Here is a 46,766-nt window from a genome sequence, read left to right on the forward strand (position 1 = left end):
AATGACAGAGAAATCATCAAACTTAGCTTCAAGCCTGAGGTTGTCGAGAAAATTAACTTTAATTTCCATTAAAAAATTCCACCTTTGTGCGCGTTGCTATCTAAGCTTTGTGTGCCAGATAAGCGTTTTCATCATAATAGGTGTAATTATCTGCTTTTTCGAAGTAATAGTCTTGGGTAAATCGAAAAAAAACTAATTTTAATGCAATAAGTTTCTGGTTGGGAAGGGAGTAGGCGATAACAAAGCTGTTATCGCTAAAAATTAAACACTCGAACCACGAATAATTAACCGTGGTGGTAAAAGGGTATTCTCTACATCTTCACCCCGAATGAGTTTGAGCAGGTTATCTACCAACATTTGTCCGGCGAGGGTAGTGTCTTGTTGAACAGTGGTAAGTGGTGGGTTTACAAAGCTGGCAACCGCAATGTTATCAAAACCAACAACATGTACATCATCAGGGACCTTGATTTTTGCTTCTTTTAACGCGCGAATAGCACCAATAGCAATCAAGTCGCTGGCCGCAAATAATGAGTTAAAACGAATGTTATTTGCTATGAGGGAACGAGTCGCGTGATAGCCAGATTCTTCTGTTGAAATAGCATTAGCCATCTTACGCTCGTTTAAAGCCACGCCTTTGGCTAAGAATGCATCTTTAAAACCTTGGTAGCGAGCAAAAAACTCAGGGCTATGATCAGAGGCATCACCAATAAATGCACAATCAGTTCTTCCGGTTGCGAGTAAATGCTCAGCAGCTAATTTACCACCGCCGTAGTTATCACAGCTGACGGTTAAATCTGGGCGGTTATCTACGCTTGCCCCCCAACATACAAACTTAGTGTTTTGGTCAATTAAGGTTTTAAACTTAGGTTGATAATCGAGGTAATCACCATAACCAAGCAAAATTAGGCCATCTGCACGGTGGCTGTCTTCGTAATCAGCTTGCCAATCAGAGCTGCTAGACTGAAACGATACGAGTAAATCGTAGCCTTCTTTTGCACAGGCTCTTGTAATACTGCCTAGCATTGCTAAGAAGAAAGGATTTATTTGTGATTCATCCGAGGTTGGATCTTCAAATAATAAAAGTGCCAGGGTGCTACTTTGTTGTGTTCTTAAGTTACTGGCATTTTTATCAACTTTATAGTTGAGCTGCTTTGCTACCTCGTGAACACGTCGACGCGTTTCTTCGTTGACCAAAGGGCTATTTCGCAGCGCGCGAGACACGGTTGACTGTGACACACCCGCATAATGTGCAATGTCAAATGATGTCGCCTTACCTTTCATATGGTTACCAAATAACAGAAGAAGTATTTCCATTTTCGGCTATTTAATATTTTTTTCAAGCTATTTGTGACAAGCGGCGTGTGTGTGACTGTTCTGTACACAGCTAGGCATTTTTTATGCGTATATATATGCTTTTTCGATACTTAATACGCAGGTTTTCTTAATAAATACGTATGCATGCACAAATAATGAAAATTTTTATTGATCCCAATCTGACACCGGTGTCATAATGTCACTGTTTTATCATTTTGTTGTCAAAACGTATTTGGCTGCCCATTCAATTGGGCAGCATTTTTTTAATACAAAAGATAGCTTCCTTGAGGCAATGACCCAAAGTTTAGCAGACACAATGGCTTTGCCATTGAAAACTAGAAAAATAAGCGGCAACTAGCTTAGACAAATAGAGAAAACAACATGAACACACAGACAACGACAGAATTCGCTCCTATTCTTGTTGCCGATATTGGCGGCACTAACGCTCGTTTCGCTTTAATCACTGACTTTAATGCACAAACTAACCAGTTTGTTATCGAGCATAATTTAACATTCCCAAGTGCTGACTTTGGCTCTTTAGAAAGTGCAATTACTCAGTATTTCAGCCAAATTTCATTTCCAAAGCCAAACCGTGCATGTTTAGCGGTAGCGGGCCCGATTAAAGCAGGTCAAGTACATTTAACAAACCTTGGCTGGCACTTTAATGTTGCGGACTTAAAAGTTGAATTCGCATTTGAGCAACTTGAAGTAATCAACGATTTTGCTGCATTTGCTTATGCGGCTCCTTATTTAGATGATTCACAAAATATGGCCGTTAAAGCAGGCCAAGCTGATGAAAATGCTAATATTGCCGTAATGGGACCTGGTACAGGTTTTGGTGCTGCGTGTTTAGTTCGAACATCTCAAGGCAGCGCTGTTCTTAGCTGCGAGGCAGGCCATATTACTCTTGCAGCAGTAACTGAATTAGACCGGTTGCTAATTACTGAACTTAAAAAGCAATTAAATCATGTGTCTGTAGAGACTGTGTTCTCAGGCCCTGGTATAGCGCATTTATATCGTGCTATGGCAGCAGTAAAAGGCGTTGAAGCTAAGAATTTAGATGCAGCACAAATCAGTGAGTTGGCAACTACAGGTCAATGTGAAGTGTGTGATGCAACGCTAAATCAATTTTGTGATTGGATTGGTAGCGTAGCAGGGGATTTAGCCCTGACATTTGGCGCATTAGGTGGCGTATTTATTGGTGGTGGTATTTTACCTCGCATGCAACAACGTCTATTATCTAGTCGATTTGTTGAACGTTTTGCAGACAAAGGCATAATGTCGCAATATACTTCACAGATCCCTGTTACGCTTGTAACACAAGACAACATTCCATTCATTGGTGCTGCTGCGTGTATACATGTTAAAAGTAACGCGTAATTAGCAGTTGGATGTAGAGCGGATGAAGAAAGTAACCATCAACAGTGTCGCCAGCTATGCCGGTGTATCGAAAAAAACAGTATCTCGCGTTCTCAACAACGAGCCAAACGTGAGTGATGCAACGCGCGAAAAAGTACTTAAAGTATTTAAAGAGCTTGATTACACGCCAAACCCAATTGCACGAGGTTTGGCACAAAACCGTAGTTTTATTATTGGTTGCTTATACGATAATCCTAGTAAAAGCTATATTACCCGTGTCCAAACTGGTGCCTTAGCTGCCTGTCATGAGCTTAATTACAACTTATTGATCCATCCTTGTGAGTTACGTGGCGACGAATTAATTAGTAATATTGAGCAGTTGATTCAAACCTCGCGTTTAGACGGTATTGTACTGACCCCTCCATTTTCAGATTTTCCTGAACTTGTAAGCTTTTTAAAATCGAAAAAGATCCCGTATGCTCGCGTCGCATCAGCGGTACTTGAAGACGACTCTATTTCTGTAAGAAGTAATGATGAGCAGGGAGCTTTTGAAATAACTGAGCATCTTATTAAGCTTGGTCATAAAGAAATCGCTTTCATTAAAGGTCACCCTGATCACAGTGCTACAGAGCAACGTTTTAAAGGTTACCGAAGAGCACTTGCTTCAAACGGCATTGAGTTTGATGAGCGCTTAGTTGAAGAAGGTAACTTCAGTTATCACTCAGGTGTTGACAGTGCCCGTACTATTCTAGATTTAAATCCTCGGCCAACGGCGGTATTTGCTTCAAATGATTACATGGCAGCAGCGGTGTTAAAACTTGCTACGCAAATGCAGTTAAGAGTGCCAGATGATATTTCTATCGCTGGATTTGATAACGCTCCAATTGCTCGTCATATCTGGCCAGGGTTAACTACCATTGCTCAACCAGTTGAAGAAATGACTCAGCAAGCAGTCAAGCAATTGATTACTCATATTAGTGACCCACAAGAGTCGCCTTATCAAGTAACCCTTGAAGCAAAACTCATTACTCGTGAGTCGACAGCTGCAATTAAATAAATTTCATCTTGTTTTTTCACAGTAGCCCGAGAATGAGTGACGCGTTCTCGGGCTTTTTTATTTCAGATGGGTAAAATGGATAACAACACTTTAACTCATTGTTTTAAAATAGAACTAACTACAAACTTAGGCTAGAGGGTTCGCCTTTGATAGTAGTACTTCATATGAATTCTGCTCATATTCTACTAAAATAAAGTTGTTCATTATTTGGTCATTTAAAAAAATTAAACTAAATTTAACAGATAAGGTTGACACCGGTGTCACAGTCATGAGTTAATACAGTGACACCGGTGTCAGGTTGGTTGTGAGAGACAGCCTGTCAGCGTACCTTTGAACGGGTAAATCAAAGATGCTCAGTACAATTATTTTCGTGGAGTCTGTAATTGTTACTGAGCCTTTATCCTCTAACTATAGAGATGAGTCGAATTTATATGTTGCATCCTCGTATTCAAGAAGTCACCGAACGCGTTATCGAACGCAGTAAAGAGACCCGCCAAGCTTATTTAGAGCGAATCTCGCACGCAAAAAAACAAACAAGAGTTCGTGCAGGTTTAGGCTGTGGTAATATTGCACATGTTATGGCTGCTTGTAGCAGCGATGACAAAGATCGTTTAAAAGCAGACGAGCAACCAAATCTAGCTATCATCAACGCTTATAACGACATGCTTTCTGCGCATGTCCCTTACAAAGATTACCCAGAAATCATCAAAAACCTTGCGACTAAGTACGATGCAACAGCACAAGTTGCTGGCGGCGTACCAGCAATGTGTGATGGCGTAACACAAGGCCGTGACGGTATGGAGTTATCATTGTTCTCACGTGACGTGATTGCAATGTCTACTGCGGTTTCTTTATCGCATGATGTATTCGACGGTGTTTTCTGTTTAGGTGTTTGTGACAAAATCGTCCCAGGACTTTTAATTGGTGCTTTATCGTTTGGTCATTTACCAACGTATTTTTTACCAGCAGGTCCAATGCAATCGGGTATCCCGAATAAAGAAAAAGCTCGTGTTCGTCAAAAATTTGCACAAGGCTTAGTAAGTCGTGAAGAGCTTCTTGAAGCTGAAAGCGCATCTTATCACAGTGCCGGTACATGTACTTTCTACGGTACGGCAAACTCGAATCAAATGTTAATGGAAATCATGGGTCTACATTTACCAGGTAGCTCTTTCATTAACCCTTACACAGAACTACGTGATGGTTTAACAGGTCATGCTGTAGAAACTATGTTAAAGCAGTTAATCGAAACAAAAGATGCTAACTGCCTTGCAGATGTAGTAAGTGAAAAAACAATTATTAATGGTTTAGTTGGCTTGTTATCAACAGGCGGCTCAACAAACCACGCAATCCACTTAGTGGCTATTGCGAAAGCTGCAGGTGTGATCCTAACGTGGAAAGACATGGCTGACTTATCTGAAGTTGTGCCACTTCTTACGCGTATCTACCCGAACGGCTCAGCTGATGTGAACCACTTCCAAGCAGCTGGCGGTATGGGCTTCTTAATGAAGCAACTACTTAGCAAAGGTTACTTACATAACGATGTGAAAACGATTGTCGGTGATGGCCTAGAAGCTTACACCACGGAGCCAATGTTAGATAAAGATTCATCAGTGATTATGACTAACAGCACAGGCCCAAGCAAAGTTAAATGGGTGTCGTGTCCTGAAAAGTCACACGATGAAGAAGTATTGCGCCCAATTGATAACCCGTTTAGTAAGCAGGGTGGTTTACAGCTTCTTACTGGTAACCTTGGTAAAGCAGTTATTAAAGTATCAGCAGTGGCAGAGTCACACCAAGTTGTTTCTGCACCAGCTAAAGTATTTAGCTCACAAGGTGAGTTACAAGAAGCGTATAGCCGCGGTGAATTAAACACAGACTTTATTGCTGTAATTAAAGAGCAAGGTCCGAAAGCGAAAGGCATGCCTGAACTTCATAAGTTGACGCCAGTAATGGCAACACTGCAAGACCAAGGCTACAAAGTGGCGATTGTCACAGACGGTCGTATGTCGGGTGCATCTGGTAAAGTTCCTGCTGCAATCCACTTAGCACCAGAAGCTGTTGAAGGTGGTGTAATCGCTAAAATTCACGAAGGTGATTTAGTGACGCTTGACGCACCAGCAGGTGTATTGAAAGTACATGTAAGCGATGAAGAATTAGCAAAACGTGAATTACAACTTAGCCAACCAAGCCAAACATACGGCACAGGTCGAGAGTTATTTGCAGGTTTCAGAAATATAGTAAGTAGTGCAGACCTAGGCGCTAGCGCCTTTGGTTTAGAATAATAATACGCCGTTACTGGGCTATGAGGAACAAACAATGAGCATTGAGAAAATTTTATCATCGGCACCTGTGGTACCGGTTGTTGTTATCGAAAAACTTGAAGATGCAGCACCCCTTGCACGTGCGCTTTATAACGGTGGCTTAAAAGCATTAGAAATTACTTTGCGTACGCCAATTGCGGCAGAAGCAGTGAAGCTAATGAAAGAAGCCGTACCAGAAGCATACGTTGGCACAGGTACTGTGGTTGATAAAGCGACATTTAATGCATCAGTTGAAGCCGGTGCTGACTTTATGGTTAGCCCTGGCGTAAACGACGAATTATTAGCACTGGCTAAAGAGTCTGATATTCCATTTTTACCAGGTGCTGCGACACCAAGTGAAGTAATGAAATTAGCAAGCCAAGGCTTTAAGTTTCTAAAGTTCTTCCCTGCAGAAGCAGCGGGTGGCACTGCAATGCTGAAATCAATTGGTGGCCCTTTACCACAAGTAACATTTTGTCCAACAGGCGGCATTAGCCTTGAAACAGCACCTAACTACCTCGCACTTAAAAACGTAATCTGTGTGGGTGGTACGTGGATGTTAGACAAACAACTTATTGAAAACAAAGACTGGCAAGCCATTGAAGCGCTTGCTCGCCAAGCAAGTGAAGTAAAATAATTAACGGGAGATATTAGAATGATTAATGTTGCAATTAATGGCTATGGACGTATCGGTCGTAACGTATTACGTGCCCTTTATGAGTCAGCTCAAAACAACGAAATCAAAATCGTTGCAATTAACGATTTAGCACCAGCAAATGTTAACGCGCATTTAACTCAATTTGACTCAGTTCACGGTCAATTTTCTCAAAAAGTAACACTTGCTGAAAACACCATGCTAATTGGTAATGACGAAATTACCCTTACGCAAGAGCGTGATCCTGCAAACCTTCCTTGGAAAGCTCTAAACGTAGATATCGTTCTAGAATGTACTGGTTTATTCACTTCACGTGAGGCAGCGGCTAAACACATTGAAGCAGGTGCTAAAAAAGTAATCGTTTCTGCTCCTGGTACTGATATGGATGCAACTGTTGTTCATGGTGTTAATAGTGAAGTATTAAACGCTGACAGCAACATTATCTCAAATGCATCGTGTACAACAAACTGTTTAGCGCCGATTGCAAAAGCAATCAACGACACAGTAGGTATCGAGCAAGGTAGCATGACGACAATTCATGCATACACAAACGATCAAAACTTATCTGACGTTTATCACCCAGATTTATATCGTGCACGTAGCGCAACTCAGTCAATGATCCCAACTAAAACAGGTGCTGCTAAAGCAGTTGGCTTAGTACTTCCTGAACTTGCGGGTAAACTAGACGGCATGGCAGTACGTGTACCAACAATCAACGTTTCTTTAGTAGACTTAACGTTCGTTGCTAAGCGTGAAACAACTGCAGCAGAAATCAACGAAGTAGTTAAAGCAGCATCAGAAGGTGCAATGCAAGGTATTCTTGAATACAACGAACTACCGCTTGTTTCTATCGACTTTAACCATAACCCAGCGTCTTCAATCTTCGATTCTACCCAAACTAAAGTAGATGGTAAGCTTGTTAAAGTGATGGCTTGGTACGATAACGAGTGGGGTTTCTCAAACCGCATGTTAGACCAAGTTAAAGCGCTAGGTCAGTTCTTATAATAGAACAGTAAAAGTTTAAGCTTTATCCAACAAAGCCACGTTTATCGTGGCTTTTTTGGTTTTTACTGGAAATTAATTTGGATTCACATTACTTTATTGTGCGTAATTGTTTTCAAGGAAAGATAATGAAAAAAATCTTATTAACTACGTCACTCTTTTTATCGTCGATACTGCCTAGTTATGTATCCGCATCGCAAGAAGCACAGCAACTTGCAGTGTGTTTAACTGATTCACTAAATGGCAAAGAACGAAAGAACCTCGCTAAGTGGATTTATCTAGGTATGTCGACGCACAGTATAATTAAGCCTTTCTCGAACGTGACAGAACAAGATATGGATGAAACTAATCGCTATGTTGGTGCGTTAGTTACGCGTTTATTAACCGAAGACTGTCCAAAGCAAGCAAGGGCGGCGATTGAAGTCGGCGGTCAGGGAGCAATGGAAAACGCATTCGGTATTGTGGGTGAAGTTGCAATGCAAGAGTTAATGGCTGAGCCAAGTGTTGGTAATGCTTTAGGTGCATTTGATAAATACCTTGATCAAGATAAGTTTGATAAAGCATTCCAATAATATTTAAAAGGCTTATTCTTTTATAAGCCTAAATCGTTTCATAAGGATATGGATGTTTAATAAAATTAGACAGTTATTCGCTAATAAGCTGTATAAAACAATCGCGCTGGTTTTAGTAATTCTCATTGCAGGACCTGAGTTAATGATGGGGTATGAGCTTATGGCACTACTTGAGTTTTTAGGTCCATCGACATTTGTGCTTATTCATTTAGCTGGATTAGTGCTCTACCTTGAAAGGCTAAAAAACGCTTTCATGAACTTTGAAAAACATAGTTTATGCTATAGGCCAATGACTTCACACATTATTGAAATGCCTGCGTTGATTATTCATTTCCTACCTGAACGCAGCCTAGTTTTAGGTTTTATTAGCTTAGTATCAATTTGTTGTGTACACATGATAGTGATGGCTTAGCGTATATTTGTTCCTAAATTCTTCTGTGTTATGCTGCAAAAAATTGATAAATGGATTTTTATATCATGACTCGTCTTTATCATCGGTTATTTCGGGCTGAGCAGTTTCAAGTGGGTGAAGGCAATATCAGTGGCTATATTGCCTGCTTCTTAGCGATTTTATCCTGTTTAGGAGTATTAGCTTTTCACTTTCCTGAGTACTTAACGACGCCAGAGCTTCGACAAAACTACAGCGTTGAGTTTTTGCGTCAGCTAATGTTCGTGGCACTAATTATTTCAGGCAGTTTAGGCTTGTTGAACTTTGTTCGTAACACTAACAAACGACTCGGTGCAACAGCTTGGATGCTGATACTTCTTGCTATTGTATTTGGTGGCCCGAATGTTCAAGTGGGCGATTTTAGAGATAATACGCCATACCTAGGGCTTGATTGGTTCATTCTTGATTTACTTGGCTCCACACTGATTTTTATTTTAATTGAGAAGCTGCTACCGCACCGCAAAGAGCAAAAAATTCTCCGCTCTGAGTGGCAAGGTGATTTAAATCATTTCTTTGTAAATCATTTAATTATCGGTTTTGTGCTTCTTGCAACCAATCAGTTTGTGCATCACGCATTTGGCTGGGCTGTATCTGATACTGTGCAAGGCTTTATTATACAAATACCATTTTTACTCCAGCTCTTTTTAATTGTTTTAGTGGCCGATTTAATGCAATACTTTGTGCACAGGGCTTATCACGAAGTACCTCTGCTTTGGCGTTTTCATGCCGTGCATCATAGTGCAAAAGAAATGGATTGGCTCGCAGGCTCACGTCAGCATATTTTAGAAATATTAGTGACGCGTAGCTTAGTACTTACGCCTATTTTTGTACTGGGCTTTCCATCTGAAGTCATTAGCCTTTATGTGATTATTGTTGGCTTTCAGGCTGTGTTTAACCATGCCAATGTTCGCGTAAATTTTGGTTGGTTAAAGTATTTTCTGGTTACTCCTCAGTTTCATCATTGGCACCATTCATCTGATAAAGCGGCCATTGACCGTAACTATGCAGCGCATTTTTCTTTTTTAGATTATCTATTTGGCACCGCTGTAAAAGGTCAAGCAGAGTGGCCCGATAAATATGGTGTGGTTGGCGATTACATGCCCGAAGGAATGTTAAAGCAGCAGCTGTTTCCGTTTAACAGGCAAAAATAAAGCCTCAGTGAGGCTTTGTTTATAGGCAAATTAGTATTAAATCATAATCGCGCAAGCAGCTCAGAAAAGCGAGGTCGTTTTTCTGAGTTGAGTACCAAGCACTCTTGGGCTATGTCGGCAAGCATCTTTGTAATGTCATTTTGTTCAGTCACAACAGTCAGTAAATCATCGATAAAATAACCGAGGGCACGTACTTCAATGCCTTCTAATAGCTGTTGTTGAGTTGGCATTAGCATCGATAAATCGGTTGCGGCACCAAAGTCACCAAACAATAAATCGCCTTGTGAATTGATCATGCTGTTATGGGCATAAATGTCACCATGGCTAACTTGCTTTTTATGCAAATGGGCGAGGGTACTTGTCATTTGTTGAATGATTTTTAGCACCATTTCTGGCGTGTACTGGCAGTTGTCTTCGAATGTGTCACGGGTACAACTTGCAAGTGATGGTGGTAAACCAAGGTTCGTAAACTCTTTATTGATCAGCTCCATTACTAAACCCAGTTGTGACTCTTCATCAACATAGCCCAACGCTTTAATTAGGTTTGGGTGCTCACTTGCTTGTAAACAGCAATTAAGCTCATCGAGTGGGTAGCCATCACTGGTGATCTCGCCTTTAAATAACTTAAGGGCAACAGGTCGTTGATGCCAGTTTGCGAAGTGAATAACCCCAGATGCGCCTTGGCCAATCTGCTTTTTAACATCGATTTCATCCAGTGCTATTTGGCTAAACAGCTCACAATGTAAGCTGGTTGAACGATTTAAATCGTTACCAGAGAAGGCAAGCCAAGCAAGTTTAGGTAAGGCTAAAAGCCAATCTTCAACTTTTGTAAGCTTATTGGCGCTTAAACGTATTAGCTCAAGCTCTTTACAATTAGCCATTGAGGCTGGCAAATGTGTTAGCTGATTGCCGGCCAGTGCCAGCTTTTTAAGCTGACTGTACTCACCAAATGTATCCGGCAAAGCGGGGATTTGATTATCAGTTAAGATCAGCCATTCAATTTTCGTTGGCAAACAGTGTGCTTTAAATTCAGTAATTTGATTACTTTTAAATGCCACCATGATTAAGTTTGGGCATTGTCTTAGCACGTCAGGTATGTGTTTAAACTGATTAAATGATAAAAACAGTCGTTTTAGATTTTTTAATTTGTAAAAATCGTCAGGTAAATCACTTAGCTGGTTATTAGATAAATCAAGGGTTTCTAACGTATCGGCTAGGGTATAAATTTCTTTTGGGAATTCAGTTAGTTCTGCAACAAGCTGAAGCCGTGTACAACCTTGTAGAGAACCGGCTTTTAACTCTTCGAGGGTATTCAATGTTGATTCCTTTGTGCTAAAAGGTAAAAGGCCAACTTGGTTGGCCTTTTTAATTAAAACTGTGCGTTATGGTAAACGTTTTGTACGTCATCACAGTCTTCTAGCATGGCTAAAAAGCGTTCCATGACTTCAACGTCTTCACCTTCAATTGGTGCTTCTACTTGCGGCACAAAGGCAATTAGATCTTCGTGGAAATCAGTAATTCCCATTTCTTCAAGTGCTGTACGGGTGTTGTTATATTCTGTGTGTGGAGCAAATACGGTGATTTTACCGTCTTCAACTTCTACATCTGTTACATCGACATCAGCCATCATCAATGCTTCTAAAACAGCTTCGTCATCATCACCGTCAAAAACAAAAATAGCGAGGTGATCAAATAAGTGTGATACTGAATTTTGCGCACCAATTTTTGCATTTGCTTTAGTAAAACAAACACGTACGTCAGCGAAGGTACGTTTGTTGTTGTCGGTTAAGCAGTCAACAATGATCATACAGTTGCCCGGGCCGTAACCTTCATAGCGAGTTGCTACGTAATCTTCGCCGCCACCACCTTTGGCTTTATCGATTGCACGCTCGATTACATGCGTAGGTACTTGGTCTTTCTTAGCACGCTCAATTAATCGACGAAGTGCTAAGTTGCCATCGGGATCAACACCACCATTCTTAGCGCAGATATAAATTTCTTTTCCGTACTTTGAATAAACTTTGGTTTTTGCACCCGCAGTTTTTGCCATTGAGTCTTTTTTGTTTTGATAAGCTCTGCCCATCTGCGTGTTGCCTTTTTGTTATAGATAAAAATAAAGCCGTTATTCTAATCATTTAACCTAGTAGTTAACAGTGTTTATTCGTCGCTTTGCTGTAACTGCCACATTCGAGCATATTCGCCATTCGCCGCAAGTAGCTGTTGGTGCTGACCTTGTTCAACAACTTGTCCTTGTTTCATAACAATAATTTTGTCTGCGTCGGTTATTGTTGATAAACGATGGGCAATGACTATGCTGGTGTGCTTTTGCGCGACTTCACGCATAGCACTTAAAATAGCTTGCTCTGAATGCGAATCAAGCGCTGATGTTGCCTCATCAAATAATAAAATAGGTGAACCCTTTAAAATGGCTCTGGCAATTGCTATACGTTGCTTTTCGCCGCCCGACACTTTTAAACCGCGCTCACCAACAAGGGTTTTATCGCCTTTATCTAGGCTTGCAATAAACCCATCTAAGTGGGCAAGGCTTATAGCTTTATCAATATCATCTTCGCTTGCCGTTGGATTTCCGTAGGCGATGTTTTCGCGAATGCTGGTGTTAAATAGCACGGTATCTTGCGGTACGATGGCAATAGCTTGGCGCAAACTTTCAAGTGTAACTGTGTTGATTGCTTGCTCATCAATATAAATTTTGCCCGCATCCACATCATAAAAGCGGTAAAGCAGGCGGCTTAAGGTACTTTTACCTGCGCCACTGGCACCGACAATCGCTACTTTACTGCCTGAAGTAACCTCAAAACTTAAATTATTTAAAATAGGCCGTTGTTTGTCGTAACTAAAAGAGACATTCTCAAATCGAATAGCTGCTTTTGTTGTAGTTAATGGTTTTGCATCTTTGTCATCGCTAATAGCGGCTTTTCGATTTAATAAGCCGAGCATGTTTTCAAGATCAGTTAGTGCACGGCGTATTTCACGATACACAAAGCCTAAAAAATTAAGAGGTAGAAATAGCTGGATCATGTAAGCATTGATCATTACAAGCTCACCTATGGTCAGCTCTTTATTGACCACTGAACTGGCACCTAGCCACATTAGTGCTGTAATAGCTGCGGCGATAATAAGTGCTTGCCCTGAATTTAGCGCCAGTAACGATAAACGATTTCTTAGCCTCGCTTGTTCCCACTTAGCTAAAAAGCTGTCGTAGGTGTTTGCTTCATAATGTTCATTGTTGAAGTACTTAACGGTTTCGTAATTTAGTAAGCTGTCGATAGCACGAGTATTTGAGTTGTTATCGGCAGTATTTGCTTCACGTATAAATCGGTTACGCCACTGAGTTACTATTACAGTAAAAGCAATGTAAATAGCGACAGCGATAACAGTGACTAATGCAAACCAAGGTGAAAACAAGGTCGCAAAAATAATGGCGACTGTGATTATTTCAAATAGGGTTGGCACGATGTTAAACATCAAAAAGCGCATTAAAAAGCTGAGGCCATTTGTACCACGCTCTATATCGCGACTAATACCGCCTGTTTGCCTATCAAGGTGAAAGGCTAATTCTAAACTATGTAAGTGTTTAAATACTTTTAAACCAATATGGCGCATAGCGTGCTCAGTAACACGGCCAAACAATGCATCGCGAACTTCACCAAAAAACACACTGGCAAAGCGCAGCAAACCATAGCCGATGAGCAGGGCAATAGGAACGCTTAATATCGGGTTGATACTAGAATCTACTGCGTCGATTATTTCTTTTAGTGCCCAAGGCATCAGCAATGTGGCCCCCTTGGCTGCAATAAGAGCTAGTACAGCCAAAATAACTCGGCCTTTAAAGGTCATTAAATAGGGCCAGAGTGTTTTGATGCTTTGTGATAGGTTCATTGCATCAGGCGATCTCGTCACCTGTTCTTTGCGGCTCATTCCACGCATGGGGGTCTCTTAAATCAATTTGATAAAAATAGGCAAAAGCTTTCGTGTTTTAGGCAAGTGTAATTTGCAAATTTACCTCTATACTGAGTGCAGTATACACCAGCGCATTAGCAAATTTGTTAATTGCATGAGTTAAACACGAAGAAAATTAAGGAGTAAGCATGAAAACCATCGGTTATGCAGCACATGATTCAGAAAAACCATTAGAGCCGTATCATTTTGAACGCCGTGCACTTCGTGAAGAAGATGTATCAATTGAAATTCTTTATTGTGGCGTGTGTCATTCAGACTTACACACAGCAAAAAACGATTGGGGCTGGACTCAGTACCCAGTAGTACCGGGTCATGAAATTGTTGGCCGCGTTCTTGAAGTGGGTAGTGGTGTTACTAAATACAAAGTGGGCGATAATGTCGCTGTTGGTTGTATGGTAGATAGCTGTTTGAGCTGTGACCAGTGTCATCATGGTGAAGAGCAGTTTTGTCGCGAAGGAATGGTGGGTACATACTCAGGGCAAGATCGTATCAGTGGCGAACTTACTCAAGGTGGGTATTCAAAACACATTGTGGTTCGTGAAGAGTTCGTACTCAATGTACCTAAAGGCTTAGACCTAGCGAAATGTGCGCCAATTCTATGTGCAGGTATCACAACTTATTCACCACTACGCACGTGGAATGTTGGCCCAGGCAGCCGTGTTGCGGTAATTGGTCTAGGTGGTTTGGGTCACATGGCAATTAAAATCGCAGCTGCAATGGGTGCACATGTTACGGCAATTAGCCGCAGTGATAAGAAAAAACAACAGGTTTTAGATTATGGTGCGAAAGACTTATTAGTCTCAAGTGATGAACAAGTGATGCAAGCACATGCTAATCAATTCGATCTAATTATTAATACTATACCCGTTAAACATGACTTTACACCTTATATGCCACTACTTGATATAGATGGTACCCAAGTGCTAGTTGGCCAAGTTGGTGAACTTGCAGAATCAAACTCTGTTCCACTTCTGCTTGGACGTCGCCGTGTTGCTGGCTCATTGATAGGTGGTATAGCACAAACCCAAGAGATCCTCGATTTCTGTGCGTTACATAATATTCTGCCAGAAGTTGAAATGATCAAAATGGAACAAATTAATGACGCTTTCGATAAATTAAAGCAAGGTGATATGGCCTCACGCTTTGTTATCGACATGTCATCATTAGAAGTTTAACTTGTTTAACAAAGTTAAATTAATAAGCGGGTCGAGTTAGGCTCGCTTTATTTTAGTTACTTTTATTTAAGTAATAACTTGTGTTTTATTTTTTTACCCTCATTATAGCTGTGTTATCCACTTAATTTATTGGTCAGTTCTTGTTACGGTTTTTCTCAGTCATTATCTTGCTATTTACTGTGTTCTTTAGTGCACAGAGCATGGCTATGCCTGACACTCACTCACACTATGCTGCCACTAAATTGTTCCAAGTCGAGCTGACTAAAACCCCAGTTATTTCTCAAACTCATACAGCTAAGCATCCTAAACCGGTAGAACCATCGGGGTTTGATACCCTTGTGCCGCGTTTAACTGCCAGTAATTCATCATTGTTTCTTTACCATAGTCAGGTTGACCCTGATTACGAGCTATTAATTGAATTCTTTGCTGAAGATTGGGGAAAAGAGCACTTTTTAGCGCCACCAAGTGCTGTACGCATGATCCCATGGTTTGCGTTAGCCACGCAACGTAAATCCCGCATTAGTGGCTGGAAAGACGCTAATCTCTTGTACAAAGCGAATACGACCTACCATAGCTAAACGACTTCCTTCGTTACTTTTTTATTTTTGGAATTAATTTTTTACCGGCTGAAAATGCTGGAAGGAAGTCATGTATGTCACATAAATCAAAGCCGGCGCTATGGCGTCGTCTAAAAATGAGTTATGTCGCTATGATAGCGGCGTGTATTTTATTAGCGGTTAGCGCACTACCTAATCTTTACCCTAACAAATCTTGGTTGCACATTAGCTTGCCAGATCAAACTGTGACGCTGCAAAGTGTGACAACTTCACTAAATCAACATGGTTTTGAAGTGTCTGAAGCTAATGATAGCCAAGCACAACTGGCTATTTTATTAGCTGAGCCTACTCAAAGTGCCAATGCACTGAGTTTTATAAAAACTCAATACCCACAGCTGGAAGCTAAAATTGTTGAGCATGCGACAAGCCCACAATGGCTTCAGCAGCTTGGTCTTTCACCGATTAAGTTAGGACTTGACTTAAATGGTGGGGTGCTATTTGTGCTTGATGTTGACCTAGATAAAGCAATGCAAGAGCACTTAAACAGTGTGTATCAACAAACTAAATTGACGCTTCGAAAAGACAAAATTCGTGGTATTAGAGCCAGTGAAGTTAAAGAAGGGGTTGAGCTGCAAATTTTACCAAGCGGTGAAGGGCAACTCCCAGGACTCATCTCAACCTTACAAGGTCAATTCAAAGGCCTGATGCAAACTAAATCAACGAGTAATAACCTAACCACAGTATTACTGCATTTTAATGAGCAAAGCCAAAGCGAATTCAATAAACAAGTCATGGCACAAAGCTTAACAACCCTGCGAGGACGTATTGAAGAGCTTGGCATCACAGAAGCGGTGACGCAAAGGCAAGGTAAACAACGAATTCGAATCGAGTTACCAGGGGTACAAGATCCATCAGAAGCTAAACGCATTATTGGTGCAACAGCGACCCTAGATTTTTATCAGGTCGTCGAAGTGGGTGGTAAAGCGTTTAATGTGCAAGGTGGTGGTGTTGTTAATTTAAATCCTGTGGCGATTTTTTCAGGTGATCACATCAATAATGCCAGTGTTGGTAAAGATGAATGGGGCAAGCCTTTAGTCCAGCTTAGCTTAGACTCTCAAGGTGGCGATGCGATGTCTGCTTTTTCAAAGCACAATATAGGTAAGCCAATGGCCACGGTTTATTCTGAATACTCCCGGAATGCAAATGGCGACGTTGTGAAAAAAAGCGAAGTGATCAATGTGGCAAACATTGCACAGCATTTAAGTTCTCGTTTTAGTATTACGAATATGAAAAGCCCACAAGCAGCTTACGATTTAGCGCTTTTACTTCGTGCTGGGTCGCTAACTGCACCAGTGACAATCGTTCAAGAACAAACCATAGGTCCAAGCTTAGGTAGTGAAAACATTGAACACGGATTAGCTGCTTTAATGCTTGGTATCGGTATTACCCTTGCATTTATGGCGCTTTGGTATCGTCGTTTAGGCCTGATTGCCAACATTGCGTTGTTACTTAATTTAACCGCTTTAGTCGGCTTAATGTCGTTATTACCTGGCGTGGTGTTGACATTACCGGGCATCGCAGGGCTTGTATTAACAATAGGCATGGCAGTTGATACTAATGTAATTATCTTTGAGCGAATAAAAGAGGAAAAACGTAAAGGTCGACCTACCTATCAAGCAATAGAGCAAGGCTATAACCAAGCATTTACGACCATTTTTGATGCCAATGTGACCACCATGATCACAGCTATCATTCTATACGCCATTGGTTATGGACCGGTGAAAGGTTTTGCAATTACATTAGCGCTCGGACTATTAACCAGCGTATTCACCGGTGTTTACATTTCAAAAGCGCTTAGCCAAACACTCTACATTAAACTGACAAATTTATCGGGGGCTAAAGCATGAGTTGGTCAACATTAACTGCAGCGAGTAAATCGCGCGTTTTAGGGTTATTGCTAAGCTGTGTTTTAGTCATCGCGAGCTTAGGTGTTTTATCTGTCAAAGGGCTAAACTTTGGCCTTGATTTTACAGGTGGCTACATCACTGAGATAAACACAACGTCAGTAACAACTATTGCTGATTTAAAGGCAAAGTTAAGTCCTGAAATTGCAAACAAATTAACCATAACTAAAGCGGGTGAATACCACTTTGTTTTAAGAGAAGCGCCAGAGCTTAGTGAAGCCAGCAATTGGCAATCAGAGCTGAATGAGCAAGGTGTAGAATTTACCGTGCTTTCAAGTTCTTTTTTAGGTTCACAAGTCGGTGATGAGCTTTTTGAGCAAGGCTGTTTAGCATTATTTGCAGCACTGATTGCCATTATGGTTTATTTAGCTGTACGTTTTGAATGGCGACTCGCGGTAGGCTCAGTGGTTGCACTGTTACATGATTTAATCTTAGTGCTTGGCTTGTTTTCCTTGTTAGGGCTTGAGTTTAATTTAACCGTGCTGGCGAGTTTACTGGCTATTATTGGCTATTCATTAAATGACTCAATTATTGTTGGCGACAGAGTTAGAGAGCTTTTACGTATTCAGCCAGACAATCAACGCATTAATACCCATGTTGTGATTAATGATGCAATTGGCTCTACGTTAACGCGTACATTGATCACCTCAGGCACAACACTTGCGACCATTGCTTGTATTTGGCTGCTTGCTGGCGCTGCATTAACGGGTTTTGCTATCGCGTTATTTGCAGGCATTGTGGTGGGCACCTTCTCATCGATTTGTATCGCCGCCACCTTACCGCAATTATTAGGGTTAAGTTCAGAAAATTACACCCAAACACTGGATGATAAAACCAAAGCCTATATGGATATGCCATAAGTCAGTTTTATAACTTACTTTCATCAGCCGCTATTTTTCCATAGAATAGCGGCTTTTCTGTTTTAACTGCTTTGATATGAATAAAACACACGTAATTGAACATTTACGCTTTGCGCTAGAGGCACAACTGCAAAACGCCAAAGCAGCGGCAAAAGCGGCTCATGATGCAGCAACCCACGAAGAAAGTGTTGCTGAAACTCAATACGATACCTTGGGTTTAGAAGCCGCTTATTTAGCGCAAGGGCAAGCTGAACGAGTTAATGAGTGCTACCGTGAAATACAAGCATTCAATACAGTGTTTAAAGAAAGCGAATTTAATAAGGTTCGTGAAGGTGCATTAGTGTGTCTTGTCGATGAACAAGATAACTCAAAGTGGTTTTTTATGGGCCCAAGTGCAGGTGGCTTAGTAGTCACCGTAAAAGAACAGCCTATATATGTTGTAACCCGTGAAGCGCCGTTAGGTAAACAGCTGATTGGCAAGCAAATTGATGACGAAGTAACACTGACAATTGCAGGTAACGCACAGTTTTATAGCATTACAGAAATAGTCTGATCAAGAAAATTTATTAATCAGTAAATTTCATCTTCAAGTAAAAAATAACTCGTTGGTCACAAAGTAAAAAAACCTCTATAAATCACATCAAGCTTAATGCTTATAAGCACCCATCTAGTTAAGTGAAGTTTAGCCTCATGCGTTCACTTAATCGGCTGGGTGTTTTCATTTTTTTCATAAGACTTAATTTAGGAAAAGTCGTGTTTAAAACCTTGATTGTGGTTGATAACAATGAGCAACGTATTGCTCAAAATTTCGAAAATGTCATTACCTTTGACACCTACTTACGTGATTACCCAAAACATAATGAGCCAAAAACGCGTATTTTAAACTTGTGTGATACAGGGCAGTATTTAAGTAAAGGCTATTATTGCTCTTTGCTTGCTGAAGCAAGAAAGCATCAGGTATTACCGAGTGTAAAAACAATTAATGCACTACGTAGCGATGAGCATAGCACGCGTCATAAAGAGCTTGCTGGTTGTACTGTATTTTTTGGTCACACAGATCAAGAGCAGCAAAGCAAAGCAACTAAAGCATTATTCTCGCAATATCCTGCGCCTATTTTGGTGTGTGATGAACAAGGTGTTGTGAAGCAAGGTGCGATTGCATCATTAGATGACACGGGCTTTACAGAGTTTGTAAAGCAACTCAATAGCTTTACGATGTCAGTATGGCGCATTCACGATAAAAAACGTCGTTACCGTTGGGATATGGCCATATTGGTTGATCACCAAGAAAAAGTGCCGCCAAGTGATAAAGATGCCATTGCTAAATTTATTAAAGCAGCCGCTAAACATGGTATTTATGCTCAAGCACTTACATTTGATGAAATTACCAATATTGCACAATTTGATGCGTTGTTTATTCGTCAAACAACGGCCATCGACCATCCAACCTATCGTTTAGCGAGTAAAGCACAAAGCTTAGGATTAGTGGTGATTGATGATGCAGAGTCGATACTGCGCTGCTGTAATAAAGTGTATTTGCACGATGCTTTTAATTATCAAAAAGTGCCGAGTTTAAAAACTCACGTTGTGGCTGATACAAGTGAAGAGACAATTGAAAGTTTAGAAGCAAACTTCAGCTACCCACTAGTATTAAAAATGCCAGAAGGCTCTTTCTCAAAAGGCGTATTTAAAGTTGCTAATCGTGATGAGTTAGTTGCTAAATTAACAGAGCTGTTTGAGTTCAGTGCACTTGTGCTTGCACAAGAGTACATGTACACCGAATACGACTGGCGTGTCGGGGTGTTAAATGGCCGTGCAATTTATGCGTGTCGTTATTTAATGGCGCGTAATCACTGGCAAATTTATAACCATGATGCAAAACGTTTCTTTTCTGGTGGCTTTGAAACCTTGCCAACATTTGAATTACCTAAAGTGGTACTCGATGCGGCGTTAAAAGCCTGCAAAACGGTAGGTAAAGGTTTGTATGGTGTTGACGTTAAAGAACATCAAGGTAAAGCATACGTGTTAGAAGTGAATGACAACCCAAGTATCGACCATAAAGTCGAAGATGCCTATTTAGGTGACGAGCTTTATATGATCATTATGGATGAGTTTAAACAACGCTTAGAAGCACGAGGCCGTGGTTAATGAACGCCTCTGTTTGTCAAATCCGTTTTGCTCAGGCAACGGATTTGGCGGCCCTTGTTGCCATTGAAGAACAAAGCTTTAGTCAAGATAGATTAAGTAGTCGTAGTTTAAAACGTTGGATCAGCGCAACGCATGGCTTACTGATGGTGGCCGAGATCGAGAACCAACTAGTTGGTTATGGTTTGGTTTGGTGTCACAAGGGGACGCGTCTTGCTCGGCTATATTCACTGGCGGTTTTGCAATCTCAGCAAGGCAAAGGCATTGCTTCAAAGTTACTGCTTGCGCTTGAAAACGAAACAGCTAAACGCGGCCGTTTATATATGCGTCTAGAAGTTGCGGTAAACAACCTATCGGCAATTTGCTTATATGAAAAACTGGGTTACCAGGTGTTTGGTCATTACAGTGATTATTATGATGACCATAGTGATGCCCATCGAATGCAAAAAAACATTCGACGTAATATCGAGTTTAATGCCGATAAATACACGCCTTGGTACCAGCAAACAACCGAGTTTACCTGTGGTCCTGCGGCGTTATTAATGGCAATGTCATCATTGAATGATACCGCAATGAGCCAACTGAAAGAGTTGGATATATGGCGTGAAGCCACGACTATTTTTATGACATCAGGGCATGGCGGTTGTCACCCTCTAGGGTTAGCACTTGCGGCAATGAAACGAGGTTTTAAAGCTGATGTAGTTTTAAATACTCGTGAAACTTTGTTTATTGATGGTGTAAGAAGCGAAAAGAAAAAAGCCATCTTGCATACGGTTCATAATCAATTTGTGGCAGAAGCGATAGCTGCAAAGTTGCCAGTACGCTATCAAGAGTTAACCTTGGTTGCTATTGAGGATTGGCTTGCGGAGGGTAAAGCGGTGGTGTTATTGATCAGTACCTATCGATTTGATGGTAAAAAGGCACCGCATTGGGTGTGTGTAACGCATATTGATGAGCATTGCTTGTACGTGCATGACCCGTTTTGTGAAAACGAAAAACAATTGGCGATTGATTGTCAGCATGTCCCAATAACCAAAGCCGATTTTAACAAAATGGCTAGTTTTGGTTCATCAAGACTCAGCACTGCGATGGCCTTTTATTTATAATTTTAATTGTTAGTTTGATTTGGAAGTACAGTGACTCTGAGTAGTTTATTTGATATTGCCCCTTATTCTTGGTCAGCAATTGGTAGCGCCGCATTTTGCGGCGCAATTATTGGTATGGAGCGTCAATTACGCGGTAAGCCTGTTGGTATTCGTACCTCCGCATTGATTGTGTTAGGTACTTATTTATTTCTTGCTACTGCATTTATGTTACATGGCGATGTGATAGACCATTCACGTGTTGTAGGCCAAATTATTACCGGTATCGGCTTTTTAGGTGCGGGTGTGATGCTTGCAAAAGATGGTGCGGTTGTTGGAGTAACTTCCGCAGCAACTATCTGGGTATTAGCCTCTATAGGTGTTGTGATTGCCACTGATAACTTGTTAGCTGCAATTAAACTTTCAGTATTAGTGGTCGTTATTTTATATGGCGTAGATGTACTTGAAGCTAAATTTAAGAGCTTAGGTCGCGGTGTGCATGTTCGTGTAAAACGCTATTCAAAGTTGTATTATCGAAAAGAAAAGTGAAGTTAGATAATAGAAGTTAGATTAGAGTGATTCATGGAGCCTTGTTACACAATAAAGCCGTCCTGTTTAGAAGATTTGTTACTTGTTGATAGTCAAATTCCTGAGTTTGATGGCCGAAATAGCCTCAGTAAATTACAAGCACGGTGTGCAGATGTTGAGCATCTAGCTTTAGTTGCTTATATCGAAAATGAGCCTGTGGCCTACAAACTGGGTTATGAGCTAGATTCAAACACCTTTTATAGCTGGCTTGGTGCAGTTGCGCCAAAATGTAGAGGGCAGGGCATAGCTCAATCATTATTAAACGTGCAAGAAGCTTGGGTTAAGACCAATAATTACCGAGTTATAATGGTTAAGTCTATGAACCGTTTTCCTGCAATGCTGAATATGCTTATCAAAAATGGTTATGCAATAGTGGGTTATGAGGACAGAGGTAGCCCACAAACTAGCAAGATTATGTTTACAAAAGACATTTAAACCAACTTACTTCGGTAAACTAATTAAAAAGTGAGCGCCGTTGTTACTTTCTTGAACACAGATTTCACCTTGTAGTTGTTGAGTAACTATTTTCTTCGCAATGCTGAGGCCAAGCCCAATACCTGATTGGTTGTTTTTCCCTTTATAAAATGGGGTGAAAATGGAGTTTTGTTCACTTATGCTGATACCGGTGCCATTATCGGAGTAGTGAATTTTTAATACCTCATCAAAATCATAAATATCAATTTCTATAGCAGGGTTTTCGATGTTGTTGAACGCATGCTCAATTGAGTTTTGCTGCAAAATAAAAAGTACTTGTTTTAGCAAGTCTATTTCAACTTCGAATTGGCTATGAGGGTTTTGATAATTAATATCTAATTTGATACCACGATGTTTTATTTGCTCTTCTAAATGCTTATACAATGACTCCGAAAGCTGAGTTAACGTCATGATTGTTTTAGTTGATTGTGATTTTGTATAGAGCAAATCCTGTAAAATTCTTATCTTATAGGCGCAAGTAGTTAAATTGCGACTTACTAGTTCATGAGTTTCGAACAAAGTGTTTAGTGTATTTTGCAGTGTTTGCTGACTCAAGCATTTCTGTGTAAGCCTATTTTGAGTTTCTGTCACTGTTTGTTGAGTGAAATCAACGGCTGTTATGCAGTTACCTAAAGGAGTATTGACCTCATGGGCAATGCCACGAATTAAAGTGGCAAGTTCAGTAAATTGGTTTTGTTCAAGCGATTGTTTCTGTTGGTAAAGTAATTTTAGTTGGGTCTCAAAGCTTTGTTTTATTGTTTCGAGTAGTTTTATCACTGGCTCGTTGTATTCATGGGGCTTGCTATCAAGGATACATATTGTACCAAATGGCGTTGTATCGCCAGCAGAAATGGGCAAACCTAAGTAGGAAACCATATTGAGCTTGATATCAGGGTTTTCTTTCCAATCATCATCAATAAGTGCATTAGGTATATTCAGCAGTTTCTGGTTTTTTACAACATGCTCGCAATAAAGGCCTGAATTTTTAAACTTTTCACTGTCGCCTATTTCGTATGGGTTTAATTGGTTTGCATTTTTAGAAAATACACTAATAATATTATTTTCGACCTTCATTACTAAAGCGACGGGCACATCGGCAAACAGTGCTAATACTTCAAGGGTTTTATTCCAACTCTCAACTAATTCATCATAATCAGGCTGATACATTATTTATACTCAATTAAATACAAATACTACTAAGTGATAGCTTAGTAACAAATTCTAATTGAGCAACATAAATGCTCCATATCAGATTTTATTGTTCTTCAATCAGTAATTTCTTATTAATTAACCAAACAGTTTACGCCTAACTACTGTGCGATATTCACTTGGTGTTTGTGAAAGCACTTTCTTAAATACCCTTGTTAAATGACCTTGGTCGTTATATCCGACTTCTAGTGCTACCTCTTGAATAGATAAATTTGATGAGGCTAATAACTCTTTTGCCGTTTGAACACGCAGCTGTTGCCAATATTCAACGGGTGTTTGGCTGGTGGCTTGACGAAAGCGGCGTGTAAAGGTGCGGTAGCTTAAACTAAATTGCGCCGCAATTTCTTGCAGGGTCAGTTCGGAGGTTAAATTGTTTTTCAGCCAAAATTGAATTTGCGCAATAAGTTCATCAGGGTGCTTATCAACCGCACCTTCTAGATAACGTTGATCTTCATAGGGCTTACGAATCTCATGAGAGAAATTACGTTCAACATGTTGCGCTGCTGCTCGACCATAATATTGGCTAATAATATGGACTATAACGTCTGCAAGGGCATTTAAACTGGCAACTGTATACATACGCTCAGATTGAGTAATAAAAAAGTCAGGTTTAAGCTGCACTTTAGGGTAGTCACGTTTAAATTGCTCTGCGTAATGCCAGTGGGTGGTAGCAGGGTGACCATCAAGTAATCCAGCCTCAGCAACTAAACAGTTGCCAGTACCTACACCAATGATATGACTGCCTTGCCGCCAAGAATCGCCAAGCCAGTCAACCAAGCTTTGCTGTTTGCTTACTACAGGTCGCGGGTTGCGCCAAATACCAGGGACAATAATTAACTCACTAGCTGGCGCTGAAGCAGTTTCGCAATCGGGCATTATTGCTAGCCCCGTGCGGTTGGGGATCGCTTTTATGCTAGTTGCTACTAAGTTGATGTTGAGAGGTTTAAATTCGTTATGCTGATGATGGCTTTTGGCAAAGGCCTCGCCGGCTCTAAGCATTTCTATAGGTAAGGTTAAACTAGTTATTAGTAAGTGTGGATAAACCAAAATACTAATTTCTATGGCTTTTTGATGTTGAAGTTTCGTCACTGAAATTGCTCCGACCAGTTGTTTTTGGCCTTTTATGCAGGTTATTTGGCTATTTAAGCACAAAGTGTATTAGTTAATCCATTTAAACTTGGTTTAATTCTCATAACACGTTTTCTCAAGGTTATTTATGACAGCATTACCCGTTATTGTTGGTATGGGTGGTATTAATGCCGCTGGCCGCACTTCTTTTCATCAAGGTTATCGTCGTATCGTGTTAGACAGCTTGGACGCTAAAGCCCGTCAGGAGACATTTTTAGGCTTAGCGACTTTAATGAACTTAGTCACCCTTACTGAAGGTGTACTTAAAGATGCTCAAGGCAATACAGTTGCTGAAAAAGATATCGAAGCTAAGTTCGGTGAACAAATTTTAGCTGGCACACTTATTCGTAAAATTGAAAAAAATCACTTCGATGTTGATGCGACTCCGTGGCAGCAAAAAATGACGTTAACAGCGTCAGATGAACAACAAATAGTTTTTGAAACGCGTCGCCGTGATTTACCAACCCCTGTACCTAGTAGCTGGCACATTGAGGAGTTGAGCGATAAAAAAGTAAAAGTAACTATTAGTGCTGATCTTGCCATTAAACATGACAGTACCCGCGATAATCCAATTAAAGCGGCGGGTCAACTACCGACAGGTTTCGAACCTTCAGCTATGTATAACAGCCGCTACCAGCCTAGAGGTCTGCAAGCAACTATCTTTGCTGCAACTGATGCAATTCGTTCGACTGGTCTGCCGTGGCAGCAGGTAATGAACAGTGTTGAGCCTGATCAAATTGGTACTTACTCAGCCTCTGTTGCTGGGCAAGTTGATGATGAAGGTTTTGGTGGTTTGATTCGTGCGCGTCAACAAGGTGATCGCGTTAGTACAAAACAGCTTGCACTTGGCTTAAACACCATGTCGACCGACTTTATCAATGCTTATGTAACAGGTAACGTGGGTACGACCTTTACCACATCAGGCGCGTGTGCCACGTTTTTATATAACCTACGTGCTGCTGTAAACGATATTCAAGCAGGTCGCACGCGAGTAGCGATTGTGGCATCAGTAGAGTGTGCTATTACGCCAGAAATTGTTGAAGGCTTTGGTAATATGAGCGCACTTGCAAATGAAGAGGGCCTAAAGCGCCTTGATAATTCAGAAGTCGTTGATCATCGCCGTACAAGCCGTCCATTTGGTGAAAACTGTGGCTTTACAATTGGTGAAGGTGCACAGGTTGCTATCTTAATGGATGATGCATTGGCATTAGAGTTAGGTGCTGATGTGTTAGGTAGCGTTGCGGATGTGTTCGTAAATGCTGATGGAATTAAAAAATCAATCACAGCACCGGGCCCTGGTAACTATATTACAATGGCAAAATCTGTTGCACTAGCTAGTGGTATTGTTGGTCAAGAAGCGGTACAAAAACGTAGCTTTATATTGGCTCACGGCTCAAGCACGCCTCAAAACCGCGTAACAGAATCATTAATTTACCATAAGGTAGCACAGACATTTGCTATTGATAATTGGAAGATTGCAGCTCCTAAAGCGTATGTTGGGCATACTATTGCTCCAGCCAGTGGTGATCAATTAGCCATGGCATTAGGCGTGTTTAGTCATAACATTATGCCAGGGATTACTACAATCGATAAAGTGGCTGATGACGTTTATAGCGAGCATTTAGATATTCGCACAGAACATTATCAATGTGATGCAATGGACATTGCATTTATAAATTCAAAAGGGTTTGGTGGTAACAACGCAACGGCGACTGTTTTATCTCCAGCAATTACATTGCAAATGCTAGCAAAGCGTCATGGTGATGTGGTTATGGCGGAATATCAGGATCGTCATACTCAAGTAGCTCAAGCTCAAGCTGATTACCAACAACAGGCTGATTTAGGTCATTATGAGCTTATTTATCGCTTTGGTGACGGCTTAATTGATGAAAATGACATCAAAATTTGCCAAGACTCAATGACAATCCCAGGTTTTGATAAAAAGGTTTTATTATCAAAATCAAACCCTTATTCGGACATGTTTTAAGATCAAGACTTGTTTAAGCACATTCTTGACAGCAAGGCGCTTTTAAAGCGCCTTTTTTAGTGCTATAAATGTTCCTATCAAAGGGAATTGGAGCAATTACTCATGATTAAATTTACTAAACTCGCTGTACTTTGTTCACTTATCGCATTACCAACACAGGCTTTAGCAAGAGACGTCAATGATTTAGGTGTTGATGTTCAAGCAGCAACTTCCGCCTATATCGTAAAAAATACAAATCCGCGTTATCCAGGTAGTTATAATGGCTCTCGTTTAGAGGGCTGGGCTTTAATGTCTTATGTAGTGGACAAACAAGGTAAAGCTAAAGATATCGAAGTGATTATGGCATCTGATACTCGTGGTAGTGAAGAAAACGCAGAGAAATATTTAACGAACTTAGAATTTGCACCCGCGACTAAAAAAGGTGAAACAGTTGAAGGTGGTTATCTGTTTTCTTTTGAAGTAGGTAAGTATTTTAATGGCTACTCAAATGATAATGCTAGCCGTGGTTTTATCAATGAGTACGATGAAATCAATAAAATGCTGCAAGCAAAGGAATTTAAAAAAGCTGAGCAAGCACTAGCCAAGCTATATAAAGATCACACTAAAAACACCTCTGAGCAGGCGTTATTTGCATGGCTAAAAAGCCAGTTTTTTTACCATCAACAACAATGGTTTGGCTTTGATGAGCAGCTGTCTATTGCCTATTTACTACGAAATAAGTTGCCAACAGATATACAGTATTTAGTCGCTAAAAGCGCTTTACAATGGTACAGCTTCAAGGGTGACTTCAATCTTGCTTACAACGCCATTGATGCGCTAGATAATATTGAAGGAAAAGAGTTTTCAGAAGAAAACAAACTTGCCACAATTAAGCAAATTGATGACTTATTAGCTCGTACTCCGCAGATCAATTCACAAATTAATGTCTCAAAGGATAAGCTTTCATATTTGTCGTTATCTCGTGGTTCTATCAAGATAGAGGGCGCACGTGATGTATCTAAATTACAGATCCGTTGTGCTGATCAAGTAATAGACCTTGAAGCAAATGATTCAGTGAGTTATGTGCTTGATGAACAAAGCCGACGCTGCGGTTTATTAGTTAAATCTACAAATTCTGCTGAGATTAAAGTAAAACAAACTGGTTATGCTATTGTTAATTCAAAATATGATGCCAGTTAATTGTTTACTTTAAACGCTTTACATATCTTAGCGTTACGAAGTTAATTAATGCCATTAGAAAGGCGATTTCGTAACGACTAAATGCCACAGCAATGCCAATGAGTCCCATGTTCCAAATACTGGCTGCTGTGGCTGTTCCATAAGTAGAGTTTTTGTTCTTCAAAATGGCGCCACCGCCAATAAAACCAATACCCGTGATAATCCCTTCGAGTACTTTTGACTCAGCCTCTGAGCTAGTTAAAACAGACATTCCAACTAATGCATAGCCACAAGATGCAACAGCAACTAATGGAAAAGTTCGAAGACCTGCGCCATTACTCGTTTTTTCTCGATCAAATGCCATGGGTAGGGCAAGTAAGTAGGCAATCCCCAGGTGCATTAGGTTATCGAGGATCTCGTGCCAATCAAGATTAAAGTCCATAATCAATTCCTTTTTGTTAATAGCCGAGTGTTGCAATTTCAATACCCGATCAGCAAATTAATTAAAATGAGGAAACTAGGGACATGTAGCCGGGTTTTTAAAAGTAGAGCTTGATATAATTTGCGATTTTTACGCACTACTGTGTCATTTTTTCAGTCTTTTGGCTGTTTGAAATTTCAGCATACAGACAGTATGCTAAACACGCTAAATAAATAGGCTTCAGTTTGAAACATACAACCTCATCTCTTGAAAAAACTGCTCTCGCATTGTGTATGTTAGGTGCGCTCATTGCTGTAATCTTGCCTAGTTTTATCACTGAACAAGTACAGCCTTTTGTACAAACGGTTTTAGATTGGATTGGGAGTAGTTTTTTCTTAATGGTGAATTTTTTATTGTTCGCCATCATAATTTTAGCTATTAGTCCATTAGGCAGCCGTAAAGTAGGTGGGCAAGATGCTGTTGTTGAGTATTCTAACTTTGGCTGGTTTGCTATGTTATTTGCTGCGGGAATGGGCTCTGGCCTAGTTTTTTGGGGAGTTGCGGAGCCTGCTTTACATTCGCTTGACCCGCCCCTTAAACAAAGCTTATATCCAGATAGATTAGCCAGTAGCTTGGCGCTAACATTAGTTAATTGGGGGGCTCATGCTTGGGCACTTTATGCGGTATTTGCTTTAGTGCTTGGTGGGTTAACTCAATATAGTGGTAAGTCTGGTGATATTTGTTCGCCTGTTCTTACTGCAGTAGGTAACAGGTTTGATAAATCAACAAAATTTACAGTCTCTTTTATTGTAAAATTAATTGCTGTTCTCGCGATATTTTTTGGTGTAGTTGGCACTATAGCAAATTCAACTCTGTTGATAAGTAAAGGGGTTGAGATAGAGTTGGGAGTTACTTCTACTTTATTAGTTGGCTCATTAATCGTTTGTTTATTAACAGTTATATATTCGCTATCAGTAAAGTTTGGTTTACGTCGCGGCGTACAATCACTAAGCATTTTCAATGTGATTTTGGCATTCAGTTTGTTGGTCTGGTTATTAACAGTGGTGCCGATTGAGCCAATTATAAAAATTGCTCTAGATGGAACTGGCTATTATTTACAGCTACTAGTAACTGGAACTTGGCAATTTGATAGCCAATTAAAAGCGCCGGATTGGGCCACTCATTGGACATATAACTATTACTTTTGGTGGTTAGCCTGGGGTCCATTTGTTGGTGTTTTTTTAGCCAAAATAAGTCAGGGGCGTAAGGTTTGGCAATTTATTTTTGCGGTTGTGTGTATTCCTACTTTAGTGACTATTATTTGGTTTGCGACCTTTTCTGGGGCAGCAATTGAATGGGATAGACTCAATCAAGCGGGTATTTTAGTAGCGATAAAACAAGATTACAGCCAAGGATTATTTGTCTTTTTTAATCAATTAGGTTGGCAAGGAACCGTGTTTATTTGGGCTAGTTTGTTATTACTATTGATATTTGTTGCAACATCAGCTGACTCTGCAATTTTAGTCATAAGGGAACTTGTAGGAGCTGATCCTAGCAATCGAGTGACCCTTTACACTTGGTGTTTGGCATTATTCTTATGCAGCTTGGCTCTTTTACTTTTACAAGATGAGCCATTAAATCGAAGCGTTGCAATTTTAGGCGCTTTACCTTTCTTATTAATATTCCTATTGCAGTTAGTTGGGTTTCTAAAAGAGTTTATTCGCGATATTTGTGATTAATTTACAGTTTTTTACAGTTAAATTATGCATTTGTCATTATGCTTATAAAATAAGCTTAAGTGTATTGGAGGACCGATGCTTAAATTTTTGTATGTGATGCTACCTTTTAGTTTACTTAGTGGCTGTACAGCCGTTGGCCTAGTGGCAGATGGTATTGGCGGGGCCTCTAGCCAAGCACAGCCTGCAAGCGCCTATGCAGATAAAAAAGATAATGACCGAGTTAACTATGGCATGACCATGACAATGCTAGGTTACGAAATCGACAAGGCGATTATTGAAGGTCTAGAGAATGGTAGCAAAGGTAAAGATGTTGAGCTTAAATGTCGTCAAATAAGTCGCGCAGTAAATGAATGTGTTGAGGTTCAAGCTGAGCCGAAAAAAAGACCTACATTAATGGATAGTTTTAATAATGAAGATTAACTTCTCAAAACTTGTTATTTGCTTTGTTAGCTACCAATTAGTGGGGTGTACAGTGGCGGGGTCAATAGTAGATGGCTATGCAAAAAACTCACAACCAACAAACCTTGCAACCACAAATGCAAATCAAACTAACAGCACAGTAACGGACTCTGAGGGCTTTTCATTTGCAAAGTTAGGCTTTGAAATTGATAGCGCTGTAATAGGTTTACTCGAACCAAAAGAGGAACAACCAAAGTTAGTTTGCAGGCAAATCACACGAAGTATTAAAGAGTGTGAGGAAGCTAAGCCCTCACACTAAAAATTAGATATTAATCACAGATACTTTTGATGAAACATTAGGTGTTCGTCAATAAAGCTACTGATAAAGAAGTAACTATGATCATAACCTGCGTGCATGTTAATTTCGGCTGGATAATCTTTCTCATTCACGACAGCAAATATGTTCTCTGTTTTGAGTTGCTCAGTTAAGAAGTTATCGGCCTCACCTTGATCAATGCGAATCGGTAAATAATCATCAGCGACGGCTTTTTTCATTAACTCACAACTGTCGTATTCCAGCCAACTTGCTTTATCATTACCTAGGTAATTGCTAAACGCTTTTTCACCCCAAGGGCAATTAATCGGGTTAACAATCGGGCTAAAAGCACTGGCGCTGACGTATTGTTTCGGGTTTTTGAGTGCAATCATCAATGCGCCGTGACCACCCATAGAATGACCGGCAATGGCTTTTTTAGTCGTCACAGGGAAGTGTGCTTCAATAAGTGCCGGTAATTCAGACACAACATAGTCGTACATGTTGTAATGGACATTGTAAGGTGCTTGAGTAGCATTGACATAAAAGCCTGCACCTTGACCAAAATCGTAGTTTTCATCGTCAGGAACATTATCACCACGCGGGCTAGTATCTGGAGCGACAATCGCAATACCCAGTTCAGCCGCTTTTTTAAATGCCCCGGCTTTTTGCATAAAGTTTTCATCGGTACAGGTTAAACCTGACAACCAGTACATCACTGGCACTTTATTCGTTTCGCTGGCACCGGGTGGTAAAAATATCGCAAAGCGCATAGCACAATGTGTACTGGTAGCTTGGTGGGTATATTGTTTATGCCAGCCACCGCTGACTTTTGTTGAGCTTATGTTTTCTAGCATAACCAAATCCTTGAAACAAAGGCGCTAGGCATTAACCTAACGCCAAATTAAAAGATTAATAATGAATAACTGAGCGGATGCTCTTACCTTCGTGCATTAAGTCGAAAGCTTCATTGATATCTTCAAGTTTCATGGTGTGTGTGATGAAATCATTTAACGCAAACTCACCATTCATATAGCGCTCAACAATCTCTGGTAGTTCAGAGCGACCTTTAACACCACCAAACGCACTACCGCGCCATACTCGACCTGTTACCAGTTGGAATGGGCGTGTCGAGATCTCTTGGCCTGCACCTGCAACACCAATAATCACTGATTCACCCCAACCTTTGTGGCAACACTCAAGGGCAGAGCGCATTACATTAACGTTACCGATACATTCAAATGAGAAATCAACACCACCGTCAGTCATTTCAACGATGACTTCTTGAATTGGTTTGTCGTAGTCATTTGGATTGATTAAATCAGTTGCGCCTAATTTAGTAGCAAGATCAAACTTACTTGTGTTGATATCAACACCAATAATACGGCCTGCGCCAGCCATTTTCGCACCGATAATCGCCGATAAACCAATGCCGCCTAGACCAAAAATAGCAACAGTATCGCCTTTTTGAACTTTTGCAGTTTTAGTTACAGCGCCCATACCAGTTGTTACACCACAACCAAGTAAACAAATTTCTTCAAGCGGGGCTTCTTTGCTTACTTTAGCTAGTGAAATCTCAGGTAATACAGTGTACTCAGAGAAAGTAGAGCAACCCATGTAGTGATAAATTGGTTGACCATCTTTATAGAAACGCGTCGTGCCATCTGGCATTAAACCTTTGCCTTGCGTTTCACGTACCGCAGAGCATAAATTTGTTTTACCAGATTTACACATCTTACACTCGCCACATTCAGCAGTATAAAGAGGAATAACATGATCGCCTACTTCAACATGTGTGACGCCTTCGCCTACAGCTTCAACAATACCGCCGCCTTCATGGCCAAGGATTGCTGGGAAAATACCTTCAGGATCTTCACCAGATAAAGTAAATGCATCTGTGTGACAAACACCTGTAGCAACAATCTTTACAAGCACTTCGCCTTTTTTAGGCATCATTACATCCACTTCTTCAATTGATAGTGGTTGATTTGGACCCCAAGCGATAGCCGCTTTTGATTTAATAAAATCAGTCATAACGTTCCCTTATAGTTGTTGGAAGTAAGTATTAAACCTAGTCTATTTTATTTATTTCTCAATGAATGATAATCTTCGTTTTATTAAAACACTTTTACAGTATGGTAATAATGAATCGTTGGCACGGAATTGATGAATTTTTAGCGGTAGCAGAAACGGGCAGTTTTACCAAAGCAAGTAAACTTCTGGGTATGTCGGTGGCCCATGTAAGCCGTTATGTGAGTCAATTAGAAGAGCGATTAAACACACAATTGCTAACCCGTACGACCCGTAAAGTGGTGCTAACGCAAGAGGGGCAGGTGTTTGCGCATCAAACAAAGCAATTACAGCATGCCATGGATGATGCCACGGCACTGCTTGCAGAGCAGCAACTGACACCAAAAGGCAGTATAAAGCTAACAGCCCCAGTGATGTACGGTGAAAGTTTTATCATGCCTGCAGTACATTCGTTTATGCAAAAACACCCAGATATTGAAGTGATCAGCCATTTAAGTAATGAACAAGTCAATCTATTAGAAGATGGGTATGACCTAGCAATTCGGCTCGGTCATTTAAAGGATTCATCCTTGAAAGCACGGCGTATTAGTCAGCGCAGGCTTGTTATTTGCTGTAGCCCTGAATATATAAATAAATTTGGCCAACCACATAGTGTTAGTGAATTACATCAGCATAATTGCCTGATTGGAAATAACAGTTACTGGCGGGTAAAAGAGCAAGGCCAAGATAAGCATATAAAAGTGGCTGGGCGGTTAGCATGTAACAGCGGTTGGGCATTGGTTGACGCTGCTATGAAAGGGTTGGGTATCGTGCAACTACCGGATTACTATGTTAATGAACACCTAGCCAGTGGCAAGTTGACCGCTGTACTTTCAAATGTTGCACCCGCACCTGAAGGTGTATGGGGTGTTTATCCACCTAGGCAGTTTATAGCAACCAATGTAAAAGCATTACTAGACCATTTGGTTGCTACTGTTCAAGTATCAGATTTATAATTATTTTTTACAATTTCGCGCATCCCATGCTAGCTAAATCTGTGCTAACATGAGCGCATATTTAGCCCTTGGAATATCCATAACTTATTATGTTTCAACCTGTTAGCCTTTTTATAGGGCTGAGATATAGTCGCTCCTCAAAGGGTAATGCCTTTATCTCATTTATTTCATTTTTCTCTATTGCGGGCATTGCTATTGGCTTAATGGCCTTGTTTACAGTCAGTTCAGTAATGAATGGCTTTGAAAATAACCTGAAAACCAACATGCTTGGATTAATTCCCCATATCGAAGTATCAGCTGATGATAACTCGAAAGAAACCATGCTGCAGTTAAAGCAGCAACTAGAAAACTCTCAAGATATTAAACAAGTTAACCTTTATCGTCATGGTGAAGCTATTTTACAAACTAACCAAGATTTGCACGGCGTATTGTTACAAGGGCTCTATGATGAAGGAAGCTCCCTCTATAACGTAAAGGATAAAATTGTTGCCGGTAATTGGTCACAAGTAATGGATAGCAACTACCATATTGCTATTAGCCGCTATTTGAGCCGAAAATTAGGCATTTCGCTCGGGGATAAAGTACGGGTGATTATGCCTAATGCGAGTTCATATACCCCCCTAGGTCGAGTACCTAGCCAGCGCTTGTTTACCGTTGGCGCTCTTTATGAAACGCAATCAGAAATCGATATGTCATTGGCATTTACTAGTGGTTATTCGTTAGGCCGGGTTTTAAAGCTGGCAAAATCAGCGGCACCAAACTTAAGTGTTTCGCTTTATGAACCATTTGCTGTTGAGCAAGTTTTGCAATCTCAGTCAGCTATTTTAAATGATTACACAGTGGCTGATTGGCGAGCTAGCCAAGGGACACTATTTGCTGCTGTGGCGATGGAAAAGCGTATTATGTCGATGTTACTTGGCTTAATCGTGCTCGTTGCGGTGTTTAATATAGTTTCAGCATTAACCATGATGGTCAGTGAGAAGCAAAGTGAAGTAGCTATTTTACAAACACTGGGTTTAACCCCGTTACAAGTGCAGCATGTTTTTATGATCCAAGGCTTATATAACGGTCTGATCGGTACCAGCATTGGTGCGTTACTTGGTGTGCTATTAAGTAGCAACATTAATGAATTATTAAATATGTTAGGCATCAATTTATTAGCGGGTGTGAGTTTACCAGTTAAATTTGATGTTATGAGTTTGAGTCTAATTGCTGCAGGGAGTATTGCGATGAGCTTTTTAGCTACTTTGTATCCTGCCAGAAAAGCTGCAAAAGTGAATCCAGCAGAGGTATTACGTTATGAGTGATTTAGTTATCAATTGTCAGCAGCTGAACAAAGTTTATCAAGATGGCGATAACGAGATTGCGGTATTAAAAGGGGTTGATTTAACACTTAAACAAGGCGAAATGTTAGCTGTTGTAGGTAGCTCTGGCTCAGGCAAAAGTACTTTATTGCATATATTAGGCACCTTGGATAACGAAAGTTCAGGCAAGGTTGAAATTAAAGGTCAGCAGGTTTCTAAATTAAATCGAAAACAACAAGCCAGTTTCCGGAATGAAAATTTAGGCTTTATTTATCAATTCCATCATCTATTAATGGAATTTACTGCGATTGAAAATGTTGCTATGCCACTTTTAATTAAAGGTTTAAGTGCAGTCGATGCAACGGAAAAAGCGCATAACATGCTCGATAAAGTAGGCTTGTCTCATCGCAGCGAACATAAACCATCGGCTTTATCAGGTGGTGAGAGGCAGCGGGTTGCAATCGCACGCGCATTAGTAACAGAGCCTGCTTTGGTGCTTGCCGATGAACCAACGGGTAACCTAGATAAGCAAAACGCTATTAAGATTTACGACTTAATTAAAGAGTTAAATACCAGCTTAAAAACCAGTTTTGTAGTGGTAACTCATGATTTAGAGCTTGCAGATAAACTCGGCAAAATTGCTTATTTAGATGATGGTAAGCTTGCAATTAAAGAGTCTCAGCATGTTGCTTAGTGCCTTTATTTCAAAACGATTCCGCGCTCATAGCGGACAAAAAGACGGACAAAATGGCTTTGTTAGCTTTATAGCTAAAGCTTCGACGATTGGCATACTTTTAGGAGTAGCCGTCTTAATTGTTGCTCTTTCAGTTATTAATGGCTTTGAGCAGCAATTAGTGCATCGGCTTTTATCGGTTGTACCACAGGTTGAATATGTCGCGCCAAATAAACCAATCAATAACTGGCAGTCAAAAATTGCGCTACTTCGCTCTCAAACCGGTGTAACAGGTGCAGCACCATTTATTAGTGTTAATGGTATGGCGCAATATAAAAGTGAGTTAAAAGCGGTTGAAGTGCGCGGTGTTAGCCCTGAATTTGAAAATCAGGTATCGGCATTAAACCAATTTACAGAAGGGCGCTTAGTTAGCCAGTTACAACAAGAAGATGTGCTTTTAGGACAACAAATAGTAAACCGATTAGGTCTTAAAATTGGCGATCCAGTTACCTTATTAATCCCACAGATAAACCAGCAAAGTAACACTTTACTGGCTCCAAAACGCGTGAGCTTGAATCTGGCTGGTATTATTAAAATGGGCGGTCCAATAGATGAAACCGCGGCTTTTATTCGTCTAGACAAAGCGCAAAATGTGCTGAGCTTTAATGAAAACCAAGTAACCGGCTTACGATTACAAGTGGCCGATGTGTTCGCCGCCCATCAAACAGCGATGCGTGTTGGGCAAGTTATTCCAGATTATGTTTATGTCTCTAGTTGGTTTCGAACGCAGGGGAGCTTATATCAAGATATTCAAATGGTTCGTACCATTGTGTATATCGTGGTGTTTTTAATAATTGCGGTAGCGAGTTTCAATATTGTTTCGTCTCTAGTGATGGAAGTACGTGAGAAACAGGCAAATATTGCGATTTTAAAAACCATGGGCGCACAAGATAGTACCATTTTAGCAACCTTTGTTATGCAAGGTTTTACACAAGCCTTAATAGGTGTGATTTTGGGCACGATTATCGGTGTGATGCTAGCATTAAATATTAGTGAACTGTTCACTTGGGTAAGTAACTTATTTGGTGATAACCCGTTACAAGGAGTGTATTTTATCGAGTTTTTACCAAGCAAATTAGTATGGCAAGATATCGTTATCACCGTGATTGTCACCTTTGTCCTCGCAATTTTGGCAACACTTTACCCAGCGTGGCAAGCAACCCGGGTAGACCCTGCAAAAGTACTTGGTAACTAAAGAAATTCAAGCTTGGACAAGCATTAGATTATTGATTTTTGGTTTCATGAATTTGGCCCTGAAGGTTGGTATTAACAATCTGATGAAGTTGATGCATTAATTAAGCGTTAGTTTTCATAATGTCTTTTGCAGGTTAGCTGGCGAGCATGCTGATTAGTGAATATATGCACTAGGCTATTAGCTGAAATCATCGTGTTAGCTCAGTTTTCACGCGGTATTGACCGTGAAACAGCGAAAGCGTTTAGCCAAGATCCGTAAGCACTAAGCTTAGCGCAAAGAGCTATCGAACTAGGTTTTGATATATAACTTGAAAGCTCACAAGTAGCGTTTATTTATATGCTTTTTATGCACAGTGAATCGAAAGTCATTCATCAGCAGGCTGAGCAATTGTTTAAAGGCATGAGTAATTATGAGTTTGAACTAAAGCACAAAGTTATTATTGATAGGTTTGGTCGTTACCCACACCGCAACACAATTTTAGGTCGAGAATCAACAATTGAAGAGCTACAATTTTCAACTGTGCCTAACTCTTCATTCTGAGTTGGCTGAATAATACTCAAGTAAATTAAAATGCCTTTTGATTGCCCGTAAACACTTGCACAGCGCCATTTTAAACCTTAAAGTGTCAGAAATGTTGTAAAAGAGTAACCACCATGGAACAAAAACAAGCAAGACCATTAACACCAGAAGAACAAGCCGAAGCGCAAAAACAAAGTGTTATTTGGCAAAGAGAATGTTTCCAAAATGCACAAAAGCATCTAGCAGAAAAAGGGGTTATCCCGCAAACTGTTGTTGAGAAAGAAAGTCGTTTCATTGCGCCTTTAGTGGCAATTTGGAAATTTAAAGCACAAAACGGTAAAAGCTATTGGGTGATCACGGGTCGCTTACCGACTGATCACGCTGAAGCAAGCGCAGCAACTAATGCACGTGAAGTATTACGTTATTTTTCAATGCAGTGGCAATTGAAGGCTGATCAGCTAATGCAATCAGGGGCCGTAGACAAAACCAAAGTTGATTTTGCGAATTTGCTAATTAATCGTGCTCATGGCTTATATGAGTTGTTTGAAAAAGAAGAAATGTGGCAAAACGAGCCAGCATAACTGACTTTACAAACTTACTAATAAAAAAGCTGAATAATTTTATTCAGCTTTTTTATTTTACCTAAACCTTAATGTACTAAAGTGAATGGCCGCGTATCAAACTGCTTGATAGGGCAGAGCATTCGCTGCCTTGGAATACCAGCTTCCATAAACACTAAACCATCTGCTGAAAAGCCATTTTGTTTAAACCTGTCTACCTCATTTAAAATACAATTAATACTGACACAGTCACAGCCTTGCTTTTCAGCCATACTTACTAGGTAATTCAATAATGATTTGTAAACCGAACGGTTACGGTGTTCAGGCAAAACAGCTATACGACCAATTAGGCCATCATTGCATAAACGCCCAGTAGCAACTGGGCATTTACATTCGTCTGTTACAAGGACGTGATGTGCTGTTTTATCTAAATGGTCAAACTCAATGTGTTTTGGAATATGCAATTCGCAAACAAATACCCGCTCTCGGATCTGTTGTAAAAGTTCCTTGTCGATATTCCATTCAACTTCATCTATTTGATAGCCCATAAACACACGCTCCTAACAAAACCAAATACCCTCATTTAAAAGTGTAGTAAAAGTTTTCAAGAAAATGTGATTATTTTTTGAACTATTTATATCAGCAGCTGTCAGCCAGGTTTGATCTGTGAGCTTTTTAATTAATTCAAGCTCATGTAAAACATGCATGTAATTAATGCCATTAACACTTAAAAGTATTTTATCTCCAATCACTTGATAGATTGCTCGGGTGCCACCTAAGCGCTCAAAAACAACCTCGTCATCACGTAGTAACTCAAGTAAATTATCTAATGTATAAGGTTCTTCTAAAGGTGCTAAATCCATTTCATGTTTTGGCTGACTCATATTGTTACCAAGCCAAGTCTTAAATATTGCATCATCATTTATTGCAGCAATCATCAGCTGTTTAACATTTTCAGCTTCAAATTCCTTAAGTTCGCCTTTTGAGTCACGTAATTTAAGCTCAGCATCACTGTATCGTTGATTGCCAAGTTCAGTATCTATCAAATGGTCTGCAAACTGTGATAATAAATCGCGCTGGTTTGGTGCTCGAAAGCCAACAGAGTAATTTAATGCGTTTTCAACTGCGTAACCCTCATGTGGACAACCCGGTGGAATATAAAGAATATCACCAGGCTCTAGAACACAGTCGATAACAGCAGGAAACTGCTCGACTTGTAGCAGGCTTTTATTTTGCGCAAACTGTCTTAGGTTAGCATCAGGCATACCAACCCGCCAATGGCGTTTGCCTTGGCCTTGAATAATAAACACATCGTATTGGTCTAAATGCGGGCCAACACCACCACCTGGTGTTGAGTAGCTAATCATTAAATCATCGATGCGCCAGTTAGGAATAAAGCGAAATGGCTCTAGTAATTGAGCAGCTTCGTTATGCCAATGGTCAACCGCTTGTACTAGTAATGTAGCGTGCTTTTCAGTCAATAAGCTAAAGTCTTCAAACGGACCATGGTGTGCTTGCCAGTCATTTGAGTGATTGGTCACTATTCGTGATTCAATACTTTCTTCCATGGCAAGACCCGCAAGCTCTTCTGGCTCAATGGGGTCAGTAAAGTCTTTAAAACCTTGTTTGATAAGCAATGGTTTTTTTTGCCAATACTGAGCTAAAAATTGCTCTTGGGTAAGTGAATTGATGGATAATTGATACATAACATGACCTAAGCGAATTGGTATAAAAAAAGCGAAAGGAAGGCCTTTCGCTTTTTCAAGTCTTTGTTTGAATTTAAGCTAAGTTATCGATGAACTCAACCGCACGACCAATGTAATTAGCCGGTGTCAATTTCTTCATTTCTACTTTTGCTTCTTCAGGTAACTCAAGACCGTCGATGAAATCAGCCATGATTTCTTGGTTTACGCGCTTACCACGAGTAAGGTCTTTAAGTTTTTCATATGGCTTTTCGATACCATATTTACGCATAACAGTTTGGATTGGCTCTGCGAGTAATTCCCAGTTTTGATCTAGCTCTTGTAATAAACGTTCTTCATTTACTTCAAGCTTGCTTACACCTTTTAATGTCGCTTGGTAAGCGATAAGAGTGTAGCCCATACCAACACCTAGGTTACGTAACACTGTTGAGTCAGTTAAGTCACGTTGCCAGCGAGATACCGGTAGTTTTTGCGCAAGGTGAGTAAAGATAGCGTTAGCAATACCTAAGTTACCTTCAGAGTTTTCAAAATCAATCGGGTTTACTTTGTGAGGCATTGTTGAAGAACCAATCTCACCTGCGATTGTTTTTTGTTTGAAGTGGTTAAGTGCAATGTAGCCCCAAACGTCACGGTCAAAATCAAGTAATACAGTGTTGAAACGTGCAACTGCATCGAATAACTCGGCAATGTAATCGTGTGGCTCGATTTGTGTTGTGAACGGGTTGAATGTTAAACCTAGGCTCGTTACGAACTGCTCAGCGTGGCTGTGCCAATCGTAATCTGGGTATGCACTTAGGTGAGCGTTGTAGTTACCTACAGCACCGTTGATTTTACCTAACATTTCTACGTTAGCAATTTGGTCACGTTGACGCTTTAAGCGCATGTAGACGTTTGCAAACTCTTTACCCATAGTAGAAGGAGTTGCTGGTTGACCGTGGGTACGTGTCATCATCGCAACTGACTTGTACTCAACTGCTTTTTCTTTTAATGCATTTAGAAGTTGGTCACAGTATGGAAGTAATACTTTGTCACGCGCTTCAGTTAGCATTAAACCATGAGACAAGTTATTGATGTCTTCTGAAGTACATGCAAAGTGAATGAATTCGTTAACTGCGTTAAGCTCCGCGTTGTCAGCCACTTTTTCTTTAAGTAGGTATTCAACTGCTTTAACGTCATGGTTGGTTGTGCGCTCGATCTCTTTAACGCGTGCTGCGTCAGCTTCGCTAAAGTTATCAACAATGGCATTAAGTAAAGCATTAGCCTCGTCGCTAAATGCCGGTACTTCTGTGATTGCGCTAGCTGCAGACAAAGCTTGTAACCAACGAACTTCAACAGTTACACGGTATTTGATTAAACCAAATTCGCTGAAAATACTGCGTAGTTCCGTGGTCTTGCTGCCATAGCGACCATCTACCGGAGAGATAGCGGTTAACGCTGAAAGCTCCATAATGACTCCTAAATTGTCTAGTTTGAACGATAATTAAATTGATTGTTTAGCAATAGCGAGGATTTTTCTTTTTGCAAAGAAAAAGTGACGGCGTTTACCGCCCATTTGTCGCCATAACACGGCACTACGAATTCCGGCCAATAATAAGGCGCGAATTTTGTTTTGCGTGAGCTGCTGTTTTAATAACTCTGGCTTGCCGTAAACTTGAATACGATGCCCAAGGGGGCTTAGCACCGACGAGTAAATATCAGCAAGCGCTGCTACTACAGTATCATCTGTGATAGCAAAATGGTCGAGGCGACGTTTAACGTCATCAATGCGACGACCTAATTCATTTAAGCTGCTTTGTTTTGCGCTCAAGGCACGTTCTAATTGCATTAAGCCACCTACATATTTTACGATTTCGACGTCTTTATCTGCGCCGGCAGAAAGCTGGGCAATCAAAATACGATAGCCTTCACGTAAATTATGTTTACCCTGATATACATCTTCAGGTGTATCAGGTGATGTTTCGACAATACAGCTTAATAACTTTTCTAATTCGTGATCACTGCCTTGGCCATATTGCGCAACTTTTTGTACTTGTTTGGCAACTTGGCACATGGCAGCTAAAGCCATGACTTGGTGCTCTGTCATTACTTAATCACCGAATCAATAATACCACCACCTAAGCAGACTTCATCAGCGTAGAATACGGCTGATTGACCAGGTGTAACCGCTTTTTGTGGCTCATCAAATAATACGCGAGCCATGCCATCTTCACCAACGAGTAATGTACAGCTGATGTCTTCTTGGCGATAACGAGTTTTAACAGTACAGCGCGTTGTACCTTTAGGGCCAACACGGTCAACCCAGTGTAGTTGATTTGCATTTAAGCCATTGCTGTATAGGCGAGGGTGGTCTTTACCTTGGCCAACAACTAGTACATTGCGTTCAATGTCTTTGTCTACAACATACCAAGGTTCACCCGAACCTTCTTTCATACCACCAATTAAGAGGCCTTTACGTTGACCTAAAGTGTGATACATCAAGCCTTCGTGCTCACCAACTTCATTGCCATCGGTATCTTCGATTTTACCTGGCTGTGCCGGTAAGAATTTTTGTAAGAAATCTTTGAATTTACGCTCACCGATAAAACAAATACCTGTACTGTCCTTTTTATCGTGAGTTATTAAATCTTGCTCTTCGGCAATACGGCGAACTTCAGGTTTAGCAATATCACCTACAGGGAAAAGCGTTTGTGCAATATGTTCATGGCTTAAAGTGTATAAGAAATAACTTTGATCTTTATTGTCATCAAGGCCACGACACATAACAAATTTATCACCCCGTTTTTCACGGCGCACATAGTGACCAGTAGCGATGTAATCAGCGCCGAGTGCTTGAGCTGCAAATTCTAAGAATGCTTTGAATTTAATTTCTTTATTACACATGATGTCTGGGTTAGGCGTACGGCCTGCTTTGTACTCTGCTAAGAAGTACTCAAAAACATTATCCCAGTATTCTGCTGCAAAATTTACAGTATGAAGCTCAATACCTAATTTATCACAGACTGCTTGTGCGTCTTTAAGGTCTTCAGCTGCAGCGCAATATTCATCATTATCATCTTCTTCCCAGTTTTTCATGAACAGGCCTTCAACTTGATAGCCTTGTTGCTTTAATAAATATGCTGATACAGAAGAATCCACACCGCCGGACATACCCACGATGACTTTAATGTGACTATTTTCGCTCATAATATTCGCTGTCATTTTTTAACTGCTATGGAAAGGCCGATATTATATACCCAAACCAGCCAAAATCACAGCCGTTATTGGTAAATCAAACTAAGTGGATAGGCTTTACCAGCTAAATGATCTTCAATGCATTTTAAAACGAGGGGGCTTCTCAGTGGTAGGTTTTTAATTTGTTCAAAACTAAACCAATCTGCGCTGAGAATATCATCATCCTGGGGGGAGGGTGCTATTAGTGTAGGGCAATTAAAAGCAAAACTAAAACGCATATAGTGAACGCCATTTGCGGCATGCAAATTATAAATGCCAACAAGGTGATTGGCATTAAGGCTAATGCCAGTTTCTTCAACAAGTTCGCGATGAGCTGCTTCTGCTAAGGTTTCATTGGCTTCTAAATGACCTGCTGGTTGGTTATAACAAATTTCACCTGTGTGCTTATCGCGCTCTTTAACAAGTAAATACTTGTCTTGACACCTGACGATTGCAGCAACTGTGACATTAGGTTTATGCATCGGGATTGTTCACGACTTTAAACTGGCCACTGTCCAAACCATCAAGAGTATAGTTACCAATGCTATATCTAATTAATCGCAAAGTAGGGAAACCAACATGGGCTGTCATACGGCGAACTTGGCGGTTTCTTCCTTCAGTGATGGATATTTCTAACCAGCTAGTTGGAATATTCTTTCGTTCGCGAACGGGCGGGGTACGCGGCCAAATTGCGGGTTCATTAATTCGCCTAACCTTGGCAGGCTTGGTCATGCCATCTTTAAGCTCTACGCCTTTGTTAAGCGCAAAGATAGCCTCATCAGTAACATCACCTTCTACTTGCACCCAATACGTTTTTGCTGTTTTTTTATTGGGTTCAGTGAGAGTGTGTTGTAATTTACCGCAGTTTGTAAGTAGCAACAGTCCTTCACTATCTCTGTCTAGGCGTCCTGCTGCATAAACGTCTTTAATAGTAATAAAGTCGGCAAGCGTTTTGCGGTTTTGATCATCAGTAAACTGGCAAAGCACATCAAATGGTTTGTTAAACAGTACGACTTTACGTTTCTCTGGGCTAATTGCTTTTTTTACTTCACGTTTTTGTATCGGCCTTGAGTATGTTCGGCCACTACTGCGACGTGGTTTACTTTTAGGTTTGTTTACCATTAAATGCACCTAGCTGGTTTAGGTAAACCTGCAATTTTAGTTGCTTGCTTAGCAGGACCTTTAGGGAAAAGTTTGTACAAGTACATGCTATTACCTTTTTCTTCACCAAGCTTTTGAGCCATGGCTTTGACCAACATACGAATAGCTGGGCTGGTGTTGTATTCAAGATAAAAATCACGCACAAAGTGCACAACTTCCCAGTGCTGTTCACTTAAAGTAATGTTCTCTTGTTCAGCAATGATAGGCGCTAGATCTTCACACCAATCATTTGAATCAAGTAAATAACCTTGTTTGTCTGTTTCTATTTGTTTGTTATTAAATTCAAGCATGGTTTACCAAGTAATTGTGTTCTGTGCATTTAAAGTCATTTCTACAAACTGTGTGTAGTCTATTACGATATCCTCTTTATTGAGTGAAATATCGCGAGCTGTAGTATCTTCTTCAAGTAAATATAGACAGGATGAGAACTGCTTAAATTGCATATTGTTATAACAAGCATCACTGACTAGTAGTACCTTATCCTGTGCAGTAATTAGATTAGCCAACATATTATTGCAATAGTGAGATAAGGGTTTCGAAAAAATATGCAATGTACTCATAACGTCACCACCTGATGCTGCTCTGTAATTAAGTCTCGCTGTTGCTCAAAGTTAGCTACTTTAACATCGATAATCAGACTATCTTCTGAAAGGTTAAAGTCCATTAACGACTTTTCACAGACATAAATGTTTTCAACATCGTATAACTCAAGGGTTTTAATGGTTTTAAAATAGTTTTTAATGCCAAGTTGCTCTGGCTGTTGATTTTTTTTCAGAGCTAATACTGCCTCACCACTAAGAAGCCAACTAATGTTTTGTTCGATAGCAGCAAAAATCAGTGTAGTGTCGAGTGATTCACGAATATGTTGATCATCAAATGGACTGTGTTGACTGATCACAAGAATGTTTTTCATTTAAACTGCACCCATTTATCAGCTTCACTTACTAACATTGCAAACTCAGCTAAGCCAGCAACTGTAAACACGCCTGTGTTATCAATATCTAACCCTCGTTTTTCTGCAGCAGTAACACAAAGAAGCAGAGGAACATCTTGCGAGTTTAATTCTTGCCATAAACGATTAATTGGTAACTCATCACTGGCAAGTTCTAAATGATTACTTGCGTGGAAAACACCTGCTTGATAAAGAAAGATAGCTGTAATTGAGTGACCAGAATCAAGACAAGCTTGCGCAAATTTAATTAGCCGTTGTGTCGTGTCATGATCGGTCGGCGCGGTATGAAGAGAAAGTACAAATTGTGCCAAAACGCATCCAATAAAAAAGCCCCTAGAAAGGGGCTATTTTAGCAGAACTATTTAATTAGTCATCACTTGCACCAAGTAGGTGTAGAAGTGACGTAAATAAATTATACACGTTCAGATATAAAGCAACTGTTGCGCGGATGTAATTTGTCTCACCGCCATTAATAATGCGGCTAGTGTCAAATAATATTAAACCAGACATAATCAATACAACTGCAGCGTTAATTACCATAAAGGTAATAGAGCTACCAATAAATAAATTTACTAAGCTTGCGATAATTACCACAATTAAGCCCACTGTTAAAAAACCACCCATAAATGAGAAATCTTTTTTAGTGGTTAGAGCGTAAGCTGATAAGCCGAAGAAGATTAAGGCTGTCGAACCTAGGGCTTGCATAATAAGCATAGGGCCATTTGGCATTGCAGCGTAGTAGTTAAGCATTGGACCAAGTCCTGCGCCCATCAAACCTGTGAAAACGAATACCCAGGCAACACCTGATGCACTGTCTGCCTTTTTGTTGACAACAAAAAGTACACCAAATGCAATCAAGCTAAATACTAAACCCATAAAATAAGGTAGATTCATTGCCATTGAAATACCCGCTGTTACTGCGCTAAATGCCAGTGTCATAGCTAGTAAGAAATAGGTATTCTTCAAAACTTTATTGGTTTCAATAGTCGACATTACTGGTCTAGCAGTATTGTACGATTGATTAAACGCCATTGTTAGAGCTCCTTTAAATGAACTTATACGTTCGTTAGTTCCAATTATTAAACTGAACTAAGCCTATCAAGAGTTATATATTTGGGCAAACTATTGTGGATCAATAGACAAGATAAATAATAGAAAAGTTCAAATCGATTATATTTTGAGTTTGATTGTGTTAATGCTGAACGATTTAGTTGTTTTTTAATCACTTAAACAGTTTTTTGAAAAAAAAGCTTCACAAACCCGGCTTCCTTATCTATTATGCACGCCGTCGGAGAGATGGCAGAGTGGTCGAATGCACCGGTCTTGAAAACCGGCAGGGGTTTGTAGCCCCTCTAGGGTTCAAAT

49 protein-coding genes and 1 pseudogene (1 of these 50 only partly in view) are annotated in these 46,766 nt (G+C 40.3%); 28 read left to right on the top strand and 22 right to left on the bottom strand.

The window, feature by feature from the left end; genetic code table 11:
* Both HCZ11_RS05305 and HCZ11_RS05310 read right to left on the bottom strand, forming a co-directional pair.
* A protein-coding gene (locus HCZ11_RS05305; protein WP_167657849.1) for an OsmC domain/YcaO domain-containing protein crosses the window boundary here: on the bottom strand, nt 1-69 show its beginning. Its footprint begins 2,118 nt before the window's first position; the window shows 69 of its 2,187 coding nt (coding positions 1-69); its start codon is at nt 67-69; the stop codon falls past the left edge of the window.
* Between the two features lie 192 nt (nt 70-261).
* Complete coding sequence (locus HCZ11_RS05310) at nt 262-1,281, bottom strand: LacI family DNA-binding transcriptional regulator (RefSeq protein ID WP_130052281.1); 1,020 nt, start codon at nt 1,279-1,281, stop codon at nt 262-264.
* A 414-nt stretch (nt 1,282-1,695) separates the two neighbouring features.
* On the opposite strand from HCZ11_RS05310, the gene glk reads away from it, so the two are divergent.
* The 8 genes from glk (at nt 1,696) to HCZ11_RS05350 (ending at nt 9,858) form a co-directional block, all read left to right on the top strand.
* Complete coding sequence (gene glk / locus HCZ11_RS05315) at nt 1,696-2,694, top strand: glucokinase (protein ID WP_167657850.1); 999 nt, start codon at nt 1,696-1,698, stop codon at nt 2,692-2,694.
* A 22-nt stretch (nt 2,695-2,716) separates the two neighbouring features.
* Complete coding sequence (locus tag HCZ11_RS05320) at nt 2,717-3,730, top strand: LacI family DNA-binding transcriptional regulator (protein ID WP_130051349.1); 1,014 nt, start codon at nt 2,717-2,719, stop codon at nt 3,728-3,730.
* A gap of 431 nt (nt 3,731-4,161) precedes the next feature.
* The gene (gene edd, locus HCZ11_RS05325) at nt 4,162-6,012 is read left to right on the top strand and encodes a phosphogluconate dehydratase (protein ID WP_130052282.1); all 1,851 of its coding nucleotides are present in this window, start codon (nt 4,162-4,164) and stop codon (nt 6,010-6,012) included.
* A gap of 34 nt (nt 6,013-6,046) precedes the next feature.
* Nucleotides 6,047-6,667 carry a bifunctional 4-hydroxy-2-oxoglutarate aldolase/2-dehydro-3-deoxy-phosphogluconate aldolase gene (gene eda / locus HCZ11_RS05330; RefSeq protein ID WP_130051350.1) on the top strand — a complete coding sequence of 207 codons (621 nt, stop codon included), beginning with the start codon at nt 6,047-6,049 and terminating at the stop codon, nt 6,665-6,667.
* Between the two features lie 18 nt (nt 6,668-6,685).
* A complete protein-coding gene (gene gap / locus HCZ11_RS05335; RefSeq protein ID WP_063705673.1) occupies nt 6,686-7,690 on the top strand; it encodes a type I glyceraldehyde-3-phosphate dehydrogenase in 1,005 nt (334 codons plus the stop codon).
* Between the two features lie 125 nt (nt 7,691-7,815).
* Nucleotides 7,816-8,259: a hypothetical protein gene (locus tag HCZ11_RS05340; RefSeq protein ID WP_130051351.1), complete on the top strand. Its 444-nt coding sequence runs from the start codon at nt 7,816-7,818 to the stop codon at nt 8,257-8,259.
* A gap of 52 nt (nt 8,260-8,311) precedes the next feature.
* Complete coding sequence (locus HCZ11_RS05345) at nt 8,312-8,671, top strand: hypothetical protein (RefSeq protein ID WP_167657851.1); 360 nt, start codon at nt 8,312-8,314, stop codon at nt 8,669-8,671.
* A gap of 65 nt (nt 8,672-8,736) precedes the next feature.
* Nucleotides 8,737-9,858: a sterol desaturase family protein gene (locus HCZ11_RS05350; protein ID WP_167657852.1), complete on the top strand. Its 1,122-nt coding sequence runs from the start codon at nt 8,737-8,739 to the stop codon at nt 9,856-9,858.
* A 41-nt stretch (nt 9,859-9,899) separates the two neighbouring features.
* On the opposite strand, the gene HCZ11_RS05355 is transcribed toward HCZ11_RS05350, so the two are convergent.
* The 3 genes from HCZ11_RS05355 to HCZ11_RS05365 all read right to left on the bottom strand — a co-directional run bounded on the left by HCZ11_RS05355 (nt 9,900) and on the right by HCZ11_RS05365 (nt 13,797).
* The gene (locus HCZ11_RS05355; RefSeq protein ID WP_167657853.1) at nt 9,900-11,174 is read right to left on the bottom strand and encodes a protein kinase; all 1,275 of its coding nucleotides are present in this window, start codon (nt 11,172-11,174) and stop codon (nt 9,900-9,902) included.
* Nucleotides 11,175-11,227: 53 nt separating this feature from the next.
* On the bottom strand, nt 11,228-11,941 hold the full coding sequence (locus tag HCZ11_RS05360; RefSeq protein ID WP_105180428.1) for a YebC/PmpR family DNA-binding transcriptional regulator: 714 nt from the start codon (nt 11,939-11,941) through the stop codon (nt 11,228-11,230).
* A 74-nt stretch (nt 11,942-12,015) separates the two neighbouring features.
* Complete coding sequence (locus HCZ11_RS05365; RefSeq protein WP_254869072.1) at nt 12,016-13,797, bottom strand: ABC transporter ATP-binding protein/permease; 1,782 nt, start codon at nt 13,795-13,797, stop codon at nt 12,016-12,018.
* A 170-nt stretch (nt 13,798-13,967) separates the two neighbouring features.
* Between HCZ11_RS05365 and HCZ11_RS05370 the strand changes: the two genes are divergently transcribed.
* The 9 genes from HCZ11_RS05370 to HCZ11_RS05410 all read left to right on the top strand — a co-directional run bounded on the left by HCZ11_RS05370 (nt 13,968) and on the right by HCZ11_RS05410 (nt 22,645).
* A complete protein-coding gene (locus tag HCZ11_RS05370; protein WP_167657854.1) occupies nt 13,968-15,014 on the top strand; it encodes an NAD(P)-dependent alcohol dehydrogenase in 1,047 nt (348 codons plus the stop codon).
* Nucleotides 15,015-15,220: 206 nt separating this feature from the next.
* The gene (locus HCZ11_RS05375) at nt 15,221-15,592 is read left to right on the top strand and encodes a hypothetical protein (protein WP_130051356.1); all 372 of its coding nucleotides are present in this window, start codon (nt 15,221-15,223) and stop codon (nt 15,590-15,592) included.
* A 74-nt stretch (nt 15,593-15,666) separates the two neighbouring features.
* Nucleotides 15,667-17,478: a protein translocase subunit SecD gene (gene secD / locus HCZ11_RS05380; protein WP_167657855.1), complete on the top strand. Its 1,812-nt coding sequence runs from the start codon at nt 15,667-15,669 to the stop codon at nt 17,476-17,478.
* Nucleotides 17,475-18,395, top strand: coding sequence for a protein translocase subunit SecF (gene secF / locus HCZ11_RS05385; RefSeq protein WP_130051358.1), 921 nt, complete (start codon nt 17,475-17,477; stop codon nt 18,393-18,395). Before secD ends, secF begins: the two co-directional genes overlap by 4 nt.
* A 76-nt stretch (nt 18,396-18,471) precedes the next feature.
* On the top strand, nt 18,472-18,948 hold the full coding sequence (locus tag HCZ11_RS05390; protein WP_167657856.1) for a GreA/GreB family elongation factor: 477 nt from the start codon (nt 18,472-18,474) through the stop codon (nt 18,946-18,948).
* Nucleotides 18,949-19,148: 200 nt separating this feature from the next.
* Nucleotides 19,149-20,543: a RimK family protein gene (locus tag HCZ11_RS05395; RefSeq protein ID WP_130051360.1), complete on the top strand. Its 1,395-nt coding sequence runs from the start codon at nt 19,149-19,151 to the stop codon at nt 20,541-20,543.
* Nucleotides 20,543-21,646 (top strand): GNAT family N-acetyltransferase/peptidase C39 family protein, encoded by a 1,104-nt coding sequence (locus tag HCZ11_RS05400; RefSeq protein WP_167657857.1) that lies wholly within the window; start codon nt 20,543-20,545, stop codon nt 21,644-21,646. Before HCZ11_RS05395 ends, HCZ11_RS05400 begins: the two co-directional genes overlap by 1 nt.
* 30 nt (nt 21,647-21,676) lie before the next feature.
* Nucleotides 21,677-22,171, top strand: a complete 495-nt coding sequence (locus HCZ11_RS05405) for an MgtC/SapB family protein (RefSeq protein ID WP_130051362.1) — start codon at nt 21,677-21,679, stop codon at nt 22,169-22,171.
* Nucleotides 22,172-22,204: 33 nt separating this feature from the next.
* The gene (locus HCZ11_RS05410) at nt 22,205-22,645 is read left to right on the top strand and encodes a GNAT family N-acetyltransferase (RefSeq protein WP_167657858.1); all 441 of its coding nucleotides are present in this window, start codon (nt 22,205-22,207) and stop codon (nt 22,643-22,645) included.
* A gap of 6 nt (nt 22,646-22,651) precedes the next feature.
* Here the strand turns inward: HCZ11_RS05410 and HCZ11_RS05415 are convergent, their stop codons facing one another.
* Together HCZ11_RS05415 and HCZ11_RS05420 are read right to left on the bottom strand one after the other, a co-directional pair.
* Nucleotides 22,652-23,851 (bottom strand): GAF domain-containing sensor histidine kinase, encoded by a 1,200-nt coding sequence (locus tag HCZ11_RS05415; protein WP_167657859.1) that lies wholly within the window; start codon nt 23,849-23,851, stop codon nt 22,652-22,654.
* A 120-nt stretch (nt 23,852-23,971) separates the two neighbouring features.
* A complete protein-coding gene (locus HCZ11_RS05420) occupies nt 23,972-24,982 on the bottom strand; it encodes a GlxA family transcriptional regulator (RefSeq protein WP_130051366.1) in 1,011 nt (336 codons plus the stop codon).
* Nucleotides 24,983-25,109: 127 nt separating this feature from the next.
* Between HCZ11_RS05420 and HCZ11_RS05425 the strand changes: the two genes are divergently transcribed.
* Together HCZ11_RS05425 and HCZ11_RS05430 are read left to right on the top strand one after the other, a co-directional pair.
* Complete coding sequence (locus tag HCZ11_RS05425; protein WP_167657860.1) at nt 25,110-27,008, top strand: beta-ketoacyl synthase; 1,899 nt, start codon at nt 25,110-25,112, stop codon at nt 27,006-27,008.
* A gap of 102 nt (nt 27,009-27,110) precedes the next feature.
* Nucleotides 27,111-28,187, top strand: coding sequence for an energy transducer TonB (locus tag HCZ11_RS05430; protein ID WP_167657861.1), 1,077 nt, complete (start codon nt 27,111-27,113; stop codon nt 28,185-28,187).
* 4 nt (nt 28,188-28,191) lie between these two features.
* Here HCZ11_RS05430 and HCZ11_RS05435 read toward each other — a convergent pair whose 3' ends face one another.
* Nucleotides 28,192-28,608 (bottom strand): MgtC/SapB family protein, encoded by a 417-nt coding sequence (locus HCZ11_RS05435; RefSeq protein WP_130051369.1) that lies wholly within the window; start codon nt 28,606-28,608, stop codon nt 28,192-28,194.
* Between the two features lie 224 nt (nt 28,609-28,832).
* Between HCZ11_RS05435 and HCZ11_RS05440 the strand changes: the two genes are divergently transcribed.
* The 3 genes from HCZ11_RS05440 to HCZ11_RS05450 all read left to right on the top strand — a co-directional run bounded on the left by HCZ11_RS05440 (nt 28,833) and on the right by HCZ11_RS05450 (nt 31,044).
* Nucleotides 28,833-30,326, top strand: coding sequence for a BCCT family transporter (locus HCZ11_RS05440; protein WP_239977421.1), 1,494 nt, complete (start codon nt 28,833-28,835; stop codon nt 30,324-30,326).
* 75 nt (nt 30,327-30,401) lie between these two features.
* Nucleotides 30,402-30,746, top strand: coding sequence for a hypothetical protein (locus HCZ11_RS05445; RefSeq protein ID WP_130051371.1), 345 nt, complete (start codon nt 30,402-30,404; stop codon nt 30,744-30,746).
* 52 nt (nt 30,747-30,798) lie between these two features.
* Nucleotides 30,799-31,044, top strand: coding sequence for a hypothetical protein (locus tag HCZ11_RS05450; RefSeq protein WP_130051372.1), 246 nt, complete (start codon nt 30,799-30,801; stop codon nt 31,042-31,044).
* A 14-nt stretch (nt 31,045-31,058) separates the two neighbouring features.
* On the opposite strand, the gene fghA is transcribed toward HCZ11_RS05450, so the two are convergent.
* On the bottom strand, nt 31,059-31,895 hold the full coding sequence (gene fghA / locus HCZ11_RS05455) for an S-formylglutathione hydrolase (protein ID WP_130051373.1): 837 nt from the start codon (nt 31,893-31,895) through the stop codon (nt 31,059-31,061).
* A 55-nt stretch (nt 31,896-31,950) separates the two neighbouring features.
* Complete coding sequence (locus HCZ11_RS05460) at nt 31,951-33,072, bottom strand: S-(hydroxymethyl)glutathione dehydrogenase/class III alcohol dehydrogenase (RefSeq protein ID WP_130051374.1); 1,122 nt, start codon at nt 33,070-33,072, stop codon at nt 31,951-31,953.
* Between the two features lie 110 nt (nt 33,073-33,182).
* On the opposite strand from HCZ11_RS05460, the gene HCZ11_RS05465 reads away from it, so the two are divergent.
* From HCZ11_RS05465 to HCZ11_RS05490, 6 genes and pseudogenes are all read left to right on the top strand, one after another.
* Nucleotides 33,183-34,064 carry a LysR family transcriptional regulator gene (locus tag HCZ11_RS05465; protein WP_130051375.1) on the top strand — a complete coding sequence of 294 codons (882 nt, stop codon included), beginning with the start codon at nt 33,183-33,185 and terminating at the stop codon, nt 34,062-34,064.
* A gap of 89 nt (nt 34,065-34,153) precedes the next feature.
* Nucleotides 34,154-35,371, top strand: a complete 1,218-nt coding sequence (locus HCZ11_RS05470; protein ID WP_130051376.1) for a lipoprotein-releasing ABC transporter permease subunit — start codon at nt 34,154-34,156, stop codon at nt 35,369-35,371.
* On the top strand, nt 35,364-36,062 hold the full coding sequence (gene lolD / locus HCZ11_RS05475) for a lipoprotein-releasing ABC transporter ATP-binding protein LolD (protein WP_167657862.1): 699 nt from the start codon (nt 35,364-35,366) through the stop codon (nt 36,060-36,062). The genes HCZ11_RS05470 and lolD overlap by 8 nt, the downstream gene beginning before the upstream one ends.
* Complete coding sequence (locus tag HCZ11_RS05480) at nt 36,052-37,296, top strand: lipoprotein-releasing ABC transporter permease subunit (RefSeq protein ID WP_130051378.1); 1,245 nt, start codon at nt 36,052-36,054, stop codon at nt 37,294-37,296. The genes lolD and HCZ11_RS05480 overlap by 11 nt, the downstream gene beginning before the upstream one ends.
* A gap of 27 nt (nt 37,297-37,323) precedes the next feature.
* Nucleotides 37,324-37,836, top strand: a pseudogene (locus HCZ11_RS05485) (DUF924 family protein).
* Between the two features lie 113 nt (nt 37,837-37,949).
* Nucleotides 37,950-38,396 carry a DUF4826 family protein gene (locus tag HCZ11_RS05490; RefSeq protein ID WP_130051379.1) on the top strand — a complete coding sequence of 149 codons (447 nt, stop codon included), beginning with the start codon at nt 37,950-37,952 and terminating at the stop codon, nt 38,394-38,396.
* Between the two features lie 68 nt (nt 38,397-38,464).
* Here the strand turns inward: HCZ11_RS05490 and HCZ11_RS05495 are convergent, their stop codons facing one another.
* The 12 genes from HCZ11_RS05495 to HCZ11_RS05550 all read right to left on the bottom strand — a co-directional run bounded on the left by HCZ11_RS05495 (nt 38,465) and on the right by HCZ11_RS05550 (nt 46,433).
* A complete protein-coding gene (locus tag HCZ11_RS05495) occupies nt 38,465-38,923 on the bottom strand; it encodes a GNAT family N-acetyltransferase (protein ID WP_130051380.1) in 459 nt (152 codons plus the stop codon).
* A 12-nt stretch (nt 38,924-38,935) separates the two neighbouring features.
* On the bottom strand, nt 38,936-40,081 hold the full coding sequence (locus HCZ11_RS05500; RefSeq protein WP_167657863.1) for a cupin domain-containing protein: 1,146 nt from the start codon (nt 40,079-40,081) through the stop codon (nt 38,936-38,938).
* A gap of 73 nt (nt 40,082-40,154) precedes the next feature.
* Entirely contained in the window at nt 40,155-41,525 is a 1,371-nt protein-coding gene (purB, locus tag HCZ11_RS05505) for an adenylosuccinate lyase (protein ID WP_130051382.1), read from the bottom strand.
* Nucleotides 41,526-41,558: 33 nt separating this feature from the next.
* On the bottom strand, nt 41,559-42,161 hold the full coding sequence (gene hflD / locus HCZ11_RS05510; protein WP_130051383.1) for a high frequency lysogenization protein HflD: 603 nt from the start codon (nt 42,159-42,161) through the stop codon (nt 41,559-41,561).
* Nucleotides 42,161-43,261, bottom strand: a complete 1,101-nt coding sequence (gene mnmA / locus HCZ11_RS05515; protein ID WP_130052284.1) for a tRNA 2-thiouridine(34) synthase MnmA — start codon at nt 43,259-43,261, stop codon at nt 42,161-42,163. Before mnmA ends, hflD begins: the two co-directional genes overlap by 1 nt.
* A 74-nt stretch (nt 43,262-43,335) precedes the next feature.
* Nucleotides 43,336-43,770 (bottom strand): NUDIX hydrolase, encoded by a 435-nt coding sequence (locus tag HCZ11_RS05520; protein ID WP_167657864.1) that lies wholly within the window; start codon nt 43,768-43,770, stop codon nt 43,336-43,338.
* Nucleotides 43,763-44,410 (bottom strand): rRNA large subunit pseudouridine synthase E, encoded by a 648-nt coding sequence (locus HCZ11_RS05525; protein ID WP_130051385.1) that lies wholly within the window; start codon nt 44,408-44,410, stop codon nt 43,763-43,765. Before HCZ11_RS05525 ends, HCZ11_RS05520 begins: the two co-directional genes overlap by 8 nt.
* Complete coding sequence (locus tag HCZ11_RS05530) at nt 44,410-44,739, bottom strand: TusE/DsrC/DsvC family sulfur relay protein (RefSeq protein WP_130051386.1); 330 nt, start codon at nt 44,737-44,739, stop codon at nt 44,410-44,412. Before HCZ11_RS05530 ends, HCZ11_RS05525 begins: the two co-directional genes overlap by 1 nt.
* Before the next feature lie 3 nt (nt 44,740-44,742).
* Nucleotides 44,743-45,009, bottom strand: a complete 267-nt coding sequence (gene tusB, locus HCZ11_RS05535; protein WP_130051387.1) for a sulfurtransferase complex subunit TusB — start codon at nt 45,007-45,009, stop codon at nt 44,743-44,745.
* A complete protein-coding gene (tusC, locus tag HCZ11_RS05540; protein WP_167657865.1) occupies nt 45,006-45,362 on the bottom strand; it encodes a sulfurtransferase complex subunit TusC in 357 nt (118 codons plus the stop codon). The genes tusB and tusC overlap by 4 nt, the downstream gene beginning before the upstream one ends.
* Nucleotides 45,359-45,712: a sulfurtransferase complex subunit TusD gene (gene tusD / locus HCZ11_RS05545; RefSeq protein WP_167657866.1), complete on the bottom strand. Its 354-nt coding sequence runs from the start codon at nt 45,710-45,712 to the stop codon at nt 45,359-45,361. The genes tusC and tusD overlap by 4 nt, the downstream gene beginning before the upstream one ends.
* Nucleotides 45,713-45,767: 55 nt before the next feature.
* Nucleotides 45,768-46,433: a Bax inhibitor-1/YccA family protein gene (locus HCZ11_RS05550; protein WP_062564480.1), complete on the bottom strand. Its 666-nt coding sequence runs from the start codon at nt 46,431-46,433 to the stop codon at nt 45,768-45,770.
* Nucleotides 46,434-46,766: the final 333 nt, after the last annotated feature.

This window comes from Pseudoalteromonas sp. HF66 (assembly GCF_011806445.1).
In the GTDB taxonomy this organism is placed as follows: domain Bacteria; phylum Pseudomonadota; class Gammaproteobacteria; order Enterobacterales; family Alteromonadaceae; genus Pseudoalteromonas; species Pseudoalteromonas apostichopi.

Excerpts from the sequence above, each read along its gene's own strand:
- HCZ11_RS05465 (WP_130051375.1), top strand. The coding sequence starts at position 33,183 with ATGAATCGTTGGCACGGAATTGATGAATTTTTAGCGGTAGCAGAAACG.
- HCZ11_RS05340 (WP_130051351.1), top strand. The coding sequence starts at position 7,816 with ATGAAAAAAATCTTATTAACTACGTCACTCTTTTTATCGTCGATACTG.
- HCZ11_RS05460 (WP_130051374.1), bottom strand. The coding sequence starts at position 33,072 with ATGACTGATTTTATTAAATCAAAAGCGGCTATCGCTTGGGGTCCAAAT.
- HCZ11_RS05370 (WP_167657854.1), top strand. The coding sequence starts at position 13,968 with ATGAAAACCATCGGTTATGCAGCACATGATTCAGAAAAACCATTAGAG.
- edd (WP_130052282.1), top strand. The coding sequence starts at position 4,162 with ATGTTGCATCCTCGTATTCAAGAAGTCACCGAACGCGTTATCGAACGC.
- HCZ11_RS05445 (WP_130051371.1), top strand. The coding sequence starts at position 30,402 with ATGCTTAAATTTTTGTATGTGATGCTACCTTTTAGTTTACTTAGTGGC.
- secD (WP_167657855.1), top strand. The coding sequence starts at position 15,667 with ATGTCACATAAATCAAAGCCGGCGCTATGGCGTCGTCTAAAAATGAGT.
- tusB (WP_130051387.1), bottom strand. The coding sequence starts at position 45,009 with ATGAGTACATTGCATATTTTTTCGAAACCCTTATCTCACTATTGCAAT.
- HCZ11_RS05495 (WP_130051380.1), bottom strand. The coding sequence starts at position 38,923 with ATGGGCTATCAAATAGATGAAGTTGAATGGAATATCGACAAGGAACTT.
- HCZ11_RS05550 (WP_062564480.1), bottom strand. The coding sequence starts at position 46,433 with ATGGCGTTTAATCAATCGTACAATACTGCTAGACCAGTAATGTCGACT.
- HCZ11_RS05360 (WP_105180428.1), bottom strand. The coding sequence starts at position 11,941 with ATGGGCAGAGCTTATCAAAACAAAAAAGACTCAATGGCAAAAACTGCG.
- HCZ11_RS05320 (WP_130051349.1), top strand. The coding sequence starts at position 2,717 with ATGAAGAAAGTAACCATCAACAGTGTCGCCAGCTATGCCGGTGTATCG.
- HCZ11_RS05375 (WP_130051356.1), top strand. The coding sequence starts at position 15,221 with ATGCCTGACACTCACTCACACTATGCTGCCACTAAATTGTTCCAAGTC.
- HCZ11_RS05530 (WP_130051386.1), bottom strand. The coding sequence starts at position 44,739 with ATGCTTGAATTTAATAACAAACAAATAGAAACAGACAAACAAGGTTAT.
- HCZ11_RS05520 (WP_167657864.1), bottom strand. The coding sequence starts at position 43,770 with ATGCATAAACCTAATGTCACAGTTGCTGCAATCGTCAGGTGTCAAGAC.
- HCZ11_RS05480 (WP_130051378.1), top strand. The coding sequence starts at position 36,052 with ATGTTGCTTAGTGCCTTTATTTCAAAACGATTCCGCGCTCATAGCGGA.
- HCZ11_RS05435 (WP_130051369.1), bottom strand. The coding sequence starts at position 28,608 with ATGGACTTTAATCTTGATTGGCACGAGATCCTCGATAACCTAATGCAC.
- mnmA (WP_130052284.1), bottom strand. The coding sequence starts at position 43,261 with ATGAGCGAAAATAGTCACATTAAAGTCATCGTGGGTATGTCCGGCGGT.
- HCZ11_RS05490 (WP_130051379.1), top strand. The coding sequence starts at position 37,950 with ATGGAACAAAAACAAGCAAGACCATTAACACCAGAAGAACAAGCCGAA.
- HCZ11_RS05415 (WP_167657859.1), bottom strand. The coding sequence starts at position 23,851 with ATGTATCAGCCTGATTATGATGAATTAGTTGAGAGTTGGAATAAAACC.
- HCZ11_RS05345 (WP_167657851.1), top strand. The coding sequence starts at position 8,312 with ATGTTTAATAAAATTAGACAGTTATTCGCTAATAAGCTGTATAAAACA.
- HCZ11_RS05400 (WP_167657857.1), top strand. The coding sequence starts at position 20,543 with ATGAACGCCTCTGTTTGTCAAATCCGTTTTGCTCAGGCAACGGATTTG.
- HCZ11_RS05500 (WP_167657863.1), bottom strand. The coding sequence starts at position 40,081 with ATGTATCAATTATCCATCAATTCACTTACCCAAGAGCAATTTTTAGCT.
- HCZ11_RS05310 (WP_130052281.1), bottom strand. The coding sequence starts at position 1,281 with ATGAAAGGTAAGGCGACATCATTTGACATTGCACATTATGCGGGTGTG.
- HCZ11_RS05525 (WP_130051385.1), bottom strand. The coding sequence starts at position 44,410 with ATGGTAAACAAACCTAAAAGTAAACCACGTCGCAGTAGTGGCCGAACA.
- glk (WP_167657850.1), top strand. The coding sequence starts at position 1,696 with ATGAACACACAGACAACGACAGAATTCGCTCCTATTCTTGTTGCCGAT.
- fghA (WP_130051373.1), bottom strand. The coding sequence starts at position 31,895 with ATGCTAGAAAACATAAGCTCAACAAAAGTCAGCGGTGGCTGGCATAAA.
- lolD (WP_167657862.1), top strand. The coding sequence starts at position 35,364 with ATGAGTGATTTAGTTATCAATTGTCAGCAGCTGAACAAAGTTTATCAA.
- HCZ11_RS05350 (WP_167657852.1), top strand. The coding sequence starts at position 8,737 with ATGACTCGTCTTTATCATCGGTTATTTCGGGCTGAGCAGTTTCAAGTG.
- eda (WP_130051350.1), top strand. The coding sequence starts at position 6,047 with ATGAGCATTGAGAAAATTTTATCATCGGCACCTGTGGTACCGGTTGTT.
- gap (WP_063705673.1), top strand. The coding sequence starts at position 6,686 with ATGATTAATGTTGCAATTAATGGCTATGGACGTATCGGTCGTAACGTA.
- HCZ11_RS05365 (WP_254869072.1), bottom strand. The coding sequence starts at position 13,797 with ATGAGCCGCAAAGAACAGGTGACGAGATCGCCTGATGCAATGAACCTA.
- hflD (WP_130051383.1), bottom strand. The coding sequence starts at position 42,161 with ATGACAGAGCACCAAGTCATGGCTTTAGCTGCCATGTGCCAAGTTGCC.
- HCZ11_RS05425 (WP_167657860.1), top strand. The coding sequence starts at position 25,110 with ATGACAGCATTACCCGTTATTGTTGGTATGGGTGGTATTAATGCCGCT.
- tusC (WP_167657865.1), bottom strand. The coding sequence starts at position 45,362 with ATGAAAAACATTCTTGTGATCAGTCAACACAGTCCATTTGATGATCAA.
- secF (WP_130051358.1), top strand. The coding sequence starts at position 17,475 with ATGAGTTGGTCAACATTAACTGCAGCGAGTAAATCGCGCGTTTTAGGG.
- HCZ11_RS05410 (WP_167657858.1), top strand. The coding sequence starts at position 22,205 with ATGGAGCCTTGTTACACAATAAAGCCGTCCTGTTTAGAAGATTTGTTA.
- purB (WP_130051382.1), bottom strand. The coding sequence starts at position 41,525 with ATGGAGCTTTCAGCGTTAACCGCTATCTCTCCGGTAGATGGTCGCTAT.
- HCZ11_RS05430 (WP_167657861.1), top strand. The coding sequence starts at position 27,111 with ATGATTAAATTTACTAAACTCGCTGTACTTTGTTCACTTATCGCATTA.
- HCZ11_RS05470 (WP_130051376.1), top strand. The coding sequence starts at position 34,154 with ATGTTTCAACCTGTTAGCCTTTTTATAGGGCTGAGATATAGTCGCTCC.
- HCZ11_RS05390 (WP_167657856.1), top strand. The coding sequence starts at position 18,472 with ATGAATAAAACACACGTAATTGAACATTTACGCTTTGCGCTAGAGGCA.